The following is a 47,082-nucleotide window of genomic DNA, read 5'->3' on the forward strand; positions in this document are numbered from 1 at the left end:
GGGCGGGCCCGGGGCCCCCCGGGCTTGGTGGACCCGCCGGGCCGGCGGGGGCCCGGCGGCCCGGGCCGGGCGGGGGGGGCCCCGCCCCCCCCCCGGTTGGGGGGGGCTGCCCCGCGCCCCGCACGGGTGTTGGGGGCACCATCGGAGTACCCGTGTTCCTCGGAACGGCCCCGCAGGAAGGACCCGTTGTGACCGCCACCCTGTCCGACGACCTCAAGCAGCTCCTCGACTCCCCGGTCTTCGTGACCGTGACGACCGTCCAGCCCGACGGCAGCCCGCAGGCCTCCCCGGTCTGGGTGAAGCGGGACGGTGACGACCTGCTGTTCTCGACGACCATCGGCCGCCGCAAGGAGATGAACCTCCGCCGCGACCCCCGGGTCTCCGTCCTCGTCCAGCCCTTCGACGCCCCGTACACCTACGCCGAGGTCCGCGGCTCCGCCTCGCTCAGCACCGAGGGCGGGCCGGAGCTGATCGACGAGCTGTCGCGGAAGTACACCGGCAAGCCGTACGCGGAGTTCAACCCGGCGTCGGCCGAGGACGCCCAGCGGGTCGTGGTGCGGATCACCCCGCGCAAGGTGGTGGGCAGCATCTGAGCGGGCCCCGGGCCCGCCCCGGGGAGCGACACTTCCGGCGAACCGGACGGTTGTGACGGATCTGTTTCCCCGTGACCCAATGGGTCGCGGGGCACTGCCTCGTTCCGACTACCCTGGTTCCGTGACGATTCGCCTGTACGACACCAGCGCCCGGCAGATTCGCGACTTCACCCCGCTCGTGCCGGGCTGTGTCTCGATCTACCTGTGTGGCGCGACCGTGCAGGCTGCCCCGCACATCGGGCACATCAGGTCGGGACTGAACTTCGACATCATGCGCCGCTGGTTCGAGTACCGCGGCTATGACGTGACGTTCGTGCGCAATGTCACGGACATCGACGACAAGATCATCAAGAAGGCCGACGAGCAGGGCCGCCCGTGGTGGGCGATCGGCTACGAGAACGAGGTCGCCTTCAACACGGCCTACGACTCCCTCGGCTGCCTGCGTCCCACCTACGAGCCGCGCGCCACCGGTCACGTCCCCGAGATGATCGAGATGATGCGCGGCCTGATCGAGCGCGGCCACGCCTACGCCGCCGACGGCAACGTCTACTTCGACGTGCGGTCCTTCCCCGAGTATCTCCAGCTGTCCAACCAGGAGTTGGACAACCTCCGCCAGCCGGAGGGCGAGGGCGAGACCGGCAAGCGGGACCCGCGCGACTTCGCGATGTGGAAGGCGGCCAGGGAGGGCGAGCCCAGCTGGGAGACCCCCTGGGGCCGTGGCCGCCCCGGGTGGCACCTGGAGTGCTCGGCGATGGCCCACAAGTACCTGGGCTCCGCCTTCGACATCCACGGCGGCGGCGTCGACCTCGTCTTCCCGCACCACGAGAACGAGATCGCGCAGGCCAAGGCCTTCGGCGACGACTTCGCCCGCTACTGGTCGCACAACGCCTGGGTGACCATGAGCGGCGAGAAGATGTCCAAGTCGCTGGGCAACTCCGTCCTCGTCTCCGAGATGGTCAAGCGCTGGCGCCCGATCGTGCTGCGCTACTACCTCGGCACCCCGCACTACCGGTCGATGATCGAGTACAGCGAGGAGGCGCTGCGCGAGGCCGAGTCCGCGTTCGCGCGGATCGAGGGCTTCGTCCAGCGGGTCGTCGAGAAGGCCGGTGTGGTCGAGCCGGCGGACGCGGTCCCGCCGGCCTTCGCCGAGGCGATGGACGACGACCTGGGCGTCCCGCAGGCGCTGGCGATCGTGCACACCACCGTCCGCCAGGGCAACTCCGCACTGACCGCCGACGACAAGGAAGCGGCGGTGGCCCGGCTGGCGGAGCTTCGGGCGATGCTCGGGGTGCTCGGCCTGGACCCGCTCGACGAGCGCTGGTCCGGCGGCGGCACGGACCGCGGCGAAGACCTCCACGGCGTGGTCGACTCGCTGGTCCGGCTGGTCCTCGAACAGCGCCAGGCCGCCCGCTCCCGCAAGGACTACGCCACCGCCGACGCCATCCGCGACCAGCTCCAGCAGTCCGGACTGGCCATCGAGGACACCCCCTCGGGCCCGCGCTGGTCGCTGTCCTGACCCCCGCCCCGCCCGCCGCCGGCCACCCGGATTCGACCGTCCCGGTGGCCGCGGGCGACACTCATTCCATACGTACGTACCCACTCCACGTCGCGAGACGTCGAGAGCAGTGAAGAAACAGGTGACCCATGGCCGGCAACAGCCAGCGCAGGAACCGCCGCACGTCCAACAAGAAGGGCGCGCAGGTCGGCAGCGGCGGCAAGCGGCGCCGGGGCCTGGAGGGCAAGGGCCCGACCCCGCCCGCCTCCGCGCGCAAGGGACACGTCAAGAACCGCATCGCCAACGCCAAGGCGAAGCAGACCGCGGCGCGCCGCCCGGCCCCGCGCCGTGGTGGCGCCAAGGGCACGGCCGAACTGGTCGTCGGCCGTAACCCGGTCTTCGAGGCGCTGCGCGACGGGGTGCCCGCGACGACCCTCTACGTCCAGCAGTTCATCGACACCGACGAGCGGGTGCGCGCCGCACTCCAGCTCGCCACGGAGCGCGGCGACGTCCACCTGATGGAGGCGCCGCGCCCCGAACTCGACCGGATGACCAACGGTCTCAACCACCAGGGCCTGGTCCTCCAGGTCCCGCCGTACGACTACGCGCACCCCGAGGACCTGGCCGCGGCCGCCTTCGACGACGGCGACGCCCCGCTGATCGTCGCGCTCGACGGCGTCACCGACCCGCGCAACCTCGGCGCCGTGGTCCGCTCCGTGTGTGCCTTCGGCGGCCACGGTGTGGTCGTGCCGGAGCGCCGGGCGGCCGGGATGACGGCCGGTGCGTGGAAGACGTCGGCGGGCACCGCGGCCCGTACGCCGGTCGCCCGCGCCACCAACCTGACCCGGACCCTGGAGTCGTACCAGAAGGCCGGTCTGACGGTCGTCGGTCTGGCCGCGGACGGCGAGCTGGAGCTGCAGGACGTCGAGGCGCTGGACGGCCCGGTCGTGATCGTCGTCGGCAGCGAGGGCAAGGGCCTGTCGCGGCTGGTCGGCGAGACCTGTGACGTCCGGGCGCGCATCCCGATGCCGGGCGGCGCGGAGTCGCTGAACGCCGGTGTCGCGGCCGGTGTCGTCCTGTGGGAAGCGGCCCGCCGCCGCGGCTGAGTCCCGCTGCCCCGGGGCGTGCCGGTCCACCTCCGCGCCACCCCGGGGCAAGGCCTGACCCTCCGTACGACTTGGCCGGCTCCCGTGATCTTTTGACGGGTCTCGGACAGATCGACCCGGTCAAGGCAGTGTCTTTCCCGCGAGTCACTCGGTTAGATGAGCGTGGACACCAGAACACCCCGCACGCCTACGGGGGGACGCTCGCCGGGTTTCGATGACGAGCCGGGCCTGAGCTCGGTCAAGGTGCCGTGCGATCCCGCGCAGGTCATCGTCAACCACGCCAGCTTTCGCGTACAGCTCGCCGCGCCCACGGCAGGCAACGCCATGGCCGACACCGCGCGCATCCCCGCCCTCCAGGGCTCGGCCGCCGGTGCCAGACGCCGGGCGCCCGTGGTGTGGAGCGGTCGCACCGCACCGGGCGGCACGGCCGGCGCCACCACCCAGCTCCTGCACGCGGTGCGGGACGCGGGCGTCGGACTCGACGGCGGCCCGGGCGAGGATGTCGGCACGACCCAGGTCCTGCCCCGGGTCCGCCTCGACGGCGCGCCACCCGCCCAGACCGTGATCGGCCAGCGCGGTCCCACCGAGGACGACACCAAGCTGCTGCGCGGCGTACGCCCCGTGGGCAGCGCGTACGGCGACTCCTACACCCCGCACCGCAACACCTCGTACGGCAGCCGCGGCCCGCTCGACGACGGCTTCGAGGACGACCGGTTCGAGGCCCGGGACCACTACGACGCGGGTGGCCGGCGCCGCGGCGCCGACACCGTGCGGCACGCGTACTACCCCGGCCGCCGGATGAATCTCGGCGTCGTCCTCCTCCCGCTGCGCATCTTCCTCGGCCTGATCTCCGTCTACGCCGGTATGGGCAAGCTCTGCGACCCCGTCTACTTCGACGGCGGCGAGCGGGGCTCGATGGTCAAGTGGCTGCAGTCGCTGGACCCCTGGGCGCTGGCGGTGCCGCTGCGCGACTTCGCCGTCGCGCACCCGGTCGGCGCCGGGCTGACCGTCGCCTTCCTCCAGGTCGTCGTCGGCGTCCTGACCATCTGCGGACTGTGGCAGCGGGTCGCCGCGTCGATCGGCGCGCTGCTGTCCGCGGCGCTGCTGATGACCGTCACCTGGCGGACGGTCCCCGCCTACGACGCCCCCGACATCATCTACCTCGCCGCCTGGAGCCCGCTGATCATCGCGGGCGCCCCGGTCTACTCCGTGGACGGGCGACTGGCCGGTGAGGCCTGGCGCCGTCTCGGCCCCCGCGTCGAGGTGGCCGACCTGCGGCGCCGGGTGCTGCGCCGGGGCGCCGTGATGACCGCGGTGGTGGCCGGGCTGACCCTGCTCATCGGCTCGCTGCTCGGCGGCGCCGTACGGTCCGCGACGGTCGCGACCGTGCCGCGGCCCGGGGAGCCCGCGATCAACAACCTGCCCGGTTCCCCGCTGCCCCGCCCCGGCAAGCACACCACCCGGCCCGGCCACCGGCACACCGGCAGCGCCGCACCGCGCCCCGGAAAGCCCACCGCGGGCGCCGCGCACAAGACCCGCAAGCCCGGCACGCCGTCCGCCTCGACGCCCGGCAAGGGACGGTCGACGGGCAGCAGCAGCGGTATCTCGCAGCAGCCCGGCGCGACCACCAGCGCACCGCAGCAGACCGTGCCGACCCGGCGGGCCCCGGTACCGAGCCGGGTGCCGCCCTCCGCGGGCGGCACCGGCGGCGGCACCACCGGCACCGGCAGCAGCGGCACCGGAAACGGCAGCTCCGGCAGCGACTCCGGCCGCGGCACCCTGGGCGGCCTCCTCGGCTGACCTTCCTGCGTCCTTCCTGCCCTCCGCCCGTCCGCCCCCGATCGCCCTGCTCTCTCCGTACGGCTATCTGCACCGGCCGTTGTGGGGAGGGAGGGGTGGCCGGGGGCGGGGGTGTTTTTTGGGGGAGAGGGCTGCCTGACTGGGAGGAGGGCAAGGCAGCTGGGGGCGTCTGTGTCCGGGGTGGGGCGTGTCCGGGGCAGTGGTGTGTCCCGCGTCGGGCGGCGGATCCGGGGCCGGCCCGTGGGGCGGGCGGAGCGGCCGGGGCCGGCGGGGCGCCCGGGACGAGTGTCCCCCGGGCCGGGCGGCGCCTCCCCGGACCGGTTGGGCGTCCGGACCGGCTGAGCGTCCCGAGCCGGCGTACGCCACGGACGCGCTCGCTCAACGCCCCTGGGCGCTCAGCTCCTTGGCGGCCTCGGCGAGGTCCTTGGCGGTGTCGATGGCGCGCCAGTAGGCGCCCTGGGGGAGCGGGTAGCCGGCCAGCCGGCGGGCGCGGGCGAGGCGCGGGAACGTGGTGCGCTCATGGTCGCCGCGGTCCGGGAGGAGCTTCGTGAAGGCGGCGGAGAAGACGTAGACGCCGGCGTTGATGAGATACGGCGAGGGCGGCGACTCGATGAAGTCCAGCACATGCCCGAACGCGTCGGTCTCCACGGCGCCCCACGGGATGTGCGGGCGGGCCAGCGCGAGGGTGGCCTCGGCATCGCGCTCGTGGTGGAAGGCGGCCATCTCACGGAGCGGGAAGCGGGTCCAGATGTCGCCGTTGGTGGCGTACCAGGGCTCGTCCGGGCGGGGCAGCGAGCCGGCCGCGTACTTGAGGCCGCCGCCGCGGCCCAGCGGTTCGGTCTCGACAACGGTCGTGACGCGCAACGGCAGTTGGGTCCGGTCCAGCCAGTCCTGGAGGACGTCGGCGAGGTGCCCGCAGGAGATCACCGCGTCCGTGACGCCTTCCTCGGCCAGCCAGTTCAGCTGATGGCCGATGATCGGGGTCCCGGTTCCGGGAATCTCGACCATCGGCTTGGGGCGGTCGTCGGTGTACGGGCGGAGACGTGAGCCCTGGCCGCCGGCCAGGACCACGGCCTGCGTGGGATACGGATGCGGGGCACCTGTCATGGATCGCACCCTATGCGGTGCGAGCGGCGGTTACTGGGCGCCGGCTACGCCGGTGGCGAAGGAGGTGTCGCAGACCGGGCGGGAGAAGGCCTGGGCGCGGTGCGCGGCGCCGTACTTGGCGACGGCGGCACGGCCGAGGTCACGGGCGATGGAGACGCAGTGCTTGGCCAGCGAGGGGCGCTTGGTGGTCGCCTCCTGGAGGTGGGTCAGGGCGACGCCCGGGTCCTTCTCCTGGAGCTCGACGAGCAGGCGCTTGCGCAGGGCCTCCTCAGGGGCGCGGGCGGCGGTCTTGGTGGTGACCGTCCCGGAGGAGGCGGTCAGCACCTGGGAGTCGGTGGCCGTCGATGCCCATGGGACGCGGGTGACCGCGAGGGTCCCGGACAGCACCAGGACGACGGGAAGGACGAGAGCGAGAGTTCTGCCGATGCGGCGGGCTGCGGAGTTCACGTCGAGATCGTAGCGAGGAGTGATGATTTGGCGACATTTGGTCACCTTATTGGGGGACGCAATGGCTCGTCGGTGCGGTTGTGGTGTTGACGCACTGGTGCGGAAAGTCGGGTTATGTCCCTCTGGTGGTGACTTGGGCGTGGCACGCCGGCGACTGGATGGGGTGGCCCGGGGACTTGGCGGATCTTGAGCCGCCGGAACGCCGCGCGGCGGCGGTGCGGGGTGGATTCCCCCGCGACCGCCGCCGCGTCCGCTCGTTCCCGGACTTCCCGTCCGTATCAGTCGGTCAGGCGCTCCCCGGACGACGTCGAGAAGACATGCGTCTCGCCCGGACGCGGCACGACGTGCAGCCGGCTGCCCTTCTCCGGGACCTGGCGGCCGTTGACCCGTACGACGAGGTCCTTGACCTCGCCGCCGACCTCCGCGGTGCCGTACACATAGCCGTCGGCGCCGAGTTCCTCGACGACATTGACCGTGACGGCCAGCCCGGCCGGTGCGTCCGCGGCCTCCTTGGACAGCGACTTCGCGGCGTCGCCGTTCTGCTCGACGATGTCGAAGTGCTCGGGGCGCACGCCCACGGTCACCGTCCGGTCGCCCTTGTCGGCGGCCGCGGCCAGCGCCTCACGGTTGACCGGGACGACGCTGTTGCCGAACTTCACGCCGCCGTCGGTGATCGGCACCTCGACGAGGTTCATCGCGGGCGAGCCGATGAAGCCCGCGACGAAGAGGTTCGCCGGCCGGTCGTACATGTTCCGCGGCGAGTCGATCTGCTGCAGCAGACCGTCCTTGAGCACGGCGACCCGGTCGCCCATCGTCATCGCCTCGACCTGGTCGTGCGTGACGTACACGGTCGTGATCCCGAGCCGGCGCTGCAGCCCGGCGATCTGCGTACGGGTCTGCACGCGCAGCTTGGCGTCCAGGTTGGACAGCGGCTCGTCCATCAGGAAGACCTGGGGCTCCCGGACGATCGCCCGCCCCATGGCGACGCGCTGCCGCTGGCCACCGGACAGCGCCTTGGGCTTGCGCCCCAGGTACTCGGTCAGATCCAGGATCTTGGCCGCATCCTCGACCTTCTGCCGGATCTCGACCTTCGGCACACCGGCGATCTTGAGCGCGAAGCCCATGTTGTCGGCGACCGTCATGTGCGGATACAGCGCGTAGTTCTGGAACACCATGGCGATGTCCCGGTCCTTGGGCGGAAGGTGGGTGACATCCCGGTCCCCGATGCGGATGGCGCCTCCGTCGACGTCCTCCAGCCCCGCGAGCATCCGCAGCGAGGTGGACTTGCCACATCCGGAGGGGCCGACCAGGACGAGGAATTCGCCGTCTTCGATGGCGATGTCCAGTTTGTCGACGGCGGGCTTGTCGGAACCCGGGTAGATACGGGTTGCCTGGTCATACGTGACCGTAGCCATGGTGAAAGTCCCTTCACCGGCAGGAACGTGCCGGACGATCCGAGTAAAAGGAGTGGTTTAGTCCACTGATGTGGACTCTCCGTGACGCTACCCGCGTCGGGCCCCGGTGTCAGTAGCCCTGCAGTCACGAAATGGGAACCGGCATCCGGCGCACCTGGGTACACTGCTTCACGCACGCCTCCTTAGCTCAGCTGGCCAGAGCACCGCTCTTGTAAAGCGAAGGTCGTCGGTTCGAATCCGACAGGGGGCTCTCAGCTTGAACAGGGACGAAGCCCCGGGCCGGATGTGGCCTGGGGCTTCTGGCGTCTATGGGTGACCTCAACGGGGACGGCCGGTCGAGATCAGCGCCGATCAAGCTCCCGCCCCTCGGACGGGAGGAGGGGGTGGTGCGGAGGGGTACTCCGATGCTCGCGCGGGTTGCCGTTCCCTTGCCGGGGCCCCGGGTGCCGGTCGGGCGGCATCCGCCCGTTCAGTTCGTGGCGCGCTGACCGAGTCCAGCAGCCGCCAGGTATCTCGTTCGTCTGGCGTCTCGCAGACCGGTCTCCGCGGAAGCCTTGCGGCTCGCGGCTGTCGCCTTATGGGTGCTTCCCTCGGGTCCCGCCGACTCAGCTCTGACCACCAGCCGCAGAGCGTTCCGGGGCAGGTTCATCTGGCGGGTTGAACGTCTGCTGCAGGCCGATGATGCAGAGGCACACCACAAGGATCAGCAAGACAACGAACAGGGACCATGACCACCAGACACCTGGAAGAACAAGCAACCAGAGCAGTGGAAATGCGATCACCACGATCATGCACACGGCACCCAGGCTCGCCCAGTTCCGTCGATGCGCCACGTATCGGGTTTGCCTGGACGCGATTGCCCCGAGCTGGCTCCTGATCAGGACGTCCAGCTGAGCAATCTCGTGAGTCCATGGATCCGTAGGCCCAGCTCTCAGCTTGTCCAGCAGCTCCCAGTTGCGTTCAAGGTCAGCGATGAGTCGAGCATCGCGACGGTTCTGCACAATGCCTGTGACCAACGGCCCGGCTGCGGCAGCCGCCACAACACCGATGCCCCCCAGGAGTGGCGTAAGCCATGACTCCAACTGCGTGCCCCCGTCCGCCGCGTCCCGTGACTGTCAACAGACTAAGACTCGGCAGTGACACCAGGCGCGAAGAAGCGACTTCGGGCCGCCCCGGGGCCGTCAAGAGGCGTGCAGTGACCGCATGGGAAAGCGCCTCGCCGCTCTCTGCTCTCAGCAGTCGTGTCGGTTAGGGCCACGATCGAAGCCGGCCGATGAGCCTTTTGTGCACGGCTGTTGGGCTCCGGCTGTACAGCAGTGACGTGCGGCAATCACGGCGATCCCAGCTGACCGGCACCGGCCGCCGGACCACTGACCTCCAGTCGAGCAGATCTCCTTGACCGGCTCGCCGGTAGTTCGCAACGAGGGGCCGGCGGCCGGTCGTCAGACGTATCGTGAGGCCGTGCGCAACGAGAGGCACGACGAGCCGCTGTCCGGTGAGGAGCTGGAGTTGTTCCTTCAGTACCTTCACCGCTTCGCACGGCATGACGTAGATCTGTTCGCCCTCTTGGAGGTTGGTGACCCCGCCGACCCTCGCTACGTGACGTTGACCAGCGAGCCTGCTGCTGGCGTTGACCGTTCCGCGTACCGCCGTCCCTGAGCGGAGGGCGCGCCTTCTTCGGCGTCGGACTTCTTGTGCGGGGCGGATGCGGGTCAGCCCTGGTGCTTGGTCTTCACGGTGAAGTCGCCTCGGATGCCGTTGCTGACCATGCCCGGCTTGCAGGCCGTGGTGTAGGTGGCGGCCTTGGTGCCCTTTACGGCCATGGTGCGGGAGGTGCCGGGGCCGATGCCCTCGACCTCGCTGACGACCTTGTTGTCGGGCTGGGTGCCGTACTGGCCGTCGACTGGTTCGGCGTCCTGTGGATGCTCGGACGGCGCCGGCTGAACGACGTGCTGCAGACTGCGCGTACGCTGCAGGCCCCCATCTGGCTCGGGCTGGCCGACCTGATCTCGCCCCTTCAGCCGGACCCCGGCAAGGTGACCGTGAAGGTGCTGCCCTTGCCGGGGGCGGTGTGGACGGTTGCGGTGCCACCGTGGGCTTCGGCTATGGACTTGACGATGCTGAGGCCGAGGCCGGTGCCGCCGGCGGTCGGGGTGCGGGAAGTGACGCCGCGGTAGAAGCGTTCGAAGATCCGCTCGGCGGTCGCGGTGGGTATGCCGGGGCCCTGGTCGGTGACCGACAGTTCCACGGTGCCGGTGGGCCGCGCGCGGGCCGTCACGGAGACCGGGGTGTCCGGCGGGGTGTGGTGCAGGGCGTTGCTCAGGAGGTTCTGCAGCACCTGGCGCAGCCGGTCCTCGTCGCCGCGGGCGCGCACCCCGTCCGGTACGTCGACGGTGATCGGCCGGTCCGGGGCGATGACGCGGGCGTCGGTGACCGCGTCGTCGGCGAGTGCGCCGAGATCCACCGGTGCCTGGTCGATCGGGCGGCCCTGGTCGAGGCGGGCGAGCAGCAGCAACTCCTCGACCATGGCGTGCATCCGGGCGGCCTCGCCCTCGATGCGCAGCATCGCGCGTTCGACGAGCGCGGGGTCCTGGGCCAGGCCGTGCAGCTGGAGTTGGGCCCAGCCCCGGATCGTGGTGAGCGGAGTGCGCAGCTCATGGGAGGCGTTGGCGACGAACTGCCGGAGCTGCTCCTCGGACCGCTGGCGTTCGTCGAAGGCCCGGTTGAGGGCGGTGCCGACCTCGCCCACTTCGGAGTGCCGCCGGGCGACCTCGATGCGCTGGTCGATGTCGCCCTCGGCGATCGCGGTCGCGGTGGCGGCCATGTCCCGCAACGGCCGCAGGCCCACGTCCAGCACCCCGCGGCTGAGCAGCACGATGCCGACGAGCACGGCCAGTGTGGCGGCGGCGTCGGCGCAGATCAGCCAGTACACGACGTCTTCGGCCGGCTGGAGGCTCTTGGCGATCACCACCCGGCTGAACGGCCGGGGCGGTGTGCCCGGGGTGCGCCGGACCGTGGCGGTGTAGCCGAGGGGGAAGCTCAGGGTGCGGTACCGGGGGACGGGCGCGCCGTGGGCGGAGAGGGTGACGATGTGCTCGGCGAAGCCTTCGGGGAGCGGGGTGGGCAGGTCGGGACGGGCGCGCGAGCGCCCGTCGACGTCCCGGGCCGGGGTCTGGTAGACCATCCGGCCCCGGTCGTCGACCAGCGCGATGTAAGTGCCGCCGGGTATCAGGGAGTTGAGGTTTCCCGCGTCGACCGGGGTACGCCGGTGCTGCACCCGGTGCTGAACGGAGTCCCGGGTCTTGGTGAGGTTGCCGTCGGCGACATCGACGAGGTTGAGCCGCAGCGCGACCAGCGACACCGCGTTCACCGCCACCATGCCCACGGTCGCCAGCAGCACCACGCCCACCATCAGGCGCGCCCGCAGGGAGCCGCGCAGGGCGCCGGCCATCTCACCCGCCTTCGGGGAGCCGCAGGCTGTAGCCGAAGCCGCGCATGGTGTGGATCAGGGCGGGCGCACCGGCGTCCACCTTCGCCCGGAGGCGGGAGACCAGCTTCTCGACGACGCCCTCGCCGAAGTGGTGCTGCCAGACGTGGTCCATGATCTGTTCCTTGGACATCACCTGGTCGGGGTTGATCAGCAGGTAGCGCAGGAGCTTGTACTCGGTCGGTGACAGTGCGATCGGCCGGCCCCCGCGGTGGACCCGTCGGCTGCGCTCGTCCACGGTCAGATCGGCGAACCGCAACAGCGGGCCGGGCTCCGCGGACCGGCCGGCCCGCCGCAGCAACGCATGGACCCTGGCGAGGAGTTCGGGGAGGCTGAACGGCTTGGTGAGGTAGTCGTCCGCGCCGATCGCGAAGCCCGTCACCCGGTCGTCGACGGAGTCCCGCGCGGTCAGGAACAGCACCGGCAGCCGGGCCCCGCCCTCCACCAGCCGCCGGCAGACGGTGAACCCGTCAAGATCGGGCAGCTGGACGTCCAACAGCAGGAGATCCGGGGGTAGTTCCGCGTACGTGCGCAGGGCCTCGCCGCCGCAGTGGGCGGTCGCGACCTCGTATCCCGCGAGGCTCAGCGTGGTGTCGAGCAGTTCCGCCATCCGCGGGTCGTCGTCCACGACGAGCAGCCGCTGCCCGCTTCCTCGGGGCAGCGGTGCGGCACTCGTCGGCGAGGCGGAAAGCATGGCGGGCACCCATCGCGTCATTCATCGCGTCGTTCATGGCTTCATTCACGGCTTCGTTCATCGCTTCGACCGGGGTCTGCGATGACAACGTGCCGGCTCTGCCGCCGGTTCCCCGGCGGCAGGGGCGGCGCGGGCGGACGCGGGCTCCGGCTGTCAGGCAATGGTCAGGTTGCCGACCGGGCGCGGTCAACGGGCCCCGCTTTCCTGGTCTCACGACCCCGGACCGACCACCGACCACCGTCCGCGAGACGCCTGGAGACCCCGTGGCCCCTGCCGACCACGCACCCGGAGGTGCCGACCACGCACCCGGAGGCACGGACGCCGTCCGTACCGCCGTCCGGAACCGGCTCCGCAGCACCCTGATCGATGTGACGCCCGTCTTCGGCTTCACCCTGACCTTCGCCCTCACCCACCGGCTCGGCGTCGCGCTGACGCTCGCCCTCACCGTCGGCGCCGGGCTCTTCCTGCTCCGGCTGCTGCGCCGGCAACCCGTGCGCCAGGCGCTCGCGTTCCTGGGCGTCGTCTGCGTCCAGGGCCTCCTGGCCGGGCGCACGGGCGATGCCACCAACTTCTTCCTTCCCCACCTCGTGCTGCATTCGGTGATGGCCGTGGTGACACCGGTGCTGTTGTTGCTCGGCTGGCCGCCGCTGGGCGTGTTGGTGGGGCTGGCCACGGGGGAGCGGACCAGGTGGCGCCGTTGTACGGTGCGCCGCCGGGCGTTCACCAAAGGCAGCCTGGTCCTCTACACCGGCAATCTCCTGACGCTGTCGGTTCAGCTCCCCTTGTTCCTGTCCGGCCAGGCGGTCGCCCTCGGCACGGTCGATGTCTTCGCGCCGCTCGTCTTCGCGCTCGGCGCGCTCCTGGGGTGGCGCGTCTACCGGCGTTCCGTCGGGAGCCATCGGTGTGACGCCCCTGGGGACACGGGCCCCGACCCGTCACACGACGTACGCCCGGCACCGGCGTCATGCCCCGCACACGCGACGCGGCCCGCACGCCCCGCACATCCGTCGAACTCCTTGGAAAGGACCGTTCAGTGACCAGTTCGCAGCCCACCGCCGGTACCCAGCCCACCACCAGGACCCAGCCCATGGGACGGACCTGCCCGTTCAGCCCGCCGGAGGGTTACCGGACGCTGCGGGAAGAGGCCCCGATCGCGCCGGTGACCTTCCCGGACGGGGCGAAGGGCTGGGTGGTCAGCCGGTACGCGGACGTACGGGCGGTGCTCGCCGACCCGCGGTTCGGCGCCAACCGCCGGCGGGTGCGGCCCGGTGACACCGAGCCGGTCGACGCCCCGCTGCCGCCGCCCCCGCCGGGGATGTTCATCATGATGGACGGCCAGGAGCACACCCGGTTCCGGCGGCTGCTCACCGGTCAGTTCACGGTGCGCCGGATGCAGCGGCTGGCCCCGGCGGTGGAGCGGATCGTCGCCGAGCACCTGGAGGCGATGGCGGGCGCCGAGGGCCCCGTCGACCTCGTCCAGGCCTTCGCCCTGCCCATTCCGTCGCTGGTGATCTGTGAACTCCTGGGGGTGCCGTACGCGGACCGGGAGGAATTCCAGGAGAACTCCGCCATGATGCTCCGGCTGGACGCGACCCGCGACGAGGTCCTCCAGGCCAACGCGGCGATGAACGAGTACATCCGCCAACTGGCCGTCGCCAAGCGTGCCCGTCCCACGGACGACATCCTCGGCGGCCTGGTGCAGTCCGAACAGCTCACCGACGAAGAGCTGGCCGGGGTCGGCTCGTTGCTGCTGCTGGCCGGGCACGAGACCACCGCGAACATGATCGCGCTGGGGACCATGTGCCTGCTGGGCAACCCCGGCCAGTTGGCGGCCCTGCGCGACGACCCGGCCCTCATGGACGGCGCCGTCGAGGAGCTGCTCCGGTATCTGACGATCGTGCAGTACGGGCTGCGCCGGGTGGCCTTGGAGGACGTGGAGCTGAACGGCCATCGCATCGAGGCCGGCGCCACCGTGCTCGCCTCCCTGACCTCGGGGAACCGGGACGCGACGCATTTCTCCGACGCCGAGGAGCTGGACGTGCGCCGGCCCTACCGCCCGCACCTGGCGTTCGGGCACGGCGTTCACCAGTGCATCGGGCAGCAGCTGGCCCGGGTGGAGATGAAGGCCGCGCTGTCCGCGCTGTTCGAACGGTTCCCCACCCTGCGGCTGGCGGTCCCCGCGGACCAGGTGCCGATGCGTGACGACATGCTCATCTACGGCGTCCACGAACTCCCCGTGACCTGGTAGCCGGCCCGTCCGCCGGATGTCAGCCACTCACAGCAGAGAAGCCCACAGAAGGGGAACCCATGAAGGTCGTCATTGACGAGGACAAGTGCGTCGGCGCCGGGCAGTGCGTACTGGCCGCCGAGGAGGTCTTCGACCAGCGTGAGGACGACGGCATCGTCGTGCTGCTCGACGCCGTGCCGCCGGAAGAACAGCGCGCCCCGGTGGAGGACGCCGCCGCCCGCTGCCCCGCCCTGGCCATCGAGGTGCTGCCGTAGTGCCTGCCATGGACCGGATCGTCCTGGTGGGCGCGTCGGCCGCGGGGCTCACCGCGGCCGACGCCCTCCGGCGCGAGGGTTTCAACGGGTCGCTGACACTGGTCGGCGACGAGATGTGGGCCCCCTACGACCGTCCGCCGCTGTCCAAACAGGTGCTGGCCGGCGGCTGGGAACCGGAGCGGGCCGTGCTGCGCCAGGAGGCCGACATCCGGCGGCTCCAACTGGACCTCCGGCTCGGCTGCCGGGCAACCGGGGTGGACCCGGCAGCCCGCACCGTCACCCTGGCCGGCGGGGACCGGCTGCGCTACGACGGCCTCCTCCTCGCCACCGGGCTGCGGCCCCGCCGGCTGCCCTTCGGCCACGACCTGGCCGGTGTGCATGTACTGCGCACGCTCGACGACGCCCTGACGCTGCGGGCGCAGCTGGGTGCCGGCCCGCGGGTCGTGGTGATCGGCGCCGGCTTCCTCGGCAGCGAGATCGCGGCCACCGCGCGGGGCCTCGGCCTGGACGTCGCCCTCGTCGACACCGAGCCCGCCCCGCTGGCCCGGCAGGTCGGCCCCTGGGTGGGCGGACTGGTGGCGGACCTGCACCGGGACCACGGGGTCCGGCTGTACCCGGGGCGCGGCGTCACCGCCATGACCGGTGCGCGCGGCCGGGTCACCGCAGTGGAGCTCGACGACGGCACCCGGCTCCCCGCCGACGTGGTCGTGGTCGCCATCGGCTCGGAGCCGGCCGTCGACTGGCTGGCCGGCTCCGGCCTCCCCTTGGAGGACGGGGTGCGCTGCGACAGTTACTGCCGGGCGGCGCCCGGGGTGTACGCGGCCGGAGACGTGGCCAACTGGCCGGACCCGGCCACCGGCGGCCGGGTCCGTCTCGAACAGCGCCTGAACGCCACCGAACAGGCCCGCGCCGCCGCCCGGAACCTCCTCGCCGCCCCCGGGGAGGCCACGCCCTACGCACCGGTCCCCTTCGGCTGGACCGACCAGTACGACGCCAAGATCCAGTTCCATGGCCGGTGCCCCGCCGACGCCGAGGTCGAATGCGTCGAGGGCGATCCACAGGCCCGTGCCTTCGTCGCGCTCTACCGACTGCAGGGCCGTGTGGTGGGCGCCCTCGGCTGGAACAGCGCCCGCGCGCTGCGCCAGTACAGGGGGCACATCGGCACAACCGGGCCGGTGAAGGCCGGTTGACGCGGGCGGACGGGAGGGAGCGGCGGGCCGACGGGGCGAACGGGAGGCACGGACCGGCGGTGCGGGGTGGAGGCGTGGCGGGCCGGTGGGGTGAACGGGCGGCGTGAACTGGAGGAGTGAAGAGGCCCGGACGGGAGGGAATTGGCGGGCCGGCGGGGCCGGATCGGCGTAAGTTCGCCGCCATGGTGACTTCGATGACGCAGGTGGACTACGAGCGGCGGATGGTGCGGGCCGGCCGGGCCGCCGCCGATGCCGGGCTGGCCGGGCTGATCGTGACGCCGGGGCCGGATCTGACGTGGCTGTGCGGCTACCGGCCGACCGCGATCACCGAGCGGCTGACCGCCCTGGTGATCGAGCCGGAGCGGCGCCCGCGGCTGCTGGTGCCCGTACTGGAGTACCCGGATGCGGAGTGCTCCCCGGGGGCCTGGGCGATGGAGGTGTCGGGGTGGACCGATGGTTCGGACCCGTATGCCGCGCTCGCCAAGTGGATGGACCCACAGGGGCGTTACGGGATGTCCGACTCGACCTGGGCGATGCATCTGCTGGGGCTCCAGCGGACGGTGCCGGACAGCGGGTACGCCGCGCTGACGGAGGCGCTGCCGATGCTGCGCGCCGTGAAGGACACCCACGAGGTCGAGCTGCTGGCCGCGGCCGGGGCCGCCGCGGACGCGACGTACGAGGAGATCCTGACCGTCCGCTTCGGCGGGCGGCGGGAGTCCGAAGTGGCGGCGGACCTGGCCCGGCTGCTGACCGAGCACGGACACAGCCAGGTGGACTTCACGATCGTGGGGTCGGGCCCCAACGGGGCCAATCCGCACCACGAGGCCGGGGAGCGGGTCATCGAGGACGGTGACATGGTGGTGCTCGATTTCGGCGGCCTCAAGGACGGCTACGGGTCGGACACCTCGCGGACCGTGCATGTCGGGCAGCCGGGCGCCGAGGAGCGCAAGGTGCACGACATCGTGCGGGAGGCCCAGCAGGCGGCGTTCGAGGCGGTGCGGCCGGGCATCGCGTGCCAGGACGTCGACCGGGTGGCCCGGAAGGTGATCAAGGCCGCGGGGTACGGCGAGTACTTCATCCACCGGACCGGGCACGGCATCGGGGTGACCACCCATGAGCCGCCCTACCTCGTCGAGGGGGAACATCTGCCGCTGGTCCCCGGGATGTGCTTCTCGATCGAGCCGGGCATCTACCTGCCGGGCCGCTTCGGCGTCCGGATCGAGGACATCGTGACGTGCACGGAGTCCGGCGGCCGGCGGCTGAACCGGACGGCGCGGGAGATGGCGGTGGTGCGGTAGGGCGAGACGGTCCGGCGGGTCGGCGGTGTCGGCCCGCCGGGCCTCGCTCCCCGAACCGCCACACATCCCGGGACCCAAGCATTTCCGCAGGTCAGACCGCATTGTCAGTGGTGTGGTTCACGATGGGTGGGCAGGCGTGACGGGGCCACGGACGGCGGGAAGGCGGTGATCGCGTGGCAGGGCGCGGCAAGGAGACGGTGCGGGCGGTGCGGCGGCCGGAGGTGCGGCTTCCTGAGCTGGCGGCGTACGCCGGCGGCGAGCTGGCGGCCGAAGGGGACTACGACGGGCTGGAGTTCGCGGACGCCGACTGGGCCGGGCAGTCGGCACGCGGCGCACGCTTCATGGACTGCGCGGTACGGCGGTGCGCGCTGGACGAGACCGTGCTCGGCCGGGCGCGGTTCATCGACAGCGTGCTGAGCGGCGTCCGCGGGGTCGGCACGGATCTCTCCCAGGCATCGCTGCGCGATGTGGAGGTGACGGACGCCCGGCTCGGCGGGACCCAACTGCACGGGGCGGTGCTGGAGCGGGTCGTGGTGCGCGGCGGAAAGATCGACTTCCCGAACCTGCGGCAGGCGAAGCTGCGGGACGTCGCCTTCGAGGGCTGTGTGCTGGTCGAGGCGGACTTCGCGGGAGCGGTGCTGGAGCGGGTGACGTTCGACGACTGCACCCTGACGCGGGCGGATTTCTCCGAGGCACGGATGAAGGACGTGGATCTGCGGGGCGCGGCCGCGCTGGACATCGCGCGGGGGATCGACCGGCTCTCGGGCGCGGTGATCAGCCCGGCTCAACTACTGGACCTGGCCCCGGTGTTCGCCGCACAGATAGGCGTACGGGTGGAGTGAGGGCGGCCGGGCGGGGCGCGGCGTATGGCGCCCGTCCTCGCGTACGGCGCCGGCCCCGCGTACGGCCGGAGCCCGGGCGTCTGCCGGCCTCTCTCCCCCGGGTCAGACGCGGGGGAAGCGAGCCTGGAGGTCCCAGATGGCGGGGTTGTCGCCGAGGCCGTCGTGCATATCGGTGAGGTCGGCGATCAGGTCGTGCAGGAAGTCGCGGGCCTCGCGGCGCAGCGCGGCGTGGTTGAAGGTGAGCGGGGCCTCGTCGGCGGCCATCCAGTCCGCGTCGATGTCCACCCATCCGAAGCGGCGCTCGAAGAAGATCCGGTCGGCGGATTCGGTGAAGTCCAGCTCGGCATGGACCGGGCGGGCGGAGCGGCTGCCCCGGGGGTCGGTGTCCAGTTGCTCGACGATGTCGCAGAGCGCCCAGGCGAAGTCGAGCACCGGCACCCATCCCCAGGCCGTGGACAGCTCACGGTCCGCCTTCGTGTCGGCGATATAGACGTCGCCGCAGAAGAGGTCGTGGCGCAGGGCGCGCACATCCGCGGTCCGGTAGTCCGTCTGGGGCGGGTCCGGAAAGCGGCGGGAGAGGGAGTAGCCGAGGTCAATCACGTGGTGATGGTGTCACGCCGGTGCGGGCGCCCGGTCGCGGGCAGCCTCGGGGGGTCTGTCCGTGACCGGGCGGCCCCTCGCAGGCAGCCCGTCGGGTGCAGGCAGGCCGCTCAAGGGAGGAGGCGGCGTTCCTTGGCGACGGAGACTGCGCCGGCGCGGGTGTCCACACCGAGCTTGTCGTAGATGCGGCCCAGGTGCGTCTTGACCGTGGCCTCGCTGATGAAGAGGGCGCGGGCGATCTCGCGGTTGCTCAGTCCGTGTGCGAGCTGGCCGAGGATGTCCCGTTCCCGGTCGGTGAGGCCGGGGCGTGGGCTGCGCATCTGGGCGAGGACGCGGTGGGCGACCGGCGCCGAGAGCGTGGTGCGGCCCGCGGCCGCTGCCCGGATCGCGGAGAACAGCTCCTCCGGCCGCTCGGCCTTGAGGAGGTAGCCGGTGGCGCCGGCCTCGATGGCGCGGGTGATGTCGGCGTCGGTGTCGTAGGTGGTCAGGACGAGTACGTGCGGAATGGCCGGAGCGGGGGGAACGGACGGAGTGGGGGAAGCGGCCGGAGCAGCCGGAGTGGGCGGAGTCGGCGGTGTGGTGGGCCGGTCCGGGCTCCGGTCCCGGCTCACGTCGCGCGGCCGGTCGCCCAGGGCGGCGATGCGTCGAGTGGCTTCGATGCCGTCGATGCCGGAGCCGAGCTGGAGGTCCATCAGAACGACGTCCGGGCGGAGTGCGGCAGCCATCGCCACCGCCTCCTCACCGTCCTCGGCCTCGCCGATCACCTCGATGCCGGGGGCGCTGCTGAGCAGGGCGAGCAGTCCGGCGCGTACGACGGCGTGGTCGTCGCAGAGCAGGACCCGTACGGGGGTGTGCGCGGGGGCGCCGGCGGACGGTGTCATGGGGTGTGCTCCAGGGGGACAGCGGCGGACAGGACGGTGCCCTCGCCCGGCGTGGATTCAATGGTGAGGGTGCCGCCGAGCTGCCGCATCCGGGCATACATCGCGGGCAGACCGTGGCCCCGGACCCGGTCGGCGGCAGTGGCCGGGGCGACCGGGGCGGAGGGGCTGTAGGGGGCCGGTGGCGGGGTGAAGCCCCGGCCGTCGTCGGCGATGTCCAGGACGACCTGATCGCCGAGGTAGCTGAGGGTCAGGGTGACGGTGGTCGCGGCGGCGTGCTCACGGACGTTGGCCAGGGCTCCCTGGGCGATCCGCAGCAGGGCGGACGCCACCCGGTCCGGGAGCGGCACGAGGGTGCCGTCCTCACGGAAGCGGACGGTGACCGGGCCGCGGGGGCCGGGGCCGGGCGGCGCTGCCGGTTGCTGTGCCGCTGGTTGCTGCGCTGCTGATTGCTCCGCTGCCGATTGCCGGGCGGTTGACCGTGGCACTGCCGGTCCCTGCACCGTCGGCCCTTGCACCGCCGGTCTCTGTGCTGCGGGCCGCTCGCCGCCGGGCTGCCGGGCGGCCGGTCGCTCGCCGCCGGGCTGCCGGGCGGCCGGCCCCTCGTCGGCTGGTTCCTGAACGGCCGCCTGCCGCTCCGGCGCCTGTCGAACGGTCGGCTGTTTCCGCGGTGACGGCGGCGGGCCGGAGTGCAGCTCCGACTGCGTTGTTCGCGCGGCCAGTTCGCGCAGGGCCTCGGGGAGCGAGGTGCCGTCGGCGAGGTCGGCGGGCGCGAGGTCATGGACGAAGCGGCGGGCCTCGGCGAGGTTGCGGGCGGTGATCTCGGTGGCCGTACGGATGTGACCGCGGGCGGTGGCCGGGTCGGAGTCCCAGGTACGGGCGGTGGCCTGCAACAGCATCTGCTGGCTGGACAGCCCCTGGGCAAGGGTGTCGTGGATCTCCATCGAGAGCCGCTGCCGCTCGGCCAGCGTGCCCGCGCGCCGCTCGGTGGCGGCCAGTTCGCGGCGGGTGCGGATCAGATCGTCGATGAGCGCCCGCTGGCGTACGGCCTGCCGCTCCATGTGCACGAACACGGCGGTGGCGAGCGCGGCGACGGCCGGTGGGGCGAGCAGCAGATTGGGGTCGGGGCCGGTCGACAGCCGTAGTTGCGCGACCACGACGAACACCGTGAGCACGCCCACGAGCAGCGACGCCGCACCGGCCGGCAGCGTCCGCAGGCCCGTGTAGAACAGCGGCACCGCACACCACGCGAAGCTCGGCGCGAGCAGCACGAGGACGACCCAGGTGGCCACGACCGCGCCCAGCCAGAGAAGCCGGCGGGCCGTGGGCCGCCGCGCCTGGTGCGGCCGGGAGCCCAGGGACGGTCCGAGGACGTAGAGGAGGCCCAGGACGAGGCTGAGGGCGATGATCCACGGAGTGCGGGGCTCACCGGGGTGCCGGAGCAGGAAGCGCGCGAGCGAGGCGCCGAGCAGCAGGAAGAACGCGACGTGGAAGACGGGACCCAGCCACCGGGCGTCCGGGTCGGCCTCGCGCGGCAGGCCGGGGCCGTGCGCTGGGCCGGGCTCGCGGGGCGGGTCCGCCGCCGGGGGCTGCGGGGTGGTGTGCACGTGGCTCTCCTCGTCGGGTGCTCCCCGGACGGGACGGCCGGGCGGCGGTGGCGCGCCGGCCTCGTGGGCGGAAACGGGTGCGCGGGGACCGCGGGTACGTGGATCGCGTACACGCTGACCGCGTAGGTGTAGCCCGGGCGGGGAGCCGTCCGCATCAACCGATCGGACGACACCGATATCCCCCATCATGCACGGCGATCCCGGCCGGTACGGCGACGCGTGAGGCACCGCGCTCCTTCGACGATGGAGACACCCGCCGGCCACCGCCCCGAAGAGAGCCCACGCCATGAACCCGCAGCTCAACTCGCAGATCAACGCACAGGACCACTCCGCCTCCGCCCTGGTGACGGCCCAGCGCTCGCGCCGGCGCCGGGTCGTCGGCGGTGCCCTCGCCGCCGCCCTGCTCGGCGCGGCCACGATCGGGGCCGTCTCCGCGACCGCCGCCCCCTCGGACGCCTCCGCCTCGCCGGCTCCCGCCCAGCCGGTCACCGTCGGCAAGGACCTGACGCGCAGCACCAGCCACCTGACCCTCGCCGCCGCCACCAAGGCCGCGCAGGCCACCCTGGACGCCGCGAAGAAGGCGGGCCGCAACGTCTCGGTCGCCGTCGTGGACCGCGACGGCAACACCCTCGTCCAGCTGCGGGGCGACGGCGCCGGGCCGCAGTCGTACGAGTCGGCCGCGCGCAAGGCGTACACCGCGGTCTCCTGGGGCACGCCGACCTCGGAGCTGGTGGGGCGGCTGAGTGACGCGCCCACGCTCAAGGACATCCCCGGCACGCTCTTCCTGGCGGGCGGGGTCCCGGTCCGGGCCGAGGGCGCGCCGGTCGCCGGGATCGGGGTCGGGGGCGCGCCGAGCGGAGCCCAGGACGAGCAGTTCGCGCAGGCGGGAGCGGACGCGCTGAGCGAGTAGCCGCCGCCTCCGGCAACGAAGGGCGCCGCCCGCGTACGGGCCGCGCCCTTCACGGCGTCGTCAGCACCCGCGGCCCCGCATCCGTGACCGCCACCGTGTGCTCGAAGTGGGCGGCGCGGGAGGAGTCCGTGGTGCGCAGGGTCCAGCCGTCGCCGGCCGCGTAGTAGTCGTCGCCGCCGCCGGCCAGGAACATCGGCTCGATGGCGAGGACCAGACCGTGGCGGAGGATCATGCCGCGGTGCGGGCGCCCCTCGTTGGGGACCCCCGGGTCCTCGTGCATCCGCCGGCCGATGCCGTGGCCGCCGAAGTCGGCGGGGATGCCGTAGCCGGCGGCGCGCCCGATGCTGCCGATCGCATGGGAGATGTCGCCGATCCGGGCGCCGACCACGGCCGCCGCGATACCGGCCGCCAGCGCCTGCTCGGTGGTGTCCATCAGACGCTGGTCCTCGGGGCGTGCGGTGCCCACCGTGAAGCTGACCGCCGCGTCGCCGGCCCAGCCGTCCACCAGGGCGCCGCAGTCGATGCTCACCAGGTCGCCGTCGCGCAGCCGGGTCCCGTCCGGGACGCCGTGCACGATCGCGTCATTGACGGAAACGCAGAGGACGGCGGGGAACGGGGTGGGCGCGAAGGACGGGCGGTAGCCGAGGAACGGGGAGTCGGCGCCGGCCTCGCGCAGCACCGTACGGGCGACCTCGTCCAGGTCTCGCAGCCGCATGCCCGGGGCGGCCGCCGCCCGCACCGCGGCCAGCGCCTCGCCGACGACCCGGCCGGCCACCCGCATCGCGTCCAGTGCCGCGTCCGTCTTGATCTCCACCATGGGTTCGCCCTCCCGCTCATCGCCGCCCGCGCCCGCATCCGGGCAGCCACAGGCGGCACTTCACCACCGGCCGGTATTTATTTACCGGTATTTGTTTACCGGTATTAGTATCACGGGCATGGTGCGAACTCCTCTGACCCCTCGGGAACGTGAACGCGGCGAGCGGCTCGGCGCGCTGCTGCGGTCGGCGCGCGGCGAGCGGAGCATGGTCGAGGTCGCGGCGGCGGCGGGGCTGTCCGCCGAGACGCTGCGGAAGATCGAGACCGGCCGGGCGCCGACCCCGGCGTTCTTCACGATCGCCGCGCTGGCCGGGGCGCTGGGGCTGTCGCTGGACGAGGTGGCGACGCTGTCCGCCCCACCCGAAGCGGTTGCGGACGAGGTCGCCTGAGCGGGTGAGGCGGGCCCTGCGCGGCGCCTGCCACGCCACCGGGCCCTCGGCGCCGCCGTGCGCCACCCGCCGCCCGCGCCGGCCCCGCAAACACGCCGAGGGCCGGCCCCCCATGGGGAACCGGCCCTCCGTTGCGCTGGCTACGAGGCGACGCGACGTGATGCGACGCGGTGCAGCGCTGACTCAGCTGTGACTCAGACGTTGACGCCGAAGTCCTGCGCGATGCCGACGAGGCCCGACGCGTAACCCTGGCCGACCGCGCGGAACTTCCACTCCGCGCCGTTGCGGTACAGCTCGCCGAAGACCATGGCGGTCTCGGTGGCGGCGTCCTCGCTGAGGTCGTAGCGGGCGATCTCGGTGCCGCCGGCCTGGTTGACGATGCGGATGAAGGCGTTCCGCACCTGGCCGAAGTTCTGGCTGCGGTTCTCGGCGTCGTAGATCGAGACCGGGAAGACGATCTTGTCGATGTCGGCCGGCAGCGCCGCGAGGTTGACGTTGATCTGCTCGTCGTCGCCCTCGCCCTGGCCGGTGATGTTGTCACCGGTGTGGACGATCGACTGGTCCGGCGTCGCCTTGTTGTTGAAGAAGACGAAGTGCTGGTCGGAGAAGACCTTGCCGCTCGGGTTGACCGCGATGGCGCTCGCGTCGAGGTCGAAGTCCGTGCCGGTGGTGGTGCGGACGTCCCAGCCGAGGCCCACCGTGACGGCGGTCAGGCCCGGTGCCTCCTTGGTGAGGGAGACGTTGCCGCCCTTGGACAGGCTTACAGCCATGGGAAGTCCCTTTCCTTGTCGACTCGTCGAAGCGTCGGGCTCCGCACTGCGCACGAAGCTACCGTCACCCTCCACAACGCCATGAGGGGACCGTGAGGTTCCAGCAGTCTTTACTCTCTTTGCCGAATTCTGATGTGAATGCTCTGCGCGCACCCCGAAAAGCGGGTGACGGGTGTGCGCGCGGCGCGGGATCATAGGACTCATGTCCGGGCCCTATGTCATCCGCGGTGCGGTCGTCCTTCCAGAGGCGGAGCTCGTCTGGCGTTTCTCGCGTTCCTCGGGTCCGGGCGGCCAGCACGTCAACACCAGCGACAGTCAGGTCGAGCTGCGCTTCGACCTCGGCAAGACGCAGGTGCTGCCGCCGGTGTGGAAGGAGCGCGCCCTGGAGCGGCTGGCGGGCCGGCTGGTCGACGGCGTGCTGTCCGTACGGGCCTCCGAGCACCGCTCGCAGTGGCGCAACCGCGAGACCGCCGCCGTCCGGCTGGCCTCGCTGCTCGCCGAGGCCACCGCCCCGCCGCCCAAGCCGCGCCGCAAGTCGCGCATCCCACGGGGCATCAATGAGCGGCGGCTGCGCGAGAAGAAGCAGCGCGGCGAGACCAAGCGCGGGCGCTCGGGCCGCGACTGGGGCTGACCGGGCCGCGCAGGCCGCCCGAGCGGCGCCGGCCACCCCACCTGCCCCGTCCTTACCTCAACTGCCGGTACTTCCCCCGGAAGTACGTCAGCGGCCCGTCCTCCCGGCTCGGGACCGACGTCGCCAGTACACGTGCGATGACCAGCGTGTGATCGCCGGCCGGCACCCGCTGCTCGGTGCGGCACTCCAGGTTCGCCAGCGCGCCCCCGACGAGGGGTGCGCCGGACGTCTCACCCCGAACGTACGGAATGTCCTCGAAGAGCAGCCGGTCGCTGATGCGGCCCTTCATGGCGAATCGTCCGGCGATCTGCCGCTGGTGTCCCGAGAGCACCGACACGGCCCAGTCGGGCTGCCGCTCCAGCAGGTCGTCCATCCGCGAGTCGTTGCGAACGCTCACCATCACCAGCGGCGGGTCGAGGGACACCGACAGGAACGCCGTGGCGGTCATGCCGACGTCCTCGCCGCGCGGCCCGTCGTCCGGGTCGTGGGCGGTGATCAGCACGACGCCGGCGGCCAGGCGGGCCAGGGCGGCACGGAACTCGTCGTCACTCACCCCCACAGCATGCGGGATCGGCGGGCCGCCCGGCACGGAAGTGAGGGCAGCGGTGGGTGCGAGGTCGGCGACGGGCCCGGAAGCCGCCGTTTCGGCAGGGGTCTTCGTGAACACGCCATAAACGCTAACTTCGGCCGCGCACGGCTCGCATCGGGCCTCCGGACCAGCCGCGTCCCAGGTCTCGCGACGGAGGCCCGGAATCGCTCGGAATTTGCGTTCTGTAAGTGTAGAAAGAGTGAAGGCGCGCTCCCGTGGCGGTTTTATGGAAGATCGCCAACCGTCGTTCATCGCTTGTGACTTGAGTCACAGCAGGCGCTAATTGTTGACCCTGTGTACCGAGTGAACAGCTCACTGTGATTCAGTGAGCGGGGAATCGGACGACAAGAATTCGTGGAGTTTGCTGTCGAGGTCTCAGGGAGAGCGAGCGATGGAGACCGAGTCGGAGCCATACGTCCGTCTTGCGACCCTGCGGCAGCTGCACCAAGTGGTCGCCGAGCTGAATACCGCACGTAGCCTTGCGGACACCTTGCAGACCGTCGCCGACGGAGTGATCACCGGGCTCGGCTATGAGCTCGCCGCGGTCAACCTCGTGCGGCCCGACGGCGACCTCGTCGTCGCCGCGGTCGCCGGCAGCGCGGGCGCCGAGGCGCTGATGGCCGGACGGGTCGGCTCCCGCGCCTCCTGGGAACGCCGGCTGTCCATGGGCGAGCGCTGGGGCGACCTGTGCTTCATCTCGCACACCGAGGGCTGGGTGCTCGATGACGACGACGTACCGCAGTGGCACACGGCCGGTCCCACGCCCCGCTTCCCCGACGAGTGGCACCCCATGGACCGCCTCTTCGCGCCCATGTACACCGCGGCCAACGGCGGCGGCGAACTGCTCGGGGTGATCTCCGTCGACCGGCCGCGCAACGGCCGGCGGCCCGGCGCCTGGGGCCAGGAAGCCCTGCAGATGTACGCCTTCCAGTCCGCCATCGCGATCAGCAACGCCCGGCTGCGGGCCAACATGCAGCGCGCCCTGGTCCGGCTGGAGCGCGAGCAGCAGGCGCTGCGCGCCAGCGAGGAGAGCTTCCGGCAGGCCTTCGAGTACGCGCCGAGCGGGATGGCCGTCGCCGAAATGGGCGGTGACCAGCACGGACGGCTGCTCCGCACCAATGACGCGCTGTGCCGGCTGCTGGGCCGCCCGGCCTCCGGGATGCGCCGCTACTCCTTCTCCGACCTCGTCCACCCCGAGGACATCGGCACGCTGCTGCGCACCTCCGCCGAGGGCGGCCGCGCCGAGCTGCGGCTGGCCCGCCGGGACGGCACGTACGTCTGGGTCTCGCTGCGCAACTCCGTCGTCGCCGACACCGCCGACGGCCCCCGCTTCCTGCTCACCCACGTCGAGGACATCGAGGAGCGCAAGCGGCACGAGCTCCAGCTCGCCCACCGCGCCAGCCACGATTCGCTGACCGGCCTGCCCAACAGCGCCGAGCTGCGGGCCCGGCTCGGCGCCCGGCTGTGCTCCCGTCCGGCCGGTTCGATGGCGGACGCCTACGCTTCCTCGGCCGTCCTCGGCACCGATCCCCACGATCCGCACGGCTTCCGGCCGGACGGGAACGAGCCCTTCGACGGGCTCGACGGCTTCGAGGGCGGGCCCCCGCCCCCGTTCGACCACCATGTGCATCTCGTCGCCCCCGCGGACGGGCCGGCCGATGACGGCTCCAAGGGGCTCGCGGTGCTCTTCTGCGACCTCGACGGCTTCAAGTCGATCAACGACCGCTTCGGGCACAACACCGGCGATGCGGTGCTGATAGAGGTCGCCCGCCGGCTGACCAGCGGGGTCCGGGACGGCGACACGGTCGCCCGGCTCGGCGGCGACGAGTTCGTGGTGCTCGCCGACGGCCTCGGCACCGCCGACGCCCAGGACCTGGCGGTCCGGCTGCGGAACGCGATCATCCCGCCGATCCGGGTGGAGGGCCGCGCCGTCCGGGTGGGCGCCAGCTTCGGCATCGGCTGGGCGAGCTGCGGGATGTCGGCGGAGGAGGTGCTGGAGTCGGCCGATCAGCGGATGTACGTCGAGAAGCGCTCCCGCTCGAAGGCGAACCGCCGGGCGGCGGGCTGAGCGGCCGGTGGTCCGCCACGATGCCGCGTATCTCACACCGGCCGCCCTTTGGCCCGCACACCAGCAATTCACCGATCCGTAGCGATCTTGTGGCACTTCGGGCCCGGTGTGTGGGGGCCGCGACGGGGTAGGCTGCGCCGATGCGGCGCGGCGCCGCCGGGGGCCCGAAAGACAGTTCGCGCAATGAAGCCTGCGGACGCGTAGAGACGCGTACAGACGCGCACAGATCGCTTGGGAGTGACACGGAATGACGGCCGGCAACAACGGCGCGGACACGCCGGAGAACGACGACCCGTTCGCCTACCTCTACCGCTCGGACGGCGGCGAGGGCGGCGCTCAGGGCTCGGCCGGCGACGGTGCCGCGGCGCGGCAGCCGGGGGTTCCGCGGACGTCCTACAACCAGGTGCGCGCGGTCGGCCAGCGCCAGTACGGCCAGCAGGCCCCGCAGCAGGTGACGTACGGCCAGCAGAACGCCCACTACGCCGCGCCGGAGACGCTCCCCGGCGGTGACCGCACGCGCTCCGTCCCGGCCGGCGGCGGCCAGGAGCCCCGCCGCGGCCGCAACGGCCTGCTGATCGGCGCGGTCGCCGTGGTCGCGGTGGTCTGCATAGGCATCGGCGTCGCGATGCTCACCAACGGCAAGGACTCCGGGGGCACCGAGGCCGGCAAGGAGGGCCCCACGGCCGGCGACACGGTCAAGCCCTCCGACGAGCCGGCCACCAAGCCCAAGCCCGGCAAGCTGCCCAGGGAGGACGCGGGCAGCCTGCGCCTGGAGGGCGGCGCGACGACGGCCAAGGACGTGCCGGGCGCGCGCTCGCCCGGCGGGGTCTACGTGGCCGGCATGAACGCCGAGGGAGCGGCGGCCACTTGGTCGGTCGATGTCGAGGCGTCCGGCAAGTACAAGCTCTGGGTCGGTTACGGCGTGCCCGGCAAGGACGCCAACCTCACCCTGAACGTGAACGGCACGGCGGACAGCCGGTCGATCCGGCTGAAGAACTTCGCCCACGCCCCGGAGGGCGCCTGGGACAAGGGCTGGACCAGGAGCTGGCAGTTTGTGCAGCTCAACAAGGGCACCAACACCGTCAAGCTGTCCTGTGAGAGCGGCAACCAGTGCGATGTGAACCTCGACCGGGTCTGGCTCGCCCGGAGCTGAGGGACCGGCGGCGGTGCCGCTGAGGCGCGTCGCAGGCCGCACGTGAACGGTCCGGTTGCGGGCGGCGGCGGTGATCCCGGTCAGGCCGGATACGGCCGCCCGCCACGGTCAGTACGCCTCCGGCCGCAGGCGCTGCCCGGCTGCCCCACCGCTCCCCGCACGCCTCACGCCACCGCCGGATGATCCGTCACCACCACGTGCGACAGCAGCTCCTCGTACGTCGCCGGGTCGAACTCGCCCGCGGCCGGGGCCCGGACGGTCGCCGCGGAGAGGGCCACCGCCCGGGTCAGGCGGTCCGGCCACGGGAGGTCCTCCACCAGGCCCGAGAGCAGGCCGGCCACGGCCGAGTCGCCGGCGCCGGTCGGGTTGCCGGCGATCCGGCGGGGCGGGGCGGCCTGCCAGGTGCCGTCGGCGGTCACCGCGAGCATGCCGTCCGGGCCCAGTGAGGCGGCCACCGCATGGGCGCCGCGGCGGCGGGCGTCGCGGGCGGCGCGCAGCGGCTCGGTGCTGCCGGTGAGCGCGGCCAGCTCGTCGGCGTTGGGCTTGGCGAGGTCGGGGCGGGCGGCCAGGCCGCGGCGCAGCGGTTCGCCGCTGGTGTCGAGCAGGACCGGGACCCCGGCGCTGCGCGCGGCGCGGGTGAGGCGGGCGTAGACGTCGACCGGGACGCCCGGCGGGAGGCTGCCGCACAGGGCCACCGCCCGTGCCCCGTCGAGCAGTTCGCGGTAGGTGCCGAGGAAGGTGTCCCACTCGGCGGGGGAGACCGTCGGGCCCGGCTCGTTGAGCTGCGTGGTGTCCCCGGTGGCCGCGTCGACGACGGCGACCGTGCGGCGGGTGGCGCCGCCGACCGGGACCAGTGCGTCGGTGACATCGGTGTCGGCGAGCTGGGCGCGCAGCGCCTCGCCGGTGCCGCCGCCCGCGAAACCGGTGGCGACCGTGCGGTGGCCGAGCGCGGCCAGGACCCGGGCGACGTTCAGGCCCTTGCCGCCGGGGCGTTCGGACACATCGGTGACCCGGTTCGTGGTGTGCGGGTGGAGCCGGGGGACGCGATAGGTGATGTCCAGGGCGGCGTTCAGCGTGACCGTAAGGATCATGGTCGCCCCTCCGGGCAGTCATGGCCGGGCGGCCGGGCGTCGGGCAACCGCGTACGGCGGTGGCATGCGGACAAGTGCGCGAGCGATCATGCCATCGCCGGTGGTGGTTGGCCCAGACCCGGACCGGCCGCGGTGGCCGGTCCACGGCTGGTGGGAGGGGCGGCCGGATACCCGGCCGGTGCGCGGGCGGCGCCTCGGCGGCCCGCGCCTGGGACGCCCGGTGGTCAGACGCCCGGCGGGCGCACCAGCCACGCGCCCCGGCGCATCACGCCCACCACCTCGTACGCCGCGTCCAGTACCACCAGGTCGGCGTCCTTGCCGGTCTGCAGGGCGCCGGTCCGGTCGTCGATGCCCAGGAGACGGGCCGGAGTGGCCGAAAGTGACTGTACGGCCTGGTCGACCGTCAGGCCGTCGACCGTGACGGCGCGTTGGAAGGCGCGGTCCAGGGTGAGGGTGGAGCCGGCGATCGAACCGGCCGTGGGGCCCTCGCTGATGCGCGCGACGCCGTCCTTGACCTCGACCTGCATCGGGCCGAGCGGATACCTGCCGTCGTTCATGCCGGCCGCGCCCATCGCGTCGGTGATGAACGCGACCCGGTCGGCGCCGGCCTCGCGGACCGCCAGTTGGAGGACCGCGGGGTGCAGATGGGTGCCGTCATTGATGAGCTCGACGGTGATCCGCTCGTCCTCCAGGAGCGCGGCGACCGGGCCGGGCGCACGGTGGCCCAGCGGGGGCATCGCGTTGAAGAGGTGGGTGGCGACGGTGGCGCCCGCGTCGACGGCCTCGCGGGTGGCGTCGTAGGACGAGTCGGTGTGGCCGAGGGCGGCGACCACCCCCGCGTCGGCGAGCAGCCGTACGGACGCCAGGCCACCGGGCAGTTCGGGGGCGACGGTCATCATCACCGCGGTGCCGTGCGCGGCGTCGAGGAGCTTGCGGACGTCGGCCGGGTCCGGGTCGCGCAGCAGCTCGGGCTGGTGGGCGCCGCAGCGGTGCGGGGAGATGAACGGGCCCTCGAAGTGGATACCGGCCAGCTCGCCCTGCTGCACCAGTTCGGCGAGCACCGCGGCCTGCCGGGCCAGGTCGGTCAGCTCGCCGGTGACGGTGGAGGCGACCATCGAGGTGGTGCCGTGCCTCCTATGGGTCTCGATGACCCGCAGACACTCCTCGGGGTCGGCCGACGAGAACGAGCCACCGCCGCCGCCATGGACATGCATATCGACGAAGCCGGGGACGATCAGATGGCCCGAGAGGTCCATGACGGTGCCGGACGCCCCCTCGGCCAGATCGAGGTCCCGGCTGTGGACGTCGCCGATGAACCCGCCCTCGACGGTGATCCGGCCGCGCTCGACCACGCCGGACGGCCGGGCGATCCGGGCACCGGTCAGGACGGTGCGCCCGGAGTCCGGGGGCCGCGGCGCGCGCTGTTGCTGTGCCATCAGGCGGATACCTCCGTGGAGAGAAGATCCCGGGCGAGCAGTCCTGCGCCCAGGCACCCGGCGGCGTCCCCCAGAGCCGCCGGAACGATCGAGGGGAGCCGCTGGAACGTAACGCGCCGGCCGACCGCTTCCCGCAGAGGTGTGAAGAGCGTGTCGCCCGCCTCGGCGAGCCCGCCGCCGATGATCAGCGTCTGCGGGTCGAGCAGCGTGAGGCCGGTGACCAGACCGTCGGCGAGGGCGTCCACGGCGCGCTGCCACACGGCGTGCGCCCGCGCGTCGCCGGACGCCACGGCCTTGGCCGCGTCCGCCGCGTTGGCCCGCGGATCGCCGCAGGCCGCCGCCCAGTCCCGGCCGACCGCGGCGGCCGAGGCCAGCGTCTCCAGACAGCCGCGCTGCCCGCAGCCGCATGCGCGCCCGCCGGGCCGTACGACGATGTGGCCGATCTCGCCCGCGCTGCCGTGCGCACCGGCCTCGATCCGGCCGCCGATGCCGATGGCGCCCGCGATCCCGGTGCCCAGGGGGACGAACAGGAACCGCTCGGCGTCCCGGCCCGCGCCGATCCGGCCCTCGGCCAGGCCGCCGGCCCGGACGTCGTGGCCGAGGGCGACCGGCACCCCGCCCAGCCGCTCGGACAGCAGCGCCCGCATCGGGACGTCCCGCCAGCCGAGGTTCGCGGCGTAGACGGCGGTGCCGGAGTGCTCGTCGACGATGCCGGGGACCGCGACGCCGGCCGCCGCGGCGGGGGTGCCGTAGCGGGCCGCGCCGAGGTCGCGCAGCTCGGCGGCGAAGCCGAGGACGGCCTCGACCACCGCCGCGGGGCCGTCCTCGCGGCCGGTCGGGCGCCGTGCCTCGTACAGCAGCTCGGGGGGCGTGCTCCCGGGCGACGCGGTGTCCGCCCGCATGAGGGCGGCCTTCATTCCGGTGCCGCCCACATCCAGGGCGATGACATGTCTCACGGGAACAGTTTCGCGCGATCCGGCGGGAAAGGTCTAGTCCACTCGCGGGAGTGATCGGGGTGGATGTGCCGTCGTCAGGCCGGTGCCGGAGCGAAACGGAGGGTGGTGTAGACCTTATAAAGAGCGCGGGGGAGACTCGCTGTTCATGCCGTTCGAGGGCGACCCCTGAGGCGGCCGGGGGAATCCCCGACAAGCACGGACTTCAGCAAAGGGCGGGACAGCAGTGCAGCGGCGGTACTTGAGCCTGGCGGCGGCAATCGCCACCACCATGACACTGACTCTTACCGGCTGCGGCAGCGGCAGCGGTAGCGACGACGACGTCACTCTCAAACTGGTCGCGGCGGACTACGGGGACAGCGAGGCCAACGGCTCCCAGCACTACTGGGACGACCTCGCCCGCGCCTTCGAGAAGAAGAACCCCGGCATCAAGGTCGATGTCGAGGTGTACAGCTGGACGGACGTCGACAAGAAGGTCGAGGAAATGGTCAAGGGGGGCCACGCCCCCGACCTCGCCCAGATAGGCGCCTACGCCGACTACGCGGCCAAGGGCCAGCTCTACAGCGCCGACCAGCTGCTCTCCATCCCCACCCAGGCCGACTTCACCCCCTCCCTCGCGGAGGCCGGCGAGTACAAGCGGGTCCAGTACGGCATGCCGTTCGGCGCCAGCACCCGGCGGCTCTTCTACAACAAGAAGCTGTTCGCCGAGGCCGGCATCAGCAGCCCGCCGGCGAGCTGGGACGACATCGCCCACGACGCCCAGCTGCTGAAGGCGCGGGGCGTCAAGATGCCGTTCGCGCTGCCGTTCGGCCCGGAGGAGACCCAGGCCGAGACGATGCAGTGGATGCTCAGCGGCGGCGGCGGCTACACCGACGGCATCGGCAAGTACACGATCGACTCGCCGGAGAACGTCAAGACCTTCAAGTGGCTCCGGGAGAACCTCGTCGGCAAGGGCCTGACCGGCACCGACCCCGCCGAACTCAACCGCGAGGACGCCTTCGCGGGCTTCGCCGACGGTGACGTCGGCATGCTCAACGGCCACCCCACCCTGATGAAGCAGGCCGCGGCCAAGGGCATCGACTACGGCACCGTCGAACTGCCCGGCGCCCACGGCAAGGCCAAGGCCACCATGGGTGTCGCCGACTGGATGATGGCCTTCAAGCAGGGCGGCCACCGGACCCAGGCCGGCAAGTTCCTCGACTTCGTCTACAGCAAGAAGAACGTCGAGAAGTTCTCCGGCGAATACGGTCTGCTGCCGGTCACCACCGCCGCCTCCCAGGCGATGCTGGCCGACGACAAGTTCGCCAAGTTCCACGGCTTCCTCAAGCAGCTCGCCAACGCCGAGTTCTACCCGGCGAACAAGACCTCCTGGCCGCTGATCTCCAAGACCGTCAAGGCGAAGATGGGCGCCGCGGTCGGCCCGCGCGGCAACCCGGACGGTGTCCTCACCGACATCCAGAACATCGCCGACACGACGGACAGCGCCGCCGAATGACGCGGGGCGGGCGGGTCCACGGGCGGCCGCCCCGGCGGGGTGCGGCCGGGGCGACGGTCCGGGCGATGTCCGACCGTGCGTTTATCGTGGAAGCGTGATGACGGGCGGCACGGCGGGTGCGGGCGCTCCGGGCGGCAGGCCCGGGGCCGCCGGGCGCGCCCCTGGGCTGTCCGCCCGCGACGAGGCGGTCCTCGCCGTCGAACGCCGCTCCTGGCCCGGCCCCGGCCCCAAGGAGCGCGCCATCCGCGAACAGCTCGGCATCTCCCCGACCCGCTACTACCAACTCCTCAACGCCCTCCTGGACGACCCCCGCGCAGTCGCCCACGACCCCGTCACCGTCAACCGCCTGCGGCGTATACGGGAGGCGCGGCGGGCCCGCCGCTGACCCCTGGCCGTCGCTCACCCCGGCGCCCCGCCTGCCGCTGACCGGCCGCCCCTGCCGCGCTTCCCGTAGGCGCCCGTGTGCCACCCGGTGCCGCCGGAGGTACCCCCGGGGGCCGCGCCCCGCCGGTAGGGTCGGCGCCATGGGCAGCCCCCCGAACGCCGCGCCGCAGTTCCAGCCGACACCCGGACCCGTGCCGACCCCGCACACCCCGGCCGGCCGCGCCGGTCTCGCCGCGCTGCTGGCATGCCCCGAACAGGCCGTCATCGCCCTCGACTTCGACGGCACCCTCGCCGAGATCGTCCCCGACCCGGAGCAGGCCCGCGCCCATGCCGGCGCCGTCGCCGCGCTCGGCCGCCTGGTGCCCCGGCTGCGCGCCGCCGTGGTGATCACCGGCCGCCCGGCCACCGTCGCGGTCCGCCTCGGCGGCTTCGCGGACGTGCCCGGTCTGGAGCACCTCACCGTCCTCGGCCACTACGGCGCCGAGCGCTGGGAGGCGGCCACCGGCACCGTCCACGCGCCCGCCCCGCACCCCGGAGTCGCCGCCGTGCAGAGCGAACTCCCCGCCGTCCTGGACGCCTCCGGGGTCTGGCACGGCACCTGGACCGAGACCGCCGTCGAGCGCAAGGGCGGCCGCGCCATCGCCGTGCACACCCGCCGCGCCACCGACCCGCAGGGCGCCTTCGACCGGCTCCGCGGCCCGCTCACCGCGCTCGCCGAACGCCACGGCCTGATCGTCGAACCGGGGCGCCTGGTCCTGGAACTCCGCCCGCCCGGCATGGACAAGGGCGTCGCCCTCGCCGAATGGGTCCGCGAGACCGGCGCCGCCACCGTCCTCTACGCCGGTGACGACCTCGGCGACCTGGCCGCCTTCGCCGCCGTCGAAGAGCTCCGCTCCGACGGCCTGAGCGGAGTCCTGGTGTGCAGCGGCAGCAACGAGGTCACCGAACTCGCCGACCGCGCCGACCTGGTGGTCGACGGCCCGTCCGGAGTCGTCGGCCTGCTCGCCGCCCTCGCGGACCGACTGGGCGGAAGCGGGACGCCCACCGCGTAGGCGCGGACGGCTTCCGGGACAGGGGCCAGGCGGGCGGCCCGAAGCCCTCACCCCGCCCGTCACGAGCCATGGGTCACGGGTCATGGATCACGGGTCACGGCTCAAGCCTGCGGCGAAGCCTCCTCGCCCCGCATCCTCCCCCCGCAGCTCCCGCAGCTGGTCCAGGAACCAGCGGGCGGGCGGCAGCGCGGTGGCCGCCGTGGCCAGTCGCTCGGTGCGGGCCGCGCGTTCGCCGTCGTCCATCGACAGCGCCTGGTGCAGCGCCTCGGCGGTTCCGACGACGTCGTACGGATTGACGGTGAGCGCATGCGCGCCGAGCTCCTCGTGCGCGCCCGCCTCCCGCGACAGCACCAGCGCGCAGCCGGCGTCCGACACCACCGGGATCTCCTTGGCGACCAGGTTCATCCCGTCCCTGATCGGGTTGACGAGGGCCACGTCCGCGAGCCGGTAGGCGGCCAGCGAGCGGGCGAAATCGTCCTTGACGTGCAGCACGACGGGCTGCCAACCCGCCGTCCCGTATTCGGCGTTGACGGCCTCGGCCACCCTCTGGACCTCCGCGGTGTAGTCGCGGTAGACGGCGAGGTCCTGGCGTGAGGGATAGGCGAAGGCGAGGTGCACGACCCGCTCGTGCCACTCGGGGTGGTCCGCGAGCAGCCGCCGGTAGGCGAGCAGCCCGCGCACGATGTTCTTGGAGAGTTCGGTGCGGTCCACCCGCACGATGGTCCGGCGCTCCGGCCCGCCGATCTGCGCCCGCAGCGCCGTCATCCGCTCCTCGACGTCCGGGCGGTGCGCACGCTCGCGCAGGAAACCGGCGTCGGCGCCGAGACCGTGCACGCCGATCCAGGTCGTGCGCGCCGTGCGCTCCGGGACGAGCGCGACGATGCCGGGCGCCCCGTCCTCCGGCCGGACGCGCTCGCACTGCCCGCCGAGCCCGGTCTCGGCACAGGCCAGGAAGTTGTCGGCCCACCGGCGGGTGAGGAAGTTCGCCCGGTCCGCACCGAGGATGCCCAGCGCCAGCTGCCGCTGGATGTCGTCGGGCAGCATCGCGAAGTACTCGGCGGGCGCCCACGGGGTGTGCGAGAAGTGCGCGATCCGCAGGTCGGGGCGGCGCTCGCGGAGCATGCCCGGCACCAGCGCCAGGTGGTAGTCCTGCACGAGGACGGCCGCCCCGGGCGCCGCCCCCTCGGCCAGCGCGTCGGCGAAGGCCGCGTTGTACGCCTCGTAGGACGCCCACTGCGCCCGGAACTCCGCGTCGAAGACCGGCTCCAGCGGTGTCTGGTAGAGCATGTGGTGGACGAACCACAGCACGGAGTTCGCGACGCCGTTGTAGGCGTCGGCGTACACCCCGGCAGGGATATCCAGCATCCGGACACGCTGTCCACCGGTGTCACCGGTATCCAGCACACCACCCGTCCGCCGCACGGCCTCCCGGTCCCCGTCACCCAGCGCGGCACACACCCACACCGCATCGGTCTCGGGCCCAACGGCGGAAAGCCCCGACACCAGCCCGCCACCGCCCCGCTTGGCGGTCAGCGTCCCGTCCTCCTCCAGGCCGTACGACACCGGCCCACGATTGGACGCAACAAGAACCTCAGCACCTTCACGCACCGCACTGCCCTCGGACATCATGTCGCGAAAGTAACCCGCCACAGATCCGCGCAAACGTACGGAAGTGGTCAAGGGGGGCGGGCCGGGGAGTGTCCTCAGCCGCCGCCCGGCTGGAAGGCATTGAAGGGCCACAGCGGATCGGGCTCCGTGGGCTCTGGGTGCCCGCAGCCGAGACGGTCGCCGCGGCTGCGGTTAGCTCTCCAGAGATGTTGGAGGATTCGGTTGGATGGCGATGCCGTGGCACTCGAACAGATCTCTAGGATGTCCAGAGATCGTCAGGAGGGATGCATCGCCATGGCCGCACAGGAGAGCTCGTCGCCCAAGTACCGCCGGATTGCCGACGCGCTCAAGCAGGCGATCGCGGCGGGGGAGTTCCGGCCCGGCGACCGGCTGCCGGGCGAGAACGAGCTGATGGACCGGCACGGCGTGGCGCGGATGACGGCACGACAGGCGCTCGGTGTGCTCACGTCGGAGGGGCTTGCCGAGGCCCGCAAGGGCGCCGGAGTCTTCGTGCGGGACTTCCAGCCGATCCGGCGCCGGGGTGTGCCGCGACTGGCGCGGGAACAGTGGGGCGAAGGGAGGTCGGTCTGGTCGGCCGATGTTCCGGACCGTGACCTGGTGGTGGACGAGGTCACCGTGGACGAGGAGCCGGCGGCGGAAGCCGTCGCGGCACGACTGGACATTGCACCCGGAGACGCCGTGATCGTGCGGCGCCGCCGCTTCGTGCTCGACGGCAAGCCGGTGCTGCTGTCCACCTCCTGCCTCCCGGCTGCTCTTGTCGCGGGATCGGCGATCACGCAGCCGGACACCGGGGCGGGCGGCACGTACGCCCGGCTCGCCGAGCTGGGCGCGGCTCCTGCCCGTTTCCGGGAAGAGGTGCGCTCCCGTATGCCGGCGCCGGAGGAGGCCGAGCGGCTGCGCCTCCCGGCGGGTACGCCCGTCACCCTCATCAGCCGCATGGCCATGACGGCGGATGGCCGCACGGTCGAGGTCAACGAGATGATCCTCGACTCGTCCGCCTACGTGCTGGAGTACGACTTCGACGCCTGAGGGCTCACGTACGCCTGACGGCTCACGTACGGCACGCGGCTCACGCCGCCCGTCGTGCCGCGTACTCCGGGATTTCGGTCATCGGGGGGCGTTCCTCGGTGTCCACGTCCGTGGTGCGGGGCACGAAGCCGGATTCGCCGCGGTCGAACTGGGTGAGGCGGGGGCGGATCAAGTGGCCGCGGGTCAGGCGGAGTTGGGCGGTGCGGTAGATGGCGGCGGCCATGCGGCCGAGGGCCTGTCCGTCCTGGTGGCGGTGTTTGCGGACGCCGACGTCCACCTGGGCGAGGGCGTCGAGGCCGACGGTGTGCAGGGCGTCGACGAGCAGGCCGAGCTCCACGCCGTAGCCGACGGGGAACGGGAGGCGCTCCAGGAGGGAGCGGCGGGCCGCGTACTCGCCGCCCAGGGGCTGGACGAAGCCGGCCAGCTGCGGCCAGTGCAGGTTGAGCAGCGGGCGGGCGACCAGCTCCGTGACCCGGCCGCCCTGGCCGGCCCCGGCCGCTTCGCCGGTGGTCTCCAGAGGGCGGTCGTACATCGCCTTCACGAACTGGAGGTCCGGGTCCGTCAGCAGCGGGCCGACGATCCCGGAGACGAAGGTGGCGGAGAATTCGCGCAGGTCGGCGTCGATGAAGCAGATGATGTCGCCGGTGGTGGCCAGGAGGGAGCGCCACAGCACCTCGCCCTTGCCGGGGAGGGCGGGCAGCCGCGGCAGGATGCTGTCGCGGTGCACCACCCGCGCGCCGGCCGCCGCCGCGACCTCGGCGGTGCGGTCGGTGGAGCCGGAGTCCAGCACCACCAGCTCGTCGACGAGCGGGACCGCCTCGGTCATCAGCCCGGCCCGGATCGCCGCCACGATCGCCCCAACGGTCGCCTCCTCGTCGAGTGCGGGCAGCACGACGCTGACCGTACGGCCCGTCTGGCGCTTCGCCTCCAGCAGCTGACCCAGCGGACGGTCCGCGGCCGACCAGGAATGGCTGGTCAGCCAGCTCTCGACCTCTTCCAGCACGTCTACGACTCCTCGGTCGCCGCCCGATCGGCGGCCTGTGTGATCCATCTCGCGGTTCGGACGACTATCTCAACTGTCAGTGCCTTCGGTTACAGTCTTGAACAACGCGGATGACCGCCGCATGTCGGGGTCACCGCACCACAAACGCCTGGGTTCGCCCAGTGCCATACCGCTCATCCAGAGGGGCAGAGGGATACGGCCCGTTGAAGCCCCGGCAACCCTCCAGCCGGTCTTGCCGCCAGGACACAGACGTCCCGCGCGCGTGAGGCTCCCGGCTAGGGAAGGTGCCAAATCCGTCTCGTGGCGAGATTCGCCGCGAGGAAGATGAGGAGAAAGGGCCTCGCCTCCATGGCTGTGCAAGTCACCGAAAACACCCCCACCGTCGCTCTGGGTCCCGCCGCCGCCCTGTCCTGCCGCGAGTGCGGACAGCGTTTTCCGCTCGGCCCGATCTTCGCGTGCCAGGAATGTTTCGGGCCGCTCGAAGTCGCGTACGACCTGCCGAGCGGCGACCCCGAGGGCCTGCGGAAGCAGATCGAGGCCGGTCCGAACAGCATCTGGCGCTACGCCCCGCTGCTGCCCGTCCCCACCGATGTGGCCGAGAAGCCGAACCTGAACCCCGGCTTCACCAACCTGGTCAAGGCCGACCGGCTCGCCGCCGAGCTGGGCGTCACCGGCGGTCTGTACGTCAAGGACGACTCCGGCAACCCGACACACTCCTTCAAGGACCGCGTCGTGGCGATCGCCGTCGAGGCCGCCCGCGCCTTCGGCTTCACCACCCTCTCCTGCTCCTCCACCGGCAACCTCGCCGGTGCGGTCGGCGCCGCGGCGCGCCGGGCCGGCTTCAAGTCCTGCGTCTTCATCCCGCACGACCTGGAGGCCGGCAAGGTCGTCATGGCCGCGGTCTACGGCGGTGACCTGGTCGGCATCGAGGGCAACTACGACGACGTCAACCGCTTCTGCTCGGAGCTCATCGGCGACCCGCTGGGCGAGGGCTGGGGCTTCGTCAACGTCAATCTGCGCCCCTACTACGGCGAGGGCTCCAAGACGCTCGCCTACGAGATCTGCGAGCAGCTGGGCTGGCGGCTCCCGGACCAGATCGTCATCCCGATCGCGTCCGGCTCGCAGCTCACGAAGATCGACAAGGGGCTCAAGGAGCTGATCGCCCTCGGCCTGGTTGAGGACAAGCCGTACAAGATCTTCGGCGCCCAGGCGGAGGGCTGCTCGCCGGTGTCGGCGGCCTTCAAGGCCGGGCACGACGTGGTCCGTCCCCAGAAGCCGAACACCATCGCCAAGTCGCTGGCGATCGGCAACCCGGCCGACGGTCCGTATGTGCTCGACATCGCGCGCCGTACGGGCGGTGCGGTGGAGGACGTCAACGACGCGCAGGTCGTGGACGCGATCAAGCTGCTGGCCAGGACGGAAGGGATCTTCGCGGAGACCGCGGGCGGGGTCACCGTCGGCGTCACCAAGAAGCTGATCGAGGACGGCGTGCTCGACCCGACCCTGACCACCGTCGTCCTCAACACGGGTGACGGACTCAAGACACTCGACGCGGTCGCCCCGACCTCCGGGCCCACGGCCACGATCCGTCCGAACCTGGACGCGTTCCGCGCGGCCGGTCTGGCCGGCTGAGGCCCGCCGGCCCGTCCGGCGGACGAGGCCGCGCCCCAGCCCTCGAACTCGTACTCCGTACCCCTGGAAGGCAGAACCATGAGCGTCAAGGTCCGCATCCCCACCATCCTCCGCACGTACACCGGTGGCCAGGCCGAGGTCCCCGCCGAGGGCGCGACCCTCTCCGAGGTGATCGCCGACCTGGAGCAGAACCACCAGGGCATCGCGGCCCGTGTGCTGGACGACGCCGGCAAGCTGCGCCGCTTCGTGAACGTCTACGTCAACGACGACGACGTGCGCTTCGAGCAGGGACTGGAGACGCCCACGCCGGACGGTGCGGGTATCTCGATCATCCCGGCGGTGGCCGGCGGCTGCTGATTTGCGCCAACTCTTCACCTGCATGACCGGAATTGCCCCGTCCGCCAGAAAGCGGACGGGGCAATTCCATGTTGTGAAAGGAGATACCATTGGGGTGATCCCCCTCCGGATATCACCATGCGCGTGCCGAACGCATATGTGTTCGCGATCAGTTGTGGCCAAAGTGTGGGCGGAATTTGTCGCCTAGGTGAGCTATGCCCGGCCCGACTTGCCCTGGAGAACTGGGATTTCACCGCATATTGCCGATTCCCCGGCCCCAGAATTCTCGTCCGATTGACCTGTTGCTCTGGGCATCTGTGCAGATACATTCAGCGGCGGTCGACGCGTTCCGGCGCACACCCCACGGGCCATTCGCGGGGTGAGGTCTGACCCGGGTCCGCGGAGTGCGGTCCTGCGCAAGGGCCAGTAATAGGGGAGTTAGGCATGGCTCAGGGCACCGTCAAGTGGTTCAACGCGGAGAAGGGGTACGGCTTCATCGCGGTCGACGGTGGTGCGGATGTATTCGTCCACTACAGCGCGATCCAGATGGACGGCTACCGCACCCTTGAGGAGGGTCAGCGGGTCGAGTTCGAGATCTCGCAGGGCCAGAAGGGGCCGCAGGCGGACATGGTCCGGGTGGCCGGCTGAGGCGCCGACCAACTGCTGCGTGAGGAAGGCCCGTACCCCTGAGAGGGGTTTCTAGGGGTCGTTGCAACACGTGGTCATGTTGATCAGGCCGCGAGCAGTCTATGCAGGCGCTCGGCTGGGGTTTCCCAGCCGAGCGTTTTGCGTGGGCGGCCGTTGAGTTCGGCGGCGACGGCGGCCAGGTGCTCGCGGGTGTGGACCGTGAGGTCGGTTCCCTTGGGGAAGTACTGTCGCGGGCAGGCCGTTGACGCTTCCATGTCAAGCGGCGCTGGTGTTGGGTGATGTGGTGCTGCCAGGTAGCTCGATCCCGGGTCATGGCGCGGTGGATGACGTCGATCAGGTGGCGTTTGAGGATGCGTCGGGCTCCGCGGGCCCCCTTGGGCGGCTCGTGGCGGGCCAGGAGTGCTCGCGGTCGGCCCATGAGCCGTCCGGATCTCCCGAATCTTGAAGTCCATCGCACCCCTTGAGCTGGGGTGTTGCGACGACCACTGGAACGGAAGATCATGCGGTGAGACCGGGCCTTCTTATGTTTCCGCTGCTTGTGCACCACTGTAAGAAGTGGTTATCGCCTGCTCTACCGTCTCCAGAGAGCCTGGCACCACCCGGCGCTCGTCGGATCCTTGGTTTCGCCACCCGTTGGGTGCTGGGGTGCCGGGCGCTATCAGCCGAAGGGGTTGTCGGGGAAGCGGTTCGCCGGCTCTGTGGGCTCGCCCACGAGCACGGGAGCTACCGGGGTGGCGTTGGGGGCGGGGGCAGATACCTGCTCCTGCTTCACGCCGGGGGGCAGGAAGCAGGGAGTGTTCACCGAGAAGACGAGGTCAGTGGCGGGTACGTAGCTTTCTACGGACACGAAGAGGTTGTCTTTGCCGCCCTTTGCGTCCATGAGAGCGTCCGACGGGTCCTGGCGGTAGCCGCTGATCTTGTAGCCCTCGGCTTCGAGCTTCTTGCGCATGGTGCGAACAGCCTTGCCATGCTGGTCTCCTGGAAGGTGCGACCGTACGGAGTAGGTCAGGTCGAAGCGACCGTCGCTGGCGTGCTCGTGGTTCTTGCCGAAGCAGTCGCGGAACTCTTTGCGCACCGTCTTGTCATCGACCTGTAGGTCGTACTGGCTGGCCAGTTGGTCGATCAGTGCGCGAGCTGAGTGTTCGGCACCGTCCTTGCTCTTGACGGGCAGCGGATCGTTCTTCCCGGAGTCGGTCATGCATCCTCCAGATGCGAGCAGGGTGACGATGGTGAGCGCGGTGATGCGGCCAGGGCGCCGGATGCGGCCGGTCACCACTTGGGCCCCGTCTCGGGTGGAGTGGGTGCGGGCTGCTGGTGGTAGTCCCCTTTGCCTGGGCGTTTCCCTGCGATGATGCGTCCCTGGTTGGCGAGGCTTTCACTGCCGTCATCCCAGTAGCCGCCGTGCCCTGAGGTGTCCACGTCGAAAATCTTGCCTCCGAATTCCTTGTCTGCGGGGTTCTCGCCCAGGGTCTGGTCCGAGGCGGCGGTGGACACTATGTCGTCCGGCGCCCATCCGGCCCAGACGTGGTCGGGGTTCATGTTCAGGTCCTTGGCGTGGTCGACTGCCATTCCCGGGCTGCCCACCACCACAACGTCGTCGGCGTCGAGGCCCCCGCCATGGGAAGCGCCGACGCCCACCACGGTGGATCCGTAGCTGTGGCCGAGCACGGTCATATGGGCGCGCTCGCCCTGATGCGACTCGCGCAGGCCGTGTGTGAAGTTCCTCAGGTCGTCGCCCGCGGGTTCGGCGCGGCCGGTGGTGGCCATGCTGCCGTCGACTTCCGGGGCGTCGTATCCGAGCCAGGAGACCACTGCTGTGCTCCCGCTGCCTTTGGCCTGGGCTGCTTCTTGCAGACGGCCCACCCGGTCGATTTGCTCGTGAGGTTCACGAGGTCGTTGTCGGTTCCCGGGACCTGCACGGCCACGTTGCGGGCGGTGTCGGGGTTTCCCTGTGAGACGAGGGCCCGCCCGTCGCCTTTCGTGTCGATCCCCAGCACGTAGAGCTGCTTGCTGCTGTCGGCGCTGCCGTCGGCCTTGTCGAGTGCGGTTTGCAGTTTCTGTAAGCCCTCGTACTGCCGTTGGTCGTGGATGCCTAACTCGCCTCCCTCCTTCTTGCTGATGTAGTGCGCCATCGAGAGGTCCACTGACTTGCGGTTGGCTTCGTCACGGTCGGCACTGGGGATGCCGTCGAGCCAGCCGATCTTGTCGGGGTAGGCGTCGATGTACTCCTGCCGCTCCTGCTCTGACAAGCCCGCCCACCATTTGGCGTTCTCCTTGGGGCTCTTCTTGGAAGGTATGGAGTCCTCGTCGAGGTGGGCGAAGCCTGCAACCCTCACGGGCGCCGTCTTTCGCCGCCTGGGCGCCGTAGTCCTTGTCGAGGGTGAAGGCGTCGATCTTCTGGAGGAGTTGCATCCCCTTCCAGTCGGCGGTGCTGGCCTGGTCCAAGGCAGCCTGGATGTCGTTCTTGTAGCCGGTCATCACGGCGACGCGCACAGCATGTTCTTCCTGTGCCTCCTCGTCTGCGTTGCCGGTGGGGCACGCTGGCCTGCCGTCCGTCAGGTTGCCGTGGTCATCGACGCTGAATCCGTCGGCCTCGGCTGTGCGCACACTCTGCCGCAGGATGTCCTGGGCCTGCTTCATCTCCACGTGAACGGTGTCCAGAATGGTGGCGATGGAGGTGACGTCGGACTGCGCGGTGCCCAGCTGGGTCTCGTTCGCCTCCATCTTCATGAACGCGTAGCGGGAGTCCACGCCCTGCCACCCACTGGCGTGTAAGGGGCCGGTGACCTTGTGACGGTGCTGAACCTGTGCTTCCTCCAGGGCTCTGGCCTGCTTCTGCCAGGATTTGATGGCGGCTTCGAGGTCGGAGAAGTCCTGCTTGAGCAGTTCCTTGAAGTGTTGGGGCACGGGTCACCGGACCTTGAAGGACTGAGCGGTGGCGTCTTCGTTGAAGTGGTGACCGTCCGCGGTGCGCCGCAGGCGGGATGCTGCGCTGTCGGGGTTGCCACCGCCGATCCGTTGGCGCAGCTCATCGAGTGCCATGCCCCAGTCGTGGGCGACGCGTTCCATGTCGGGGCCGATGTGCCAGGTCTTCATCGCGGTGCCGGCTGCCTCGATGTCGCGTTTGGCGGTGGTGACGGGGCCCTGGAGATCGTCGCTTATGGCGTCGGCGGCGGCTGCCGCCCTCCGCAGTTCCTCGGGTGTGACCGAGATGCTGCCGCTGGACATAGACCTGCACTCCCCCTGGTGATCGGATAACGGTTGCGTGAAAGGGACATCGAGGCTCGTGAGCGGGTTCCGTAGGCAGGCAACTTCGGCTGAAAACCCGCAGATCAGCAGGCTGAACGGCGCGAAGCTGCCGACGACGACCGGAGCGCTTCGCGCAGGCATGATCGTCCGTCAGCCAGTGAGGCTGGCAGAATCCGGCTGTTCTCACCTGGTGCCGCAGGTCAGCTCCTCCAGCCGCTGTTGCTGGACGAATGATCCGTCGTATGTTCCGCCGCTGGGGCAACGCCCCCAGTGCCCGATCCGCCGAGGACCAGCCCGTCGTCGACGCGTTCCGCGCGATGCTCGCCGCCGTGCGCCACCCAGAGCTCTGGACGCCCGGCTGCGCCCCCAGGACGTCGCCGTTAGGGTCAGCCCGTTCATCGAACGCGCGCCCCCGTTCCGGCGAGACCACGGCCCCGACCTGATCGCCGTCTCCCTGGCCCACCCCGACTCCCCGCACGCCGCGGCCTACCTCCACGGCCACCACCTCGGCTACGCCGGAAAGGGCTGGCTGCGCTGCGAGACGGCCGCGATCCTCGGCGTCTGGCAGCCGGCCTACGCATAGCGGAAGTCCATCGCACCCCTTGAGCTGGGGTGTTTCGACGACCACTAGAACGGAAGGAGGGGGTACGGGCCTTCGGCTGTCCATGGGGCGGACGGGGCTCCCTGGGTTGGGAATGTGCGTCATGTCCCCAGTTGGGGAAGGCATCTCCGGAGGGGATGCGCGTCCGCCTGGTGCGCGCCCGGTACCGCCCGGTACCCGCACGGCACACGGCCGTCGCTCCTCCACCACACCCGTTCGGGCGGCTTGCACTCTCCACCCACGAGTGCTAATCATTGCGTTAGCACTCTCCCAGTGAGAGTGACAAAGAAGGACCGGGTCGGTGAGGCCCGCAGGCCGCGTGGGGCAAGGAACCACAAGGCCTGTAGGTCGTCCGTCGCGGGCGCCAGCGCGGTCCGGAGAAATCCTTCCCCACGCTCTCAACTGCGTTCGAGCAGGGGAGACCCCATTAGTCCGGGAGGACCACTTCACATGGCCAAGATCATCGCGTTCGACGAGGAGGCGCGGCGCGGTCTCGAGCGCGGGATGAACCAGCTCGCCGACGCCGTCAAGGTCACCCTCGGCCCCAAGGGCCGTAACGTCGTCCTCGAGAAGAAGTGGGGCGCCCCCACGATCACCAACGATGGTGTGTCCATCGCCAAGGAGATCGAGCTCGAGGACCCGTACGAGAAGATCGGCGCCGAGCTGGTCAAGGAGGTCGCGAAGAAGACGGACGACGTCGCCGGTGACGGCACGACGACCGCGACCGTCCTGGCCCAGGCCCTGGTCCGCGAGGGCCTGCGCAACGTCGCCGCCGGCGCCAACCCGATGGCTCTGAAGCGCGGTATCGAGAAGGCCGTCGAGGCCGTCTCCGCCGCCCTGCTGGAGCAGGCCAAGGACGTGGAGACCAAGGAGCAGATCGCTTCGACCGCCTCCATCTCCGCCGCCGACACCCAGATCGGCGAGCTGATCGCCGAGGCCATGGACAAGGTCGGCAAGGAAGGCGTCATCACCGTCGAGGAGTCCCAGACCTTCGGTCTGGAGCTGGAGCTCACCGAGGGTATGCGCTTCGACAAGGGCTACATCTCGGCGTACTTCGCGACCGACATGGAGCGCATGGAAGCCGCGCTCGACGACCCGTACATCCTCATCGTCAACTCCAAGATCGGCAGCGTGAAGGACCTGCTGCCGCTCCTGGAGAAGGTCATGCAGTCCGGCAAGCCGCTGCTGATCATCGCCGAGGACGTCGAGGGCGAGGCCCTGTCGACCCTGGTCGTCAACAAGATCCGTGGCACCTTCAAGTCCGTTGCCGTCAAGGCCCCGGGCTTCGGTGACCGCCGCAAGGCCATGCTCGGCGACATCGCCATCCTCACCGGTGGCACCGTCATCTCCGAGGAGGTCGGCCTCAAGCTGGAGAACGCCGGTCTCGAACTGCTCGGCCGCGCCCGCAAGGTCGTCATCACCAAGGACGAGACCACCATCGTCGACGGTGCCGGTGACAGCGACCAGGTCCAGGGCCGCGTCAACCAGATCCGCGCCGAGATCGAGAACAGCGACTCGGACTACGACCGCGAGAAGCTCCAGGAGCGTCTGGCGAAGCTGGCCGGCGGCGTGGCCGTCATCAAGGCCGGTGCCGCCACCGAGGTCGAGCTCAAGGAGCGCAAGCACCGCATCGAGGACGCCGTTCGCAACGCGAAGGCGGCCGTCGAGGAGGGCATCGTCGCCGGCGGTGGCGTCGCCCTGCTCCAGGCCTCCCAGGTCTTCGAGAAGCTGGAGCTCGAGGGTGACGAGGCGACCGGCGCCAACGCCGTGAAGCTCGCCCTGGAGGCCCCGCTCAAGCAGATCTCCGTCAACGGCGGCCTCGAGGGTGGCGTCGTGGTGGAGAAGGTGCGCAACCTGGCCGTCGGCCACGGTCTGAACGCCGCGACCGGTGAGTACGTCGACATGATCGCCGAGGGCATCATCGACCCGGCCAAGGTGACGCGCTCCGCGCTGCAGAACGCCGCCTCCATCGCGGCGCTCTTCCTCACCACCGAGGCCGTCATCGCCGACAAGCCGGAGAAGGCCGCCCCCGCGGGCGCGCCGGGCGGCATGCCGGGCGGTGACATGGACTTCTGATCCCACGCGGATCGGAACGCTGATCCTCCCGGATCACGTCCAGATGTACGCCGGGGCGGCACCCTCCTGATGGGGGGTGCC

At 71.5% G+C, this 47,082-nt stretch carries 45 protein-coding genes, 1 tRNA gene, 1 pseudogene and 1 riboswitch; of the genes and pseudogenes, 25 read left to right on the forward strand and 22 right to left on the reverse strand.

Going from position 1 to position 47,082, the window contains the following annotated elements:
* Positions 1 to 188 precede the first annotated feature (188 nt).
* The 4 genes from ACFW5B_RS30180 (at position 189) to ACFW5B_RS30195 (ending at position 4,994) form a co-directional block, all read left to right on the forward strand.
* The gene (locus ACFW5B_RS30180; RefSeq protein ID WP_386446454.1) at positions 189 to 593 is read left to right on the forward strand and encodes a PPOX class F420-dependent oxidoreductase; all 405 of its coding nucleotides are present in this window, start codon (positions 189 to 191) and stop codon (positions 591 to 593) included.
* 121 nt (positions 594 to 714) lie between these two features.
* Positions 715 to 2,109, forward strand: coding sequence for a cysteine--tRNA ligase (gene cysS, locus ACFW5B_RS30185; protein ID WP_386446457.1), 1,395 nt, complete (start codon positions 715 to 717; stop codon positions 2,107 to 2,109).
* Positions 2,110 to 2,237: 128 nt separating this feature from the next.
* Complete coding sequence (rlmB, locus tag ACFW5B_RS30190) at positions 2,238 to 3,194, forward strand: 23S rRNA (guanosine(2251)-2'-O)-methyltransferase RlmB (RefSeq protein WP_386446460.1); 957 nt, start codon at positions 2,238 to 2,240, stop codon at positions 3,192 to 3,194.
* Positions 3,195 to 3,350: 156 nt separating this feature from the next.
* Positions 3,351 to 4,994, forward strand: a complete 1,644-nt coding sequence (locus ACFW5B_RS30195; RefSeq protein ID WP_386446463.1) for a DoxX family membrane protein — start codon at positions 3,351 to 3,353, stop codon at positions 4,992 to 4,994.
* A 378-nt stretch (positions 4,995 to 5,372) separates the two neighbouring features.
* Here ACFW5B_RS30195 and ACFW5B_RS30200 read toward each other — a convergent pair whose 3' ends face one another.
* The 3 genes from ACFW5B_RS30200 to ACFW5B_RS30210 form a co-directional block, all read right to left on the reverse strand.
* Complete coding sequence (locus tag ACFW5B_RS30200) at positions 5,373 to 6,101, reverse strand: NDP-sugar synthase (RefSeq protein WP_386446466.1); 729 nt, start codon at positions 6,099 to 6,101, stop codon at positions 5,373 to 5,375.
* A 30-nt stretch (positions 6,102 to 6,131) separates the two neighbouring features.
* Positions 6,132 to 6,548, reverse strand: a complete 417-nt coding sequence (locus ACFW5B_RS30205; protein ID WP_386446468.1) for a hypothetical protein — start codon at positions 6,546 to 6,548, stop codon at positions 6,132 to 6,134.
* 278 nt (positions 6,549 to 6,826) lie between these two features.
* Positions 6,827 to 7,963, reverse strand: coding sequence for an ABC transporter ATP-binding protein (locus tag ACFW5B_RS30210; protein ID WP_386446471.1), 1,137 nt, complete (start codon positions 7,961 to 7,963; stop codon positions 6,827 to 6,829).
* 176 nt (positions 7,964 to 8,139) lie between these two features.
* Here ACFW5B_RS30210 and ACFW5B_RS30215 point away from each other — a divergent pair.
* Positions 8,140 to 8,213: transfer RNA gene (locus ACFW5B_RS30215), tRNA-Thr, on the forward strand.
* Positions 8,214 to 8,568: 355 nt separating this feature from the next.
* Here the strand turns inward: ACFW5B_RS30215 and ACFW5B_RS30220 are convergent.
* A complete protein-coding gene (locus tag ACFW5B_RS30220; protein WP_386446474.1) occupies positions 8,569 to 8,754 on the reverse strand; it encodes a hypothetical protein in 186 nt (61 codons plus the stop codon).
* Between the two features lie 670 nt (positions 8,755 to 9,424).
* Here ACFW5B_RS30220 and ACFW5B_RS30225 point away from each other — a divergent pair.
* A complete protein-coding gene (locus ACFW5B_RS30225) occupies positions 9,425 to 9,622 on the forward strand; it encodes a hypothetical protein (protein WP_386446476.1) in 198 nt (65 codons plus the stop codon).
* A gap of 358 nt (positions 9,623 to 9,980) precedes the next feature.
* Here ACFW5B_RS30225 and ACFW5B_RS30230 read toward each other — a convergent pair whose 3' ends face one another.
* Entirely contained in the window at positions 9,981 to 11,414 is a 1,434-nt protein-coding gene (locus tag ACFW5B_RS30230) for a sensor histidine kinase (protein ID WP_386446479.1), read from the reverse strand.
* A 1-nt stretch (position 11,415) separates the two neighbouring features.
* Positions 11,416 to 12,144, reverse strand: coding sequence for a response regulator transcription factor (locus tag ACFW5B_RS30235; RefSeq protein WP_386446563.1), 729 nt, complete (start codon positions 12,142 to 12,144; stop codon positions 11,416 to 11,418).
* Positions 12,145 to 12,407: 263 nt separating this feature from the next.
* On the opposite strand from ACFW5B_RS30235, the gene ACFW5B_RS30240 reads away from it, so the two are divergent.
* From ACFW5B_RS30240 to ACFW5B_RS30265, 6 genes are all read left to right on the forward strand, one after another.
* On the forward strand, positions 12,408 to 13,181 hold the full coding sequence (locus ACFW5B_RS30240) for a DUF3159 domain-containing protein (protein ID WP_386446481.1): 774 nt from the start codon (positions 12,408 to 12,410) through the stop codon (positions 13,179 to 13,181).
* Positions 13,182 to 13,231: 50 nt separating this feature from the next.
* Entirely contained in the window at positions 13,232 to 14,392 is a 1,161-nt protein-coding gene (locus tag ACFW5B_RS30245) for a cytochrome P450 (RefSeq protein ID WP_386446566.1), read from the forward strand.
* 59 nt (positions 14,393 to 14,451) lie between these two features.
* Positions 14,452 to 14,646, forward strand: coding sequence for a ferredoxin (locus ACFW5B_RS30250; protein WP_386446484.1), 195 nt, complete (start codon positions 14,452 to 14,454; stop codon positions 14,644 to 14,646).
* Between the two features lie 8 nt (positions 14,647 to 14,654).
* Positions 14,655 to 15,836: an NAD(P)/FAD-dependent oxidoreductase gene (locus tag ACFW5B_RS30255; RefSeq protein ID WP_386446569.1), complete on the forward strand. Its 1,182-nt coding sequence runs from the start codon at positions 14,655 to 14,657 to the stop codon at positions 15,834 to 15,836.
* A gap of 194 nt (positions 15,837 to 16,030) precedes the next feature.
* Positions 16,031 to 17,134, forward strand: coding sequence for a M24 family metallopeptidase (locus tag ACFW5B_RS30260; protein ID WP_386446572.1), 1,104 nt, complete (start codon positions 16,031 to 16,033; stop codon positions 17,132 to 17,134).
* A 197-nt stretch (positions 17,135 to 17,331) separates the two neighbouring features.
* On the forward strand, positions 17,332 to 17,976 hold the full coding sequence (locus ACFW5B_RS30265) for a pentapeptide repeat-containing protein (protein ID WP_386446575.1): 645 nt from the start codon (positions 17,332 to 17,334) through the stop codon (positions 17,974 to 17,976).
* A 102-nt stretch (positions 17,977 to 18,078) separates the two neighbouring features.
* Here ACFW5B_RS30265 and ACFW5B_RS30270 read toward each other — a convergent pair whose 3' ends face one another.
* The 3 genes from ACFW5B_RS30270 to ACFW5B_RS30280 form a co-directional block, all read right to left on the reverse strand.
* Complete coding sequence (locus tag ACFW5B_RS30270; protein ID WP_386446486.1) at positions 18,079 to 18,576, reverse strand: hypothetical protein; 498 nt, start codon at positions 18,574 to 18,576, stop codon at positions 18,079 to 18,081.
* Positions 18,577 to 18,686: 110 nt separating this feature from the next.
* Entirely contained in the window at positions 18,687 to 19,457 is a 771-nt protein-coding gene (locus ACFW5B_RS30275; RefSeq protein WP_386446489.1) for a response regulator, read from the reverse strand.
* Positions 19,454 to 21,061 (reverse strand): histidine kinase, encoded by a 1,608-nt coding sequence (locus ACFW5B_RS30280; RefSeq protein ID WP_386446492.1) that lies wholly within the window; start codon positions 21,059 to 21,061, stop codon positions 19,454 to 19,456. Before ACFW5B_RS30280 ends, ACFW5B_RS30275 begins: the two co-directional genes overlap by 4 nt.
* A gap of 286 nt (positions 21,062 to 21,347) precedes the next feature.
* Here ACFW5B_RS30280 and ACFW5B_RS30285 point away from each other — a divergent pair, with 286 nt between their 5' ends.
* A complete protein-coding gene (locus ACFW5B_RS30285; protein WP_386446495.1) occupies positions 21,348 to 21,971 on the forward strand; it encodes a heme-binding protein in 624 nt (207 codons plus the stop codon).
* A 49-nt stretch (positions 21,972 to 22,020) separates the two neighbouring features.
* On the opposite strand, the gene map is transcribed toward ACFW5B_RS30285, so the two are convergent.
* The gene (map, locus tag ACFW5B_RS30290; protein ID WP_386446498.1) at positions 22,021 to 22,788 is read right to left on the reverse strand and encodes a type I methionyl aminopeptidase; all 768 of its coding nucleotides are present in this window, start codon (positions 22,786 to 22,788) and stop codon (positions 22,021 to 22,023) included.
* Between the two features lie 118 nt (positions 22,789 to 22,906).
* Here map and ACFW5B_RS30295 point away from each other — a divergent pair, with 118 nt between their 5' ends.
* Entirely contained in the window at positions 22,907 to 23,176 is a 270-nt protein-coding gene (locus ACFW5B_RS30295) for a helix-turn-helix domain-containing protein (protein WP_386446501.1), read from the forward strand.
* Between the two features lie 194 nt (positions 23,177 to 23,370).
* Here the strand turns inward: ACFW5B_RS30295 and ACFW5B_RS30300 are convergent, their stop codons facing one another.
* Positions 23,371 to 23,946 (reverse strand): TerD family protein, encoded by a 576-nt coding sequence (locus ACFW5B_RS30300; RefSeq protein WP_386446504.1) that lies wholly within the window; start codon positions 23,944 to 23,946, stop codon positions 23,371 to 23,373.
* A 202-nt stretch (positions 23,947 to 24,148) separates the two neighbouring features.
* Here ACFW5B_RS30300 and arfB point away from each other — a divergent pair, with 202 nt between their 5' ends.
* Positions 24,149 to 24,577: an alternative ribosome rescue aminoacyl-tRNA hydrolase ArfB gene (gene arfB, locus ACFW5B_RS30305; protein ID WP_386446506.1), complete on the forward strand. Its 429-nt coding sequence runs from the start codon at positions 24,149 to 24,151 to the stop codon at positions 24,575 to 24,577.
* 52 nt (positions 24,578 to 24,629) lie between these two features.
* On the opposite strand, the gene ACFW5B_RS30310 is transcribed toward arfB, so the two are convergent.
* Positions 24,630 to 25,244, reverse strand: a complete 615-nt coding sequence (locus ACFW5B_RS30310; protein ID WP_386446509.1) for a flavin reductase family protein — start codon at positions 25,242 to 25,244, stop codon at positions 24,630 to 24,632.
* Between the two features lie 313 nt (positions 25,245 to 25,557).
* Here ACFW5B_RS30310 and cdgB point away from each other — a divergent pair, with 313 nt between their 5' ends.
* Positions 25,558 to 27,234 (forward strand): diguanylate cyclase CdgB, encoded by a 1,677-nt coding sequence (gene cdgB, locus ACFW5B_RS30315; protein WP_386446512.1) that lies wholly within the window; start codon positions 25,558 to 25,560, stop codon positions 27,232 to 27,234.
* A gap of 247 nt (positions 27,235 to 27,481) precedes the next feature.
* Positions 27,482 to 28,387 (forward strand): CBM35 domain-containing protein, encoded by a 906-nt coding sequence (locus ACFW5B_RS30320; RefSeq protein WP_386446515.1) that lies wholly within the window; start codon positions 27,482 to 27,484, stop codon positions 28,385 to 28,387.
* A gap of 164 nt (positions 28,388 to 28,551) precedes the next feature.
* Here the strand turns inward: ACFW5B_RS30320 and ACFW5B_RS30325 are convergent, their stop codons facing one another.
* The 3 genes from ACFW5B_RS30325 to ACFW5B_RS30335 all read right to left on the reverse strand — a co-directional run bounded on the left by ACFW5B_RS30325 (position 28,552) and on the right by ACFW5B_RS30335 (position 31,870).
* Positions 28,552 to 29,478, reverse strand: coding sequence for a 1-phosphofructokinase family hexose kinase (locus ACFW5B_RS30325; protein ID WP_386446518.1), 927 nt, complete (start codon positions 29,476 to 29,478; stop codon positions 28,552 to 28,554).
* Between the two features lie 224 nt (positions 29,479 to 29,702).
* Complete coding sequence (gene nagA, locus ACFW5B_RS30330; protein ID WP_386446521.1) at positions 29,703 to 30,914, reverse strand: N-acetylglucosamine-6-phosphate deacetylase; 1,212 nt, start codon at positions 30,912 to 30,914, stop codon at positions 29,703 to 29,705.
* Entirely contained in the window at positions 30,914 to 31,870 is a 957-nt protein-coding gene (locus ACFW5B_RS30335; protein WP_386446524.1) for an ROK family protein, read from the reverse strand. Before ACFW5B_RS30335 ends, nagA begins: the two co-directional genes overlap by 1 nt.
* A gap of 268 nt (positions 31,871 to 32,138) precedes the next feature.
* Here ACFW5B_RS30335 and ACFW5B_RS30340 point away from each other — a divergent pair, with 268 nt between their 5' ends.
* From ACFW5B_RS30340 to otsB, 3 genes are all read left to right on the forward strand, one after another.
* Positions 32,139 to 33,362, forward strand: a complete 1,224-nt coding sequence (locus ACFW5B_RS30340) for an ABC transporter substrate-binding protein (protein ID WP_386446527.1) — start codon at positions 32,139 to 32,141, stop codon at positions 33,360 to 33,362.
* A gap of 97 nt (positions 33,363 to 33,459) precedes the next feature.
* On the forward strand, positions 33,460 to 33,747 hold the full coding sequence (locus ACFW5B_RS30345) for a DUF3263 domain-containing protein (protein WP_386446529.1): 288 nt from the start codon (positions 33,460 to 33,462) through the stop codon (positions 33,745 to 33,747).
* A 139-nt stretch (positions 33,748 to 33,886) separates the two neighbouring features.
* On the forward strand, positions 33,887 to 34,798 hold the full coding sequence (gene otsB, locus ACFW5B_RS30350; RefSeq protein ID WP_386446532.1) for a trehalose-phosphatase: 912 nt from the start codon (positions 33,887 to 33,889) through the stop codon (positions 34,796 to 34,798).
* An 87-nt stretch (positions 34,799 to 34,885) separates the two neighbouring features.
* Here the strand turns inward: otsB and ACFW5B_RS30355 are convergent, their stop codons facing one another.
* Positions 34,886 to 36,427 carry a trehalose-6-phosphate synthase gene (locus ACFW5B_RS30355; RefSeq protein ID WP_386446535.1) on the reverse strand — a complete coding sequence of 514 codons (1,542 nt, stop codon included), beginning with the start codon at positions 36,425 to 36,427 and terminating at the stop codon, positions 34,886 to 34,888.
* Positions 36,428 to 36,700: 273 nt separating this feature from the next.
* On the opposite strand from ACFW5B_RS30355, the gene ACFW5B_RS30360 reads away from it, so the two are divergent.
* Positions 36,701 to 37,456: a GntR family transcriptional regulator gene (locus ACFW5B_RS30360; RefSeq protein ID WP_386446537.1), complete on the forward strand. Its 756-nt coding sequence runs from the start codon at positions 36,701 to 36,703 to the stop codon at positions 37,454 to 37,456.
* A 40-nt stretch (positions 37,457 to 37,496) separates the two neighbouring features.
* On the opposite strand, the gene ACFW5B_RS30365 is transcribed toward ACFW5B_RS30360, so the two are convergent.
* Complete coding sequence (locus ACFW5B_RS30365) at positions 37,497 to 38,459, reverse strand: glucosyl-3-phosphoglycerate synthase (protein ID WP_386446540.1); 963 nt, start codon at positions 38,457 to 38,459, stop codon at positions 37,497 to 37,499.
* Positions 38,460 to 38,629: 170 nt separating this feature from the next.
* Positions 38,630 to 38,790: riboswitch (SAM riboswitch) on the forward strand.
* A gap of 17 nt (positions 38,791 to 38,807) precedes the next feature.
* Between ACFW5B_RS30365 and thrC the strand changes: the two genes are divergently transcribed.
* From thrC to ACFW5B_RS30380, 3 genes are all read left to right on the forward strand, one after another.
* Positions 38,808 to 40,091: a threonine synthase gene (gene thrC, locus ACFW5B_RS30370; RefSeq protein WP_386446543.1), complete on the forward strand. Its 1,284-nt coding sequence runs from the start codon at positions 38,808 to 38,810 to the stop codon at positions 40,089 to 40,091.
* Positions 40,092 to 40,169: 78 nt separating this feature from the next.
* Entirely contained in the window at positions 40,170 to 40,448 is a 279-nt protein-coding gene (locus ACFW5B_RS30375; RefSeq protein WP_018089727.1) for a MoaD/ThiS family protein, read from the forward strand.
* 423 nt (positions 40,449 to 40,871) lie between these two features.
* Positions 40,872 to 41,075 carry a cold-shock protein gene (locus tag ACFW5B_RS30380; RefSeq protein ID WP_003986833.1) on the forward strand — a complete coding sequence of 68 codons (204 nt, stop codon included), beginning with the start codon at positions 40,872 to 40,874 and terminating at the stop codon, positions 41,073 to 41,075.
* Between the two features lie 83 nt (positions 41,076 to 41,158).
* Here ACFW5B_RS30380 and ACFW5B_RS30385 read toward each other — a convergent pair.
* The 5 genes and pseudogenes from ACFW5B_RS30385 to ACFW5B_RS30405 all read right to left on the reverse strand — a co-directional run.
* Positions 41,159 to 41,305, reverse strand: a pseudogene (locus ACFW5B_RS30385) (IS30 family transposase); the annotation flags it as partial.
* A 428-nt stretch (positions 41,306 to 41,733) separates the two neighbouring features.
* A complete protein-coding gene (locus tag ACFW5B_RS30390) occupies positions 41,734 to 42,348 on the reverse strand; it encodes a hypothetical protein (RefSeq protein WP_386446549.1) in 615 nt (204 codons plus the stop codon).
* Positions 42,345 to 42,938, reverse strand: a complete 594-nt coding sequence (locus ACFW5B_RS30395) for an alpha/beta hydrolase (protein ID WP_386446552.1) — start codon at positions 42,936 to 42,938, stop codon at positions 42,345 to 42,347. The genes ACFW5B_RS30390 and ACFW5B_RS30395 overlap by 4 nt, the downstream gene beginning before the upstream one ends.
* Before the next feature lie 300 nt (positions 42,939 to 43,238).
* Positions 43,239 to 43,982 carry a hypothetical protein gene (locus ACFW5B_RS30400; protein ID WP_386446555.1) on the reverse strand — a complete coding sequence of 248 codons (744 nt, stop codon included), beginning with the start codon at positions 43,980 to 43,982 and terminating at the stop codon, positions 43,239 to 43,241.
* A gap of 3 nt (positions 43,983 to 43,985) precedes the next feature.
* Positions 43,986 to 44,303 (reverse strand): hypothetical protein, encoded by a 318-nt coding sequence (locus ACFW5B_RS30405; protein ID WP_386446558.1) that lies wholly within the window; start codon positions 44,301 to 44,303, stop codon positions 43,986 to 43,988.
* A 1,072-nt stretch (positions 44,304 to 45,375) separates the two neighbouring features.
* Between ACFW5B_RS30405 and groL the strand changes: the two genes are divergently transcribed.
* Positions 45,376 to 47,001 carry a chaperonin GroEL gene (groL, locus tag ACFW5B_RS30410; protein ID WP_386446560.1) on the forward strand — a complete coding sequence of 542 codons (1,626 nt, stop codon included), beginning with the start codon at positions 45,376 to 45,378 and terminating at the stop codon, positions 46,999 to 47,001.
* Positions 47,002 to 47,082 lie beyond the last annotated feature (81 nt).

The sequence above is a fragment of the Streptomyces sp. NPDC058773 genome (assembly GCF_042746015.1).
In the GTDB taxonomy this organism is placed as follows: Bacteria; Actinomycetota; Actinomycetes; order Streptomycetales; family Streptomycetaceae; genus Streptomyces.

Bases quoted from the DNA above. Each gene is read 5' to 3' on its own strand.
- rlmB (WP_386446460.1), top strand. From the start codon at position 2,238: ATGGCCGGCAACAGCCAGCGCAGGAACCGCCGCACGTCCAACAAGAAG.
- ACFW5B_RS30195 (WP_386446463.1), top strand. From the start codon at position 3,351: ATGAGCGTGGACACCAGAACACCCCGCACGCCTACGGGGGGACGCTCG.
- ACFW5B_RS30200 (WP_386446466.1), bottom strand. From the start codon at position 6,101: ATGACAGGTGCCCCGCATCCGTATCCCACGCAGGCCGTGGTCCTGGCC.
- ACFW5B_RS30210 (WP_386446471.1), bottom strand. From the start codon at position 7,963: ATGGCTACGGTCACGTATGACCAGGCAACCCGTATCTACCCGGGTTCC.
- ACFW5B_RS30220 (WP_386446474.1), bottom strand. From the start codon at position 8,754: ATGATCGTGGTGATCGCATTTCCACTGCTCTGGTTGCTTGTTCTTCCA.
- ACFW5B_RS30230 (WP_386446479.1), bottom strand. From the start codon at position 11,414: ATGGCCGGCGCCCTGCGCGGCTCCCTGCGGGCGCGCCTGATGGTGGGC.
- ACFW5B_RS30235 (WP_386446563.1), bottom strand. From the start codon at position 12,144: ATGCTTTCCGCCTCGCCGACGAGTGCCGCACCGCTGCCCCGAGGAAGC.
- ACFW5B_RS30245 (WP_386446566.1), top strand. From the start codon at position 13,232: ATGGGACGGACCTGCCCGTTCAGCCCGCCGGAGGGTTACCGGACGCTG.
- ACFW5B_RS30250 (WP_386446484.1), top strand. From the start codon at position 14,452: ATGAAGGTCGTCATTGACGAGGACAAGTGCGTCGGCGCCGGGCAGTGC.
- ACFW5B_RS30255 (WP_386446569.1), top strand. From the start codon at position 14,655: ATGGACCGGATCGTCCTGGTGGGCGCGTCGGCCGCGGGGCTCACCGCG.
- ACFW5B_RS30260 (WP_386446572.1), top strand. From the start codon at position 16,031: ATGACGCAGGTGGACTACGAGCGGCGGATGGTGCGGGCCGGCCGGGCC.
- ACFW5B_RS30275 (WP_386446489.1), bottom strand. From the start codon at position 19,457: ATGACACCGTCCGCCGGCGCCCCCGCGCACACCCCCGTACGGGTCCTG.
- ACFW5B_RS30285 (WP_386446495.1), top strand. From the start codon at position 21,348: ATGAACCCGCAGCTCAACTCGCAGATCAACGCACAGGACCACTCCGCC.
- map (WP_386446498.1), bottom strand. From the start codon at position 22,788: ATGGTGGAGATCAAGACGGACGCGGCACTGGACGCGATGCGGGTGGCC.
- ACFW5B_RS30295 (WP_386446501.1), top strand. From the start codon at position 22,907: ATGGTGCGAACTCCTCTGACCCCTCGGGAACGTGAACGCGGCGAGCGG.
- ACFW5B_RS30300 (WP_386446504.1), bottom strand. From the start codon at position 23,946: ATGGCTGTAAGCCTGTCCAAGGGCGGCAACGTCTCCCTCACCAAGGAG.
- arfB (WP_386446506.1), top strand. From the start codon at position 24,149: ATGTCCGGGCCCTATGTCATCCGCGGTGCGGTCGTCCTTCCAGAGGCG.
- cdgB (WP_386446512.1), top strand. From the start codon at position 25,558: ATGGAGACCGAGTCGGAGCCATACGTCCGTCTTGCGACCCTGCGGCAG.
- ACFW5B_RS30320 (WP_386446515.1), top strand. From the start codon at position 27,482: ATGACGGCCGGCAACAACGGCGCGGACACGCCGGAGAACGACGACCCG.
- ACFW5B_RS30325 (WP_386446518.1), bottom strand. From the start codon at position 29,478: ATGATCCTTACGGTCACGCTGAACGCCGCCCTGGACATCACCTATCGC.
- nagA (WP_386446521.1), bottom strand. From the start codon at position 30,914: ATGGCACAGCAACAGCGCGCGCCGCGGCCCCCGGACTCCGGGCGCACC.
- ACFW5B_RS30340 (WP_386446527.1), top strand. From the start codon at position 32,139: ATGACACTGACTCTTACCGGCTGCGGCAGCGGCAGCGGTAGCGACGAC.
- ACFW5B_RS30345 (WP_386446529.1), top strand. From the start codon at position 33,460: ATGACGGGCGGCACGGCGGGTGCGGGCGCTCCGGGCGGCAGGCCCGGG.
- otsB (WP_386446532.1), top strand. From the start codon at position 33,887: ATGGGCAGCCCCCCGAACGCCGCGCCGCAGTTCCAGCCGACACCCGGA.
- ACFW5B_RS30355 (WP_386446535.1), bottom strand. From the start codon at position 36,427: ATGATGTCCGAGGGCAGTGCGGTGCGTGAAGGTGCTGAGGTTCTTGTT.
- ACFW5B_RS30360 (WP_386446537.1), top strand. From the start codon at position 36,701: ATGGCCGCACAGGAGAGCTCGTCGCCCAAGTACCGCCGGATTGCCGAC.
- thrC (WP_386446543.1), top strand. From the start codon at position 38,808: ATGGCTGTGCAAGTCACCGAAAACACCCCCACCGTCGCTCTGGGTCCC.
- ACFW5B_RS30375 (WP_018089727.1), top strand. From the start codon at position 40,170: ATGAGCGTCAAGGTCCGCATCCCCACCATCCTCCGCACGTACACCGGT.
- ACFW5B_RS30380 (WP_003986833.1), top strand. From the start codon at position 40,872: ATGGCTCAGGGCACCGTCAAGTGGTTCAACGCGGAGAAGGGGTACGGC.
- ACFW5B_RS30405 (WP_386446558.1), bottom strand. From the start codon at position 44,303: ATGTCCAGCGGCAGCATCTCGGTCACACCCGAGGAACTGCGGAGGGCG.
- groL (WP_386446560.1), top strand. From the start codon at position 45,376: ATGGCCAAGATCATCGCGTTCGACGAGGAGGCGCGGCGCGGTCTCGAG.